Source organism: Anaerostipes sp. Marseille-Q3525, from assembly GCF_018223505.1.
GTDB classification, from domain to species: Bacteria; Bacillota; Clostridia; order Lachnospirales; family Lachnospiraceae; genus Anaerostipes; species Anaerostipes amylophilus.
In genome coordinates this window covers 57,672-98,323 of record NZ_JAGTTT010000008.1, presented here as the reverse complement: position 1 = coordinate 98,323, position 40,652 = coordinate 57,672, and the positions used below count along the sequence as shown (strand labels likewise).

The 40,652-nt window shown below is 35.3% G+C and carries 34 protein-coding genes and 1 pseudogene (1 of these 35 only partly in view); 4 read left to right on the top strand and 31 right to left on the bottom strand.

The window, feature by feature from the left end:
- Positions 1–135: 135 nt before the first annotated feature.
- The 18 genes from KE503_RS05760 to KE503_RS05675 form a co-directional block, all read right to left on the bottom strand.
- A complete protein-coding gene (locus tag KE503_RS05760) occupies positions 136–690 on the bottom strand; it encodes a hypothetical protein (protein ID WP_008392537.1) in 555 nt (184 codons plus the stop codon).
- Between the two features lie 406 nt (positions 691–1,096).
- Complete coding sequence (gene ptsP, locus KE503_RS05755) at positions 1,097–2,809, bottom strand: phosphoenolpyruvate--protein phosphotransferase (protein ID WP_009204346.1); 1,713 nt, start codon at positions 2,807–2,809, stop codon at positions 1,097–1,099.
- Between the two features lie 52 nt (positions 2,810–2,861).
- Positions 2,862–3,125, bottom strand: coding sequence for an HPr family phosphocarrier protein (locus KE503_RS05750; RefSeq protein WP_006568975.1), 264 nt, complete (start codon positions 3,123–3,125; stop codon positions 2,862–2,864).
- 223 nt (positions 3,126–3,348) lie between these two features.
- Positions 3,349–3,846: a CAT RNA binding domain-containing protein gene (locus tag KE503_RS05745; protein WP_022375606.1), complete on the bottom strand. Its 498-nt coding sequence runs from the start codon at positions 3,844–3,846 to the stop codon at positions 3,349–3,351.
- 12 nt (positions 3,847–3,858) lie between these two features.
- The gene (gene hflX, locus KE503_RS05740; protein ID WP_055196625.1) at positions 3,859–5,097 is read right to left on the bottom strand and encodes a GTPase HflX; all 1,239 of its coding nucleotides are present in this window, start codon (positions 5,095–5,097) and stop codon (positions 3,859–3,861) included.
- Between the two features lie 12 nt (positions 5,098–5,109).
- Positions 5,110–5,541 carry a hypothetical protein gene (locus KE503_RS05735; protein ID WP_022375604.1) on the bottom strand — a complete coding sequence of 144 codons (432 nt, stop codon included), beginning with the start codon at positions 5,539–5,541 and terminating at the stop codon, positions 5,110–5,112.
- Positions 5,542–5,556: 15 nt separating this feature from the next.
- Positions 5,557–6,405, bottom strand: a complete 849-nt coding sequence (locus KE503_RS05730) for a MurR/RpiR family transcriptional regulator (RefSeq protein ID WP_212384681.1) — start codon at positions 6,403–6,405, stop codon at positions 5,557–5,559.
- Between the two features lie 33 nt (positions 6,406–6,438).
- The gene (locus KE503_RS05725; protein ID WP_212384680.1) at positions 6,439–7,092 is read right to left on the bottom strand and encodes a tetratricopeptide repeat protein; all 654 of its coding nucleotides are present in this window, start codon (positions 7,090–7,092) and stop codon (positions 6,439–6,441) included.
- 88 nt (positions 7,093–7,180) lie between these two features.
- Positions 7,181–8,872 (bottom strand): ComEC/Rec2 family competence protein, encoded by a 1,692-nt coding sequence (locus KE503_RS05720; RefSeq protein WP_212384679.1) that lies wholly within the window; start codon positions 8,870–8,872, stop codon positions 7,181–7,183.
- Positions 8,873–8,989: 117 nt separating this feature from the next.
- The gene (locus KE503_RS05715; RefSeq protein ID WP_212384678.1) at positions 8,990–11,446 is read right to left on the bottom strand and encodes a glycogen/starch/alpha-glucan phosphorylase; all 2,457 of its coding nucleotides are present in this window, start codon (positions 11,444–11,446) and stop codon (positions 8,990–8,992) included.
- Positions 11,447–11,556: 110 nt separating this feature from the next.
- Complete coding sequence (locus KE503_RS05710; protein WP_212384677.1) at positions 11,557–13,257, bottom strand: S8 family peptidase; 1,701 nt, start codon at positions 13,255–13,257, stop codon at positions 11,557–11,559.
- A gap of 61 nt (positions 13,258–13,318) precedes the next feature.
- On the bottom strand, positions 13,319–13,774 hold the full coding sequence (locus KE503_RS05705) for a threonine/serine exporter family protein (protein WP_022375598.1): 456 nt from the start codon (positions 13,772–13,774) through the stop codon (positions 13,319–13,321).
- On the bottom strand, positions 13,775–14,533 hold the full coding sequence (locus KE503_RS05700) for a threonine/serine ThrE exporter family protein (protein WP_022375597.1): 759 nt from the start codon (positions 14,531–14,533) through the stop codon (positions 13,775–13,777). It abuts the gene before it with no gap.
- A 144-nt stretch (positions 14,534–14,677) separates the two neighbouring features.
- Positions 14,678–15,547: a DegV family protein gene (locus tag KE503_RS05695; protein WP_212384676.1), complete on the bottom strand. Its 870-nt coding sequence runs from the start codon at positions 15,545–15,547 to the stop codon at positions 14,678–14,680.
- Positions 15,548–15,695: 148 nt separating this feature from the next.
- Positions 15,696–16,247, bottom strand: a complete 552-nt coding sequence (locus tag KE503_RS05690; RefSeq protein WP_055196619.1) for a Maf family protein — start codon at positions 16,245–16,247, stop codon at positions 15,696–15,698.
- A 106-nt stretch (positions 16,248–16,353) separates the two neighbouring features.
- Positions 16,354–18,444 carry a polyribonucleotide nucleotidyltransferase gene (locus KE503_RS05685; RefSeq protein ID WP_212384675.1) on the bottom strand — a complete coding sequence of 697 codons (2,091 nt, stop codon included), beginning with the start codon at positions 18,442–18,444 and terminating at the stop codon, positions 16,354–16,356.
- A 152-nt stretch (positions 18,445–18,596) separates the two neighbouring features.
- Complete coding sequence (locus tag KE503_RS05680) at positions 18,597–19,151, bottom strand: VanZ family protein (RefSeq protein WP_022375593.1); 555 nt, start codon at positions 19,149–19,151, stop codon at positions 18,597–18,599.
- A 154-nt stretch (positions 19,152–19,305) separates the two neighbouring features.
- Positions 19,306–19,452, bottom strand: coding sequence for a hypothetical protein (locus KE503_RS05675; RefSeq protein ID WP_155492455.1), 147 nt, complete (start codon positions 19,450–19,452; stop codon positions 19,306–19,308).
- Between the two features lie 403 nt (positions 19,453–19,855).
- Between KE503_RS05675 and KE503_RS14470 the strand changes: the two genes are divergently transcribed.
- Both KE503_RS14470 and KE503_RS05670 read left to right on the top strand, forming a co-directional pair.
- Positions 19,856–20,203, top strand: a complete 348-nt coding sequence (locus KE503_RS14470) for a transposase (RefSeq protein ID WP_249182980.1) — start codon at positions 19,856–19,858, stop codon at positions 20,201–20,203.
- Positions 20,193–20,981 carry an IS3 family transposase gene (locus tag KE503_RS05670; protein WP_249182979.1) on the top strand — a complete coding sequence of 263 codons (789 nt, stop codon included), beginning with the start codon at positions 20,193–20,195 and terminating at the stop codon, positions 20,979–20,981. Before KE503_RS14470 ends, KE503_RS05670 begins: the two co-directional genes overlap by 11 nt.
- 318 nt (positions 20,982–21,299) lie before the next feature.
- Here the strand turns inward: KE503_RS05670 and KE503_RS05665 are convergent, their stop codons facing one another.
- The 9 genes and pseudogenes from KE503_RS05665 to KE503_RS15060 all read right to left on the bottom strand — a co-directional run bounded on the left by KE503_RS05665 (position 21,300) and on the right by KE503_RS15060 (position 31,460).
- On the bottom strand, positions 21,300–22,694 hold the full coding sequence (locus KE503_RS05665) for a hypothetical protein (protein ID WP_212384674.1): 1,395 nt from the start codon (positions 22,692–22,694) through the stop codon (positions 21,300–21,302).
- Entirely contained in the window at positions 22,695–24,119 is a 1,425-nt protein-coding gene (locus KE503_RS05660; RefSeq protein ID WP_212384673.1) for an O-antigen ligase family protein, read from the bottom strand.
- A 31-nt stretch (positions 24,120–24,150) separates the two neighbouring features.
- Positions 24,151–25,041, bottom strand: coding sequence for a glycosyltransferase (locus KE503_RS05655; RefSeq protein ID WP_212384672.1), 891 nt, complete (start codon positions 25,039–25,041; stop codon positions 24,151–24,153).
- 54 nt (positions 25,042–25,095) lie between these two features.
- Positions 25,096–26,217: a polysaccharide pyruvyl transferase family protein gene (locus tag KE503_RS05650; RefSeq protein WP_212384671.1), complete on the bottom strand. Its 1,122-nt coding sequence runs from the start codon at positions 26,215–26,217 to the stop codon at positions 25,096–25,098.
- 3 nt (positions 26,218–26,220) lie between these two features.
- Positions 26,221–27,450, bottom strand: coding sequence for a Coenzyme F420 hydrogenase/dehydrogenase, beta subunit C-terminal domain (locus KE503_RS05645; RefSeq protein WP_212384670.1), 1,230 nt, complete (start codon positions 27,448–27,450; stop codon positions 26,221–26,223).
- Between the two features lie 11 nt (positions 27,451–27,461).
- Complete coding sequence (locus tag KE503_RS05640) at positions 27,462–28,529, bottom strand: polysaccharide pyruvyl transferase family protein (RefSeq protein WP_212384669.1); 1,068 nt, start codon at positions 28,527–28,529, stop codon at positions 27,462–27,464.
- Positions 28,526–29,638 (bottom strand): glycosyltransferase family 1 protein, encoded by a 1,113-nt coding sequence (locus KE503_RS05635; protein ID WP_147604731.1) that lies wholly within the window; start codon positions 29,636–29,638, stop codon positions 28,526–28,528. The genes KE503_RS05640 and KE503_RS05635 overlap by 4 nt, the downstream gene beginning before the upstream one ends.
- A 26-nt stretch (positions 29,639–29,664) precedes the next feature.
- Positions 29,665–30,822, bottom strand: coding sequence for a glycosyltransferase family 4 protein (locus tag KE503_RS05630; protein WP_147604832.1), 1,158 nt, complete (start codon positions 30,820–30,822; stop codon positions 29,665–29,667).
- A gap of 56 nt (positions 30,823–30,878) precedes the next feature.
- Positions 30,879–31,460, bottom strand: a pseudogene (locus KE503_RS15060) (sugar transferase).
- 1,090 nt (positions 31,461–32,550) lie between these two features.
- On the opposite strand from KE503_RS15060, the gene KE503_RS05620 reads away from it, so the two are divergent.
- On the top strand, positions 32,551–34,053 hold the full coding sequence (locus tag KE503_RS05620) for an aminotransferase class I/II-fold pyridoxal phosphate-dependent enzyme (protein WP_249182978.1): 1,503 nt from the start codon (positions 32,551–32,553) through the stop codon (positions 34,051–34,053).
- 329 nt (positions 34,054–34,382) lie between these two features.
- On the opposite strand, the gene KE503_RS05615 is transcribed toward KE503_RS05620, so the two are convergent.
- The 3 genes from KE503_RS05615 to KE503_RS05605 form a co-directional block, all read right to left on the bottom strand.
- On the bottom strand, positions 34,383–35,324 hold the full coding sequence (locus tag KE503_RS05615; RefSeq protein WP_009202921.1) for an RloB family protein: 942 nt from the start codon (positions 35,322–35,324) through the stop codon (positions 34,383–34,385).
- Between the two features lie 3 nt (positions 35,325–35,327).
- Positions 35,328–36,713 (bottom strand): AAA family ATPase, encoded by a 1,386-nt coding sequence (locus KE503_RS05610; protein ID WP_212384668.1) that lies wholly within the window; start codon positions 36,711–36,713, stop codon positions 35,328–35,330.
- A 122-nt stretch (positions 36,714–36,835) separates the two neighbouring features.
- The gene (locus KE503_RS05605) at positions 36,836–37,762 is read right to left on the bottom strand and encodes an AEC family transporter (protein ID WP_117945237.1); all 927 of its coding nucleotides are present in this window, start codon (positions 37,760–37,762) and stop codon (positions 36,836–36,838) included.
- Between the two features lie 189 nt (positions 37,763–37,951).
- On the opposite strand from KE503_RS05605, the gene KE503_RS05600 reads away from it, so the two are divergent.
- Positions 37,952–39,307: an MATE family efflux transporter gene (locus tag KE503_RS05600; RefSeq protein WP_117945238.1), complete on the top strand. Its 1,356-nt coding sequence runs from the start codon at positions 37,952–37,954 to the stop codon at positions 39,305–39,307.
- A gap of 34 nt (positions 39,308–39,341) precedes the next feature.
- Here KE503_RS05600 and KE503_RS05595 read toward each other — a convergent pair whose 3' ends face one another.
- A protein-coding gene (locus KE503_RS05595; protein WP_212384667.1) for an alanine/glycine:cation symporter family protein crosses the window boundary here: on the bottom strand, positions 39,342–40,652 show its 3' portion. It continues 129 nt past the right edge of the window; the window shows 1,311 of its 1,440 coding nt (coding positions 130–1,440); the start codon falls outside the window, past its right edge; its stop codon occupies positions 39,342–39,344.

The following is a 40,652-nucleotide window of genomic DNA, read 5'->3' as shown; positions in this document are numbered from 1 at the left end:
ATTCATCATTTGTGACTAAAAATCAAGATTCCGAGATTTTGTAAAATTATTTACTTCTATACATTCTTATTTTTTTGTTTTTTGATACAGCAATTTTTACAAACATGTTTCCCAGAAAATATATTAAGAAACTATTTACTTTCTTTTTAATAATTGTATATCTTCTTCATCTACTCCCAAAAATGAAATAGTGTCTATATTTTCTTTTTTTAATATTGCCTCTCCATCATCCTCTCCGTATTCTGTTAATTTTGAAACGATTACTTTATTATCATCAATTTTATTTATAACTCCTTTAATTGGGCATTCATCATCTTGTATCATTTCAATTGATACTATATACTTATTATTCATACAAATTTGAAATATATTATTCTTTAAACTAACTTTATCTTGTAGTTTTAAATCAATATGTCTTTGATTCTTTTTAGAATATAATTTTTCTATTTTTTTTTCATACTGTCCACTTATCTCTAAATGCATAACACTATCTATTTTTTTCAGAATATACCCATCTGCTAATCCATGAGGTGTTATATGTTTAATTAAAAAATCTTGTCTTCCAATTGCGTAAATATATCCTTCCAAAAACATCGAGGTATCATCTTCATCGCAAAATATACTAACTATATTATTATTTTCTTTTATCTTTATCAATTCTTTAATCATATTTACTCCTTCTTCCATCATATCTTGTCTTCAGACTATGATCTTTCCATGTAGAATAAGATACATTCCACTAGTATAGCACACTTCATTTTTCGCCTGATCATCTCCATGGATTGTTGTCTCTCCGAAATCCGTGACTTCGTAAGGTCTCAGGGAACTTAAGTTCATACAGTATTCTGATATGTCGTTTTCATTCTCCCCTTATGCTTGGATTGTAACATTTCACCATTTTACAGGCAATCAGATTTAGTTTTTTCGTCGTTTAATACAAAAAACTTTTTTTATTTTTGTGAAATATTATGGTTGACTTTTTTAATAAGTATACCTACTTAATATATTGTTCCATTACAATACAAAAAAAAGAACCCTGATAACTAAATTACCAAGGTCCTTTCCATATTCCCGTAAGAAACTAAATCATATAATCTTAGCTTCTTGCTCTTTCTTCTAATAAAGCTTTTACTTCTGCTTCTGTTTCTAACTGCATTACTTCATCAACTAATGCTTTACATTCATCCATTGTCCACAGAGACATTACTTTTCTTGTAGCAAGGATTGCTGTAGCACTTACTGAGAATTCGTTTAATCCAAATCCAAGTAATACTGGTACTAATAATGGATCGCTTGCTGCTTCTCCACACATACCTGCCATGATATCTTCTTTGTTTGCAGCTGAGATGATATTTCTGATAGAACGAAGTACAGCTGGATTGTATGCAGAGTACAGATATGCAACATCTGGGTTACCTCTGTCGGCTGCCATTGTGTATCCAGTTAAATCGTTTGTACCGATACTGAAGAAGTCTGCTTCTTTTGCAAGAATGTCAGCAATTAAACTTGCTGCTGCAGTTTCCATCATAACACCAACCTGGATGTCTTTGTCATATGCGATACCTTCTGCATCTAATTCCTGTTTCAGTTCTTCGATGATCGCTTTTACAGCACGAAGCTCGTCTACACATGTTACTAATGGTACCATGATACGAACTTTACCGAAAGCACTTGCACGTAATAATGCACGAAGCTGTGGTTTGTAAATATCTTCTTTTCTCTGTAAGCAGAAACGTACTGCTCTGAATCCTAAGAATGGATTCTCTTCTGTTGGAAGTCCAAGATATGGAAGAGCTTTATCTCCACCGATATCCAGTGTACGAATGATCACTGGTTTACCGTCAAGAGTTTCAGCTACTTTCTTGTATGCTTCAAACTGAGCTTCTTCTGATGGAATCGCATCGCTTTCCATGAATAAGAACTCAGATCTGAATAATCCAACACCTTCTCCATCACGCTCTAAGACACCTTCTGCTTCGTCTGGTCCACCGATGTTAGCAACCAGTTCCACAACGTGTCCGTCTGCTGTCTGGGATTTCTGTCCAACAAACTTCTGAAGGGCAGCTTTCTCTTCTAAGAATTTTGCTTTCTTAGCTTTATATTCTTCTACAACAGATGCTTCAGGATTGATGAATGCTTCTCCTGTTGATCCGTCAAGAACAACTTCATCTCCATCGTTCACGATAGAAACGATGTTTTCGATACTAAGAACTGCTGGAATTTCCATAGATCTGCAGATGATCGCAGAGTGAGATGTCTTACCACCGATCTCTGTTAATACACCCTGAACATTTGCAGGATTGATTCCTGCTGTCATAGATGGTGTTAAATCTTCTGCTACTAAGATTGTTCCTTCTGGAACTGCACTGATATCTACTTCTTCAATTCCAAGTAAGATCTTAATTAAACGAGTTTTGATGTCGCCTAAGTCAGATGCTCTCTGCTGTGTCAGTTCATCGTCTGCCATAGCGAAGATCTGTGCGAAGAAATCGCAAGCTTCTTCTACAGCAGCTTCTGCGTTGATCTTCTCTCCATCAATCTTAGCTTCGATCTGTTCTGAGATCGCTGGATCCTGAATCATCATGATATGACCTTCTAAGATCTCTGCTTCCTGCTCACCAGCAGTTACTTTCATGGATTCAACCATCTTCTGAGTCTTCTCAATGAAAACTTCAATTGCATCGCTTAAACGTTTTTTCTCTGCTTCTGTATCTTCGATAGACTGTTTTGTGTAATTAAGTTCTTCTTCCTTAATCTTAACGATCTTACCGATACCGATACCAGCAGATGCTCCTATACCTTTATACATGTTGCCACCCGTCCTTTATCAAATTATATGTTACACCCATTATGAGCAGTGATTATTCACCTAATCCAGATTCAATCAGTTCTGTTGCATGTGCAAGAGCTGCTTCTTCGTCTGGACCTTCACATACTAATTCGATTTCAGAACCACATTTGATGCAAGCTCCGATGATGTTTAATAAGCTTTTAGCGTTGATTTTTTTATCTTCGAATACGATAGTTACGTCAGATTCGAATTTAGTTACAGCTTTCGCTAAAACTCCTGCTGGTCTCATGTGTAATCCCTGTTCGTTTTCAATGACAAATTTCTTTGATACCATAATTGTTTCTCCTTCTCACATATAAAATAATTTTAATTTATCTGGATCTTTAACTGGCTTATCTTTGTACTCATCTAAGTGCAATTCCTTAAAAAAGCATAAAAAAAGACCTACTTTAACAAATGTTCACACTTATTAAATAGGTCTTGCCTGCCTTACCAGTCACAATCCAAAATCTGATAACATTATAATATCAAATTCTGACGCATAAGTCAACCTAGATTTATATCTGACCACTTGTTTCAAGGATCAGCCTTTTTACATAAATGATAAGATACATTTTCTCATCCGCAGATAATTTACAATCATAATGCTGTTCAATATGTTCCACGATCTTCTGACTGCACACATAGGCTTCCGGATATTTTTTCTGATTTCTTTCATAAAATTCAACATCTGCTTCTTCATCTTCTTCCATCGGATGTTTCTTTGACATGATCTCTGTCTCAAGATATTGAAGATGCGTTGCAAACCGCTGATATGCCGGATGTTCTGGATTAAGAACGATTTCGTAGAATTCTTGAATAATTGCCATAACTTCTTGAACAAAAGAAGACTTCCCGCTTAAATCCAATGTAAAAATCTTCTCAATCTTGTTTTTATCTAATTCATCTCCTGCTTTTTTTCGAAAACCAATTCCCTTGCCCATCAAAATAACTTCCTTGCCGTTTGCATCAAATGTACTAACAACATTGTTATTAATTACTTTCTGAATGATCACTTTCAATTCCTCCTAGATGTTTCCAAGAATCTCTTTTGGGATATATGCTTCTACATAAATTCCATCTTCTCTATATTCTTCTTTCAAAAGCTGTCCATGAGCTCTGATCTGTTGAATCTTACCTGCATCCTGATAATCATATAATTTCTCCAGATATAATTTCTGTTTCTGCAGAATCTTTTCAATATTCTCTAATAACTGGTCAGTCCCCTCTCCTGTCTTTCCTGAAATTCTTACGACCGCTTCTGCATTTTGATCTTTTAAAATCTCATCTCCATTCAAAAGATCGATCTTATTAAATGCTGTCACGATCGGCGATTCATTCGCACCAAGTTGCTTTAATGTTTCGTATACCGCCTCCATTTGCTTTTCTTTCTGCGGATTAGAAGCATCAACAACATGCAGGATCAGATCACTGTATTTTGCTTCTTCCAATGTACTTTTAAAAGCCTCTACTAAATGATGTGGAAGTTTGCGGATAAATCCGACCGTATCTGTCATAAGAATTGTCTGCCCGCCACTTAAATCCAGACTCTTTGTTGTTGGATCAAGGGTTGCAAACAACTGATCTTCCTCATAGACACCTGCATTTGTAAAATGATTCAGAAGCGTTGACTTTCCAGCATTCGTATATCCAACAATACACACAACCGGAAGATGATTCTTCTGGCGCTGTTTTCGCTGTACTTCTCTGTGCTTTACAACATCACGGAGTTCTGCCTTAAGTCTTGATATTCTCGTTCGGATCAAGCGACGATCCATCTCAAGTTTCTTTTCTCCAGGTCCTCTTGTTCCAATTCCTCCTCCAAGCCTTGATAACGCTTTTCCCTGTCCGGTAAGTTTGGATGCACGATATTTCAGCTGTGCAAGTTCTACCTGTATCTTACCCTCTCTTGTAAATGCCCTCTTAGCAAAAATATCAAGAATGATCAAAGTTCTGTCCATTACCTTTGTATCTAGTGCATCACTAAGATTCCCCATCTGCGCAGGAGATAACTCATCATCACATACAATACCTATCGCATCTGTTCCATATAACAATGCCTTAACTTCGTCAATCTTTCCTTTTCCAATATAAGTTCCCGGATGCGGAGCTTCTCTTACTTGAATCACTCTTGCTGCAACCACTGCTCCAGCAGTCTTTACCAATTCTTCTAATTCATCAAGAGATTCTTCTGCCTCTCTCACGTCCTGATCGGCCACTGCAACAAGAATAACCTTTTCAATAATCTCTTTCTTGATCTCTTCCATAATGACTCTTTCCTATTCCTGATTTAATATCTGCATTACCGCCATCGCAAATGCCTTTTCTTTTGCTGTTTTGATCTGTGTTGGTTTTCTCATCAAAAGATCCTTATCACTTCTTTTTCTGACATCTTCCGCATATTTATTAATATCAATCCCTAGATATTCTGCACAAGTTCTTCCTTCTATTTCCATGTCATTATCAGTCACTGCCCATGCATCAATAACTCGATGATCTTCTGGATTTACCGCGATCATCAATGTCATTGCTTTAGAAAACACATTTGTCTGTGAAAATCCCATAGCAACCTTTGCATTGGCCCCATATTGTTCTTTAAATTCTTTATACATCTGTGAGACATATTTTGAACGCTGATTCTGCATATAAGAATAGCAGATAAATAACAGAATACAAAATATGATCAACACTCCTATTATCAAAATAAACATCTTATTCCATCTTCCTTATAATTTTTCCTCTATCACGGAGCGTTCATGTTCTGCAACATTCTCAAAGAAATCGTTCTTCATAGAAAGTATCAACATAAATAATGTATCGATCACTGCCATCGCAGCCATCCTTGTAAAACTAACCTGATCATAAAAAATGTGTTCCCTTGTTGCTGTTATGATCACATGATCACAAATCTCAGTTATCGGTGACTTTGCCTGATTCGTCACTGCAACAGTCACTCCACCTTGCTTCTTCACGATCTTAGCCATGCGGATCAGACGCTTAGATGCTCCCGATGCTGAAATCGCAAAAAATACATCACCTTTCTTCAGCGTTCTTGCAAATGCCTCCTGTGTCTCCCAGATTGGAGAAGTCACAGCATGTAGCCCAAGCTGATTAAACTTATATGTTCCGTCCATCGCAATCGGTATTGTATTGCCCATCGCAGCAAATTCAATGAGATTTGCACCCAAAACTGCATCCACAATACTTCGAAGTTCTTTCTGATCAAAATTGTGAAAAGTTGCTTTAATCTCTTCTACTTTACTAACCATAATATTGTGAAGAGATTGTTCCATATTCTCAATATTAATTTCATTCGATGCTGCCAGTTCTTCCTGCTTGCTTTGTTCTCCAGCAAGTTTCAACTTCAACTTGTGAAATCCCTCACATCCGATCTTCTTGCAAAAGCGAATCACAGTAGCCTGACTCGTAGCACAATTTTGTGCCAGTTCAGCCACCGACATATTGATCACATCTTCCTGATGTCCTGCCACGTAATCTGCAACCTTCTTTTCTGCATCATACAGACTATCATATGTCGAAAAAATCTGATCTCTTATCAGAATATCTTTGCCCATAACATTCCCTCATTCAATGCTTTTGTCTGCCATTTATCTTGTTTCCAAAAATGTCAGTTCTTTCTTTCCCTGTGCATCCTTTGGATACGCCTTTACATAAGCTTTTGTATATTTATATGCTGTATCAAAATCAAACAAAGACTCATATGCACCAATCCTTGCAAAGAGCACTTCTTTCTTATTCTTTAATTCATCCTGTTTCAATGCTTTTTTAATAACCTGAAGTCCTTCTTTGTATTTCTCCTGTTTTGCATAAATTGCATACTTGGTACAGTAGATCTCTCCTTCTTTCGGAAATTCTGAAATTCCAAGATTGCATACTTCTAGTGCTTCTTTTGTTTTATTTCTCTGCATCAGACAATATGCTTTTAAAGAATATGCCTTAATTTCTCCACGATCGATCAATCGATCATAAATTTCAGCTGCTTTGTTATATTCACCCATCTGATACAATGCCTCTCCTTCATAAAACAGAACATTCTTCTTCTGTTTTGTAAAGATCAATGTAAATCTTGAGGCCGCACTATCAAATTCTTCATATGCTTTCTGATATTCTTTCTGTTTTAGATATTTCACACCCTGATCTTCTGCCATTCTCTGTCTGATATATCCAATACCGCTGACCGCAACCAATCCTATGATCACGATCAGTATAACTGTTACAATTCCTTTTAATCTGCTATTCATTCTCATTCTCCTGATCTGTTCTTATATTGTTGTTACTCTTCAGTATAGCAAATTATGTTTTATCATACAAGCAGTCTGTCTTCTTATCTTATATTGACATCTTCGTTGTCTTGCTGTTTCCTGCTTTATCAATAAAACGCACATATAATCTTGCTTTTCTATATTTTTTAGCATCATATCTGACATCGTTTGCAGTTTTCCATTTATATTTTTTGGCACTCTTTCCTTTTGGAACTAACTTATACGCGGTTTTCTTCTTGCCACTAGTTCCATAATTTGCCGAAAAAGTTACTTTTTTCTTCTTTCCTGATTTTTTCTTCTTAAGCCTAAGCTTTGTCGGTGCCTTGGTATCAACAACGATCTGCGGAAGTTTTAATTCCTTCTCTCCAAGCATCGTATTATATTTTACATAGACCTTTGCAATCGTTCCGTTCTTTAAGGTCACAGATTTTCCATAACAATACGGAAGTTTGGCACTGCTTTGTCCCTTTTTCACGATCTTATATTGCACACTATTAATCTTCGTAAAACTTCTGGCACTGGCATTGATCTTTATTGTCACACTTTTGTTTGTATAGATACTCTTTGCATCTTTTGTTCCAGGATATGCTGGAAGTATTTTTGTTTTTTTATTGCTTACGATATCAATGGACTGCAAGACTGGCATGGAAATACTCTTTCCTGATGATATGATTTTTCCATTGACACTCGGTTTATTTCCACCTTTTTCTGTTCTTACATATAAATGACTTCCATCAGAGGTGATAACGATCGTTCCCCTGTTACCCGTCTCATAAATATCCATCTTGGAAAGATCCGTAAGAACATTTTTCATGGGAACTTCCCCTGTATTTTTATATCCATTGCTGATAACCGCAATATTTGCTTTGGTATGATCGATCAATAATTTGTGATCTGATGTCCGTCCTGCGATCAGTTTGTCCTTTTCCTTTACATCTTGATAACCATGATGTGGTTCTTTTAATACCTGTGCCTGCAGATTATAACCTTTTTTGATAATCTTCTCTATCGTTTCTCTCTGGGCATCTCCTGTCATCAAAAATGAATTCTTTCCATAGACGATTCTTGTAACGATGGAATATTTATTTTCCTGCCTTACATTAAGATTCACTTGTCTTCCATACTTATAATTATTCTCCAGTGGCCCATAAAACGTAATCTGTGCCTGGCCAAGATAAATCTTTGAGCCGGCCTTTGGAATAACATATTTTACATGCAAAGATTCATCTTCTTCACTATTTCTTTTTTCAATTTCATCCTTTACGTTTTGGTATGTATCTGAATCAAATTTTGTCCATTTCGCAGTTTCTGAAGTCTGTTCCTTAACATTATCATTGCTTCTTAAGTAAGTCATTTCTAAAGAATTCCCATAAATCGTATTGATCGTAATTGTTTTATCTTTCAGGATCTTTACCAAGCCGCCAATATGATCCCGATGTGGATGTGTAAGAATCACAAATTCCAAATGCTTTACACCCATTTTTTTAAGATACTCATAAACTGGATCTTTTTTCTTGGCATATGTCTTGTCTTTCGTTCCGTTGTATTTTCCAGCTCCTGTATCGATCATTGCATATTTGGCGTTGCTTCCTTCCCCATACTGAAGCAATGCTCCATCTGCGCAGCCAACATCAATAAAATGAATTTTAAAATTCTGTGCAGCCAATACTTTATGAGTAACTTTGTATATCGGTGTTAATGTTATAGTCATTAGTATGATCAACAGACATGCTGTAATCTTTTTTATTCCTTCCTTCACATTCTTCCCCTTATCTTCATCTTTATGTCACTTGTTATCATTTCTTTGAAGTATTTTCCCCACAAAAAGAGAAGCCTCCAAAAGAGACTTCTCCTATTATATCACAATTTCCACTACTTATCTAATTTTATCTAAGTGCCAGATATCATCAACATATTCCTGAATTGTACGGTCAGATGAGAATTTACCACATCCTGCAGTATTTGTCATTGCCATCTTCGCCCATTTCTTTGTATCCTGATATGCTTTTGCCACTTTCTCATGAGCTTCTGCATATGAACGGAAGTCTTTTAAGATAAAGTACATATCTGCCTGACTTCCTGTATCACCAAATAACAGACTCTGATATAAGTCTTTGTAAAGTTCATGGTCACCATCTGCATATGTTCCATCAACTAACTGATCTAATACTTCATGAATATCTTTGTCATTCTCATAGATCTCATATGGATGATATCCACCATTGTTCTCGTAGTTGATAACTTCTTCAGAACTTAAACCGAAAATAAATGCATTCTCTTCTCCGATTTCATCAACGATCTCAACGTTCGCTCCATCCATTGTTCCAAGTGTTGGTGCACCATTTAACATAAACTTCATATTACCTGTTCCTGATGCTTCTTTGGATGCTGTAGAAATCTGTTCGCTGACATCTGCTGCCGCAAAGATCAATTCCGCATTAGATACACGATAATCTTCGATAAATACTACTTTTAATTTACCTTTGATCGATGCATCATTGTTTACCTTATCAGCTACAGAGTTGATCAGTTTTATCGTCTGTTTTGCACGACGATATCCAGCTGCTGCCTTCGCACCAAAGATAAATGTTGTTGGATAGAAGTTCATATTTGGATTCTTCTTTAACTGATTGTACAGATACATTACATGTAATATGTTCATCAGCTGACGTTTATATTCATGAAGACGTTTTACCTGCACATCAAAGATAGATGTAGGATCAACATCGATTCCATTATGTTCTTTGATATATTTTGCCAGACGTTTTTTATTCTGCAGTTTGATCTCCATAAATTCTTTCTGTGATTTTGGATCATCTACATATTTCTTAAGTCCTGACATTAAAGAAAGGTCTGTTGCCCATGTATCTGTTCCAAGTTTTTTAGTTACCCAGTCAGAAAGTAATGGATTACCATGCATTAAGAAACGTCTCTGTGTGATTCCGTTTGTCTTATTGTTAAACTTCTCAGGCATCATCTGATAGAAATCTTTTAATTCCTGATTCTTTAAGATTTCTGTATGAAGTTTAGCTACACCATTTACAGAGTATCCTGCTGCGATCGCCATGTGTGCCATGCGTACCTGACCATCCCAGAGAATTGCCATCTTTCTGACTTTCTCTTCGTTACCTGGATACATCTCACGAATCTTGTTCACAAAACGGCGGTCGATCTCTTCTACGATCTGGTAAACTCTAGGAAGTAATCTTGAGAACAGATCGATTGGCCATTTCTCTAATGCTTCTGCCATGATCGTATGGTTTGTATATGCACAAGTCTTTGTTGTAACTTCCCATGCTTCATCCCATCCAAGACCTTCTTCATCCATTAAGATTCTCATCAGTTCTGCTACAGATACTGTTGGATGAGTGTCGTTCATCTGGATTGTCATCTTCTCATAAAGTTTTGTGATGTCGTCATGATTCTTCTTATATTTGGCTACTGCTGCCTGTAAACTTGCAGATACGAAGAAATACTGCTGTTTTAAACGAAGTTCTTTACCTTCATAGTGGTTATCGTTTGGATATAATACTTCTACGATATTCTTTGCAAGGTTCTTCTGTTCTACGGCTTTGTCATATTCACCTTTGTCAAATGAATCTAACTGGAAATCAGTAATTGGTTCTGCATCCCAGATTCTTAATGTGTTAACAATGTGATTTCCATATCCTACAACTGGATAGTCATATGGTACAGCCATAACAGACTGATAATTCTCCTGAATGAAGTTTATTCTTCCAGATGCTTCATCATATTCTGTACGGATATTTCCTCCAAAACGTACTTCCTTCGCATATTCAGGACGTTTTAATTCAAATGGATTTCCATTCTTTAACCATTCATCTGGTACTTCTATCTGATATCCGTCTTTGATCTTCTGCTTGAACATTCCATACTGATAACGGATTCCGCATCCATATGCTGCATATCCAAGTGTTGCAAGTGAATCTAAGAAACATGCTGCTAAACGTCCAAGTCCACCATTACCAAGGGCTGGATCTGGTTCCTGGTCTTCTACCATGTTAAGGTCTACACCTAATTCTTCTAATGCTTCTTTCACTTCTCCATACATACTCATATTAATGAGGTTGTTTCCAAGTGCTCTTCCCATCAGGAATTCCATGGACATATAATATAAAATCTTCGGGTCTTTTTCTTCATAAGTCTTCTGAGTATCCATCCAGTCTTCAATGATCCACTCTTTCAGAGCATAAGCGACTGCCTGATAAATCTGCTGCTGGGTGGCATTATCAAGCTCTACTCTGAACTGAGTCTTAAGATTATTGATGACTTCCTGTTTGAACAGTTTCTTGTCAAATCTTTCTGTTTTCATGATTGTCTCTTCCCCTTTCGTATTCCCAGTATATTATTAATTTTAGCATATAAACTGGAAATATGATACAAAAATTGCGGATATTAGTTGTATTTTTTCATAAAATATCGTTATTGATACAAACTTTCAGACACACATAACCGTCCATATCCAATTTCATCATTCGGATATCTATCATATCCCTGTAATCGTCTCGCTCCCCTATGAAGATACCCCTTCATTCGTTCTCCATAAAGATATGGATCGTTTTCTCTTACAATTCCCCATTCCATCAAAAGAGCTGCTGATCCTGTAACAAATGGTGTTGCCATCGATGTTCCTGATCTTACACTCTCGCCTCCTCCAACTGCTGCTGCCAAAATTCCAACACCTGGTGCTACAAGATCCGGCTTATCTACACAAAATTTCTGATCTCCTCTTCCTGAAAAATCTGCATAAGCCTGATATCTAACATCATAAGCACCTACGGAAATCACATTTCTTGCAGTTGAAGGAATTGTTAAAGTAAATACTTTATCTGGTTCTAAAAATCTGGTTTCTGGATTGCTTCCTGCAGATACCGGAAGCCACATCTGATATTCACCATTTTTTATATTCACTGGTGAAATTTCTATCTTCCACTGACCGCTTTCTATATAATTTCCTTCCATCGGTATAAAACTAAAATATAGTTCCTGCCTAACATTATATGGCGTTGAGTATCCATTGTACACGTAAACCGTTGTATCCTTATATGTGTATTGCGATTTTCCTTGCTGGTCCACGATCGTATATGTGATTCCCGATGGAGACTCAAGTCTGATCTTGAATTCATCCACAAAATCTTTCCAGATCTGTAGATTCAAGTTCTGCTCAAATGGTGCCACATCAAATAAAATCAGCTCCGTTTTTGTCGTGATCTTTCCTTGTTTATGACGCCCACTATTTCCCTCATTCCCAGTTCCTATGCAAATAGAGCTTTTCCACTGCCCTGCGATCTGTGAAACAAATGTCTCCAACAACGAATTTCCTCTGTGATCCCCGTAATTATGCCCATAACTGATATTCACTGCCACTGGTCTGTTTTCCCTTATCGCTGTATCGATCACATACTGCAGTGCTGTCATCAACTGTGTCGTCCTTGGAAATCCTTGTTTGCTTATATCTCCTAATTTCACAACGATCAGTTCTGCCTCTGGTGCCACACCATTTCTTCCTGCACAGATGGATGCTACATGCGTTCCATGACCAAGATCATCACGACTTTGAAACATTTGCCGTCCATTTTCTGAATGAATTGCTGCATTGATCTCTTTTCTTGTATACAAAGTTCCATTTATAAATGGCTGTGGTGGGATTCCCGAAATCGTCTGATCCCATAGCTCATAAATTTTCGTATCTCCATTTTCATTGATAAAATCCGAATGAAATATATCGATTCCTGTATCGATCACTGCAACAAAAACACCCCTTCCAGTCAATGAAAGAGGTGTATTCTTTACCGACAACATACAGGAAGCTGAAATTGATACCTGTCGGTTTAATAATAAATTTTTTGGTTTTTCTATAAAGATCACTTGTTCATTTCTTGAAAATGCTTCTAAATCATTTTCTTTCATATATGCGATCGCATATCCCATGCTCAATGGTTCAATATTGGTTGTTGATGATTTTTTTAATGTCTTTAGATCACCTGCATAACGAAAGATAATCTCCCATCGATCAAATGTCTGATCATATCCAGCATTTAAATCTTCTGACCTTTCCCGTTCTTCTTTCGTAAGATCCAGTGCCAGATTGAACTGGTTATCAAATTTCTCATCTTGTTCCATAAGATCCTTTCACTTTCTATTGGTATGGTCTTATTTTATGCCTGTTTCTTTGCGTTCATTCCTATTTCACTTCTTGCTTACAATACTTCCACACCAATGCACAAATCCCATAAATCGATGATGCTATCATGATCCCCGCAGCAACTGCGATTGCGATCAAGATTGTCTTTTGTCCATATAAAGAAGATAAATGCCATTGCTTGGCAAGAACATAATTCATTGTGTAATATAAATTTCCTCCTGGAACAAGCGGAATGATCCCGGTGATCAAGAATACCGTAACTGGTGTCTTTAAAATTCTGGCCATCGTCTCTGCATAAACCGTTGCGACTGCCGCAGCTGCTAAATTCGCTGCAAATACACTTGGCATCTCATTCCATGCAACTAAATATGCGATCCAGGATACCATTCCTGAAATTCCAGCCATACAAAGTTTTCTTCCTCGAAGATTATAAAGCACTGCAAATCCAAAACTTCCGACAAAACTTGCAAGTACCTGAATGATCTCTGTTTTCATTTATAACACACCTCCCCAAAATATCAGTGCCATAAAAGAACCTGCCGCAAGAAAGACTGCTAACAACACGGATTCACACACACGCAAGATTCCAGACATCATATCCCCACCGATCATATCTCTAAGTGCATTGACAAATGCCACTCCCGGAACAAGCAGCATGATATTACCGATAATGATCTTTCCATAATCCTGTGTTATTCCAACGCTTGCACAAACATATGCTAATGATGCTACAAAAAATGATAATAAAAAATTTAGGACCATTTCATTTGGTGCAAGTATCTTTAAGTATCTGGCTAATATCGTTACTAAAGCTCCACTTAGTGTCGCTATAACATCTTCTGTGATTCCCCCTCCATAAAATGAAGTCCAGGCTGCTGCGATCACGGCTGATACGATCACTTCTTCCAAAAATGTGATCATATTTCCATTTTTTATTTTCAGAACTCTTTCTCTAACTTCCTCTTCTTCCGGAAGATATTTACACATATATCTTGACAGCTGATTTAATTCATCTAATTTTTTAAAATCTGTTTTATAATATCTGATACGTTTTGTCTGTGTTATGATTTCTCCTTCTTCATCTTCGATCGTCGTTACGATACTCGATGTGATAGAAAATACATTAGCTTCTTTTGCCCCGTATGCTTTACAGATTCTTGAAATGGTATCTTCCACTCTTGAAACACCCGCACCAGATTTTAGCATCCATTCTCCGATCTCCATTGCGTATTTCAAAACCTTTTTCATCTCCATAGGAATTACCTCCTGCCATCTAGTCTACCAAAATTGACTGTATTGTAACACAAAAGAAATCCCTGTGCTATGATTACACAGGGATTTCATCTAAAATTCTATTATGACATATAAAAAAAGTTTTATTTTACTATATTAAATTAATCAATCTTCAATCTTATGTGTCCATGCAACTGCCAGTGCTCCTGCACCGATATGGCATGCAACACTTAAAGATAGTGGATCCTGTTGAAATTCCATTTCTGGGAATTCTGCCATCAATTCTTCTTTCCACTTAAGCGCTGCTTCTTTATCTTTCGTATATGCAGACTGAAGATAAGCATGTTTTGCAAAATCTCCATCTGGAAAACGTTCTTCTAATTCTTTTCTTACTGCCGCGATCATCTTTTTCTTTGCCTGTTTGACACCTCTTGTCTTGGCAAATGCATCTAACTTCTCACCATGAATCTGCAGTACTGGCTTGATTCCAAGGACTGTACCGATCGCTGCTCCAGCTGATGTAACACGTCCACCCTTCTTAAGATATTTTAATGTATCTACCATAATGAAGATTCCTGAATCTAATTTATCTGCTTCTAAGATATCTTTGATCTCTTTTGCAGATTTTCCTTCTTCTGCCAATTTCATGGCATCTGCTACAGACTGTCTTTGTGTTACAGAAATTCTCTGATTATCCACAACCTGTACTTTTCCATCATAATCATCGGCTAACATCGCTGCTGTTGCACAGGAACTGCTTAATCCGCTGGACATCGCAATGTGTACGATCTCATCATGATCTTCTAATAATTTCTCCCACAGATCCAACACATCTCCTGGTGCTGGCTGAGATGTCTTGATATCTGCATCCTCATCTAACTTCTGATAAAATTCTTCCTGTGTTAATGTGATATCTTCAAAATATAATTCATCATTAATATAAAATGGCATTGGAATCACTGAGATTCCAAGTTCTTTCCCTTCTTTCTGGGTAATTCCGCTGTTACTATCTGTTACGATCGCAATCTTGCTCATTTTTCTAATCCCTTTCTACTTATACATAATAACATTTATAAATACCGTACTCTTCGGTCTATCTGCTTTTTGCCTTTATCTTACATCATAACAGAGGTCTATAAGTATCGTCAAAGGTTTTTGCCTTATATTTTCAAAAAATACATGACTATTTTCTAATTTCCTGCAGAAATCTTGCAATCGGAAATCCTACAACATTGTAGTAATCTCCTTCAATCCCTTTGATGAAGACCGCTGCTTTTCCCTGAATCCCATATGATCCAGCTTTATCCATTGGCTCTCCCGTCTCAATGTAACGCTCTATCTCATCTTCACTGATCTCATAAAATGTTACCTTTGTTTCTTCATAAAATGTTTTTGCTTCCCCATCTTCGATCAGGCAAACACCTGTATACACTTCATGTGTCTGTCCGCTTAACATCATTAATGTTCTTTTAGCATCGGCTTCATCTGCCGGCTTTCCAAGAACCTGTCCATGATAAGCTACAACTGTATCAGCCCCAATGACCATACTCTGTTTATCTGATCGTTCATAAATATCTCTTGCTTTAATAGATGCCAATTCCATAACCACTTCATGTGGTTCTGTTTTTGTCGTAATCTCCTCGGCATCACTAGGCATAATATCAAAGTCTAAATCTGCAAGTTCTAAGATTTCTTTTCTTCTTGGTGATGCAGATGCTAATATAATATGTTTCAAACTTGTATATCTCCTTTGTTGTTTCTTGTATAGAAACGTTATCTCCATATAGAAAAACAGCTTTTCATACACTTTCGCATACAAAAAGCTGTTTGATGATTTTTAATTAATCTTCAATCTTCTCTTCTAATTTCAGATTGATTCTTCCCATCTTGTCGATCTCTAATACCTTGACAGCTACTTTGTCTCCGATATTAACGACATCTTCTACTTTCTCTACTCTTTCGTTAGAAAGTTTAGAAATATGGATCATTCCATCTTTGTTTGGAGAAAGCTGTACAAATGCACCGAAGTTCATGATTCTTACAACTTCACCTTCATAGATATCTCCAACATTTAATGGTTCTACGATAGATTTGATGATGCTGATCGCTTTGTCGATCATTGCCTGATCTTCACTTAAGATATCGATACGTCCACTTTCGTCAATATCAATCTTAACACCAGTTTCATCAATGATTCCATTGATTGTTTTACCCTGTTTACCAATAACTTCTGAAATCTTTTCAGGATCGATCTTGTACTGGGAAATCTTTGGAGCATATTCTCCAACGTGGTCTCTTGCAGCTGGGATCACTGGGTTCATTACATCGTGAAGGATATGTGTTCTTGCTTCTTTTGTTCTTGCGATCGCTTCACGGATGATCTGTTCTGTTAATCCATGAATCTTAATATCCATCTGGATCGCTGTGATACCTTTGTCTGTACCAGCTACTTTAAAGTCCATATCTCCGAAGAAGTCTTCTAATCCCTGAATATCTGTTAAGATGATGTAATCGTCATCTCCTTCTCCTGTGACAAGTCCTACAGAAATACCTGCTACTGGAGCTTTGATCGGAACACCTGCTGACATTAATGACAGAGATGATGCACAGATACTTCCCTGAGATGTAGATCCATTAGATTCCATGATCTCAGATACTGTACGGATCGCATATGGGAATTCTTCTTCACTTGGTAATACTGGAACTAACGCACGCTCTGCTAATGCACCATGTCCGATCTCACGACGTCCTGGTCCTCTGCTTGGTCTTGTTTCTCCTACAGAATAAGAAGGGAAGTTATAGTGATGCATATAACGTTTTGTAGTTTCTGTTACATCGATTCCGTCAAGACGCTGTGCTTCAGATAATGATCCAAGTGTTGTTACTGTCATAACCTGAGTCTGTCCTCTCTGGAATAATGCAGATCCATGAACTCTTGGTAAGCAGTCAACTTCTGCATGAAGTGGACGGATCTGTTTGATCTCACGACCATCTGGACGTTTGTGATCTTTTAAGATCATCTTACGAACAGTCTTCTTCTGGAATGCGTAAACAGCTTCACCGATCTGTGCTAACCATTCTTCATTCTCAGCATATCTTTCTTCTAATTTCTCTTCGATCGCACGAATATTTGCTTCTCTTGTCTGTTTATCATCTGTAAATACAGCTTCTTCCATTGCTTCTGGTGTAATGAAAGCTACCATATCATCATACATCTCTGGATCTACGATATGATGTTCATAATCATGTTTTTCTTTTCCACATTCAGCAACAATTGTGTCGATGAATTTGATGATCTCCTGGTTTACTTCGTGAGCTTTGAAGATTGCTTCTAACATCACATCTTCAGGCACTTCATTCGCACCAGCTTCGATCATGATAACTTTCTCTCTTGTAGATGCAACTGTTAATGCAAGATCAGAAACTTCTTTCTGTGCAGAAGTTGGGTTGATCACGAATTCTCCATCGATCAGTCCTACCATTGTAGATGCTGTAGGTCCGTCAAATGGAATGTCAGAGATTGCTGTTGCAATCGCAGAACCAAGCATAGCTGTAAGCTCTGGGCTGCAGTCTGGGTCTACAGACATAACTAAATTGTTTAATGCAACGTCATTTCTGTAATCTTTAGGGAACAGTGGTCTCATTGGACGGTCGATCACACGGTCTGTAAGAATTGCATTCTCAGAAGGTTTTCCTTCTCTCTTTAAGTATCCACCTGGGATCTTACCTACTGCGTATAATTTCTCTTCGTATTCTACACTTAATGGAAAGAAATCAATTCCATCTCTAGGTTTTTCAGATGCTGTTGCTGTAGATAATACAACAGTATCGCCATAGTGCATAAATGCTGCACCATTTGCCTGTGCTGCAACACGTCCGACTTCAACCATCAGTGTACGTCCTGCAAGTTCCATGCTAAACTGTTTTGTCATAGTTCGTCTCCTTTATATTCTTTTGTCTTAAGGCGCCGAAACAACTGAAAAACCGACTACTAACCTGCTAATCTTCGTGATTTTATTCACTTATTAGCTGTAATAAGCTTTTCAGCAGTCTCGGAAAACGCCTCAGTAACTTAGTTAGTATATCATGGTTTCTTAAAAAAAACCAGACGCAATTTGTCAAAAATCTTCCACACCACATATCCAACTGCGGCTCCTATGGTATTCGTCATCACATCATCGATCTGTGCATATCCTCTGCCAGTCATATGCTGCATTACTTCAAGCATACAACTGATCATGCATGCACTTCCTACACACATCCAGATTTTTCGAATCCTCTTAAATGCAATTGGAAGTAATATACCATATGGGATAAACATGATGATATTTTCCACAAAATACGCATGAGCGATCATTGAATTCCCCCATGTTTCAAATAATTTTAAACTTACATCCGTTCTTGTTCCTGGTTCTCTTGAGAAAAATCCTACATTAATAAATACGATCGCATAGATCACGATCAGTGTCCAGACATATTTCTTTCTATGAAAATGTTTCCCTTGTGGAAAGATCATGTCAAACATCTTTAACAGCATCAAAAATACCATTCCGATACTGCATGCGACAATCAGATATCTTAATGGCTCCATCATATCCTCTTTTATAAAAAATGAAAGATATTTTATTTTTTGTAACAACTTATCTGCCTCCTCTCTTTTGCTTTCTTTTCCCTATTCATAATTTACGCTATCATATTTCTTTAAAGAATAAACGAATATGGTGTGAGTGGTTATTTATATGGTGCGAAATGTAAAAGAGGATGCCGTTTCTTTCGACATCCTCTTGGTTTAACTAACAACTTCTTAATGTTCTTACTTCTGGTTCAGCAACTTTTTTATCTTCTGATACCCATAAATCTTTGTAATTTAATTTTAAAAGTCCTGTAATCATTAAGCTTAATACTAAGATCATTGCGACTGTTCCTAAAAAATGAATCATCATATTCTCCTTTTTTATTTTTTGTATTCTGTATTATGTATTTTCTATGTATATTTTATCAAATTATTTCTACTCATTCAATCTATTATGATATTTTCTAGGAAATGACGATACTATATATATGACTTTCTTGAGATAACCAGCAATCTTCTCAAGAACTATTATTGATCACAGAAGGATTTTGTGCAATTTGTAGTACCAATTTTTGTAGTAAGAATATAGGATTATGATAATGACTATACCGAACTCTTACGATCATTCGTTATAATCCAAATTTTTCTATGATATTTTTCTCCGTACTGAGCTGTAATCTATAATGGTCTCATAAATTAAGACACTTTTTCGGACAGATCTTAATGAATCTGATATACTTAAATCAATACATAAGAAAGGATTCAGTGTCATGTCCAGAAAAAGAAGAAATTTTAGTGCAAAATTTAAATCAGACCTTGTGATCGAGCTACTCAAAGGAGAAAAAGATCTCAATACCTTAGCAACAGAAAACAATATTCAACCAAATCTTCTCCGTAACTGGAAAAGAGAATTCTTGAACAATGCTTCTGCTGTGTTTGACGACAAACGTGAGGAAAACCTCAAGGAAAAGCTTGTCGAAGAACGCAAGGAAAAAGCTGAGTATACAAAAAAGGTTGGTCAGTTAACCATGCAGGTGGACTGGCTCAAAAAAAAATCTGAAGAAATTTGCGGACCTGACTACGAGAGTAAATTTAGTCCGAAACCTTTTGACGACTAAAGAACTTCCTGCTTCTGTTGGCGCAAGCTTACTTGATATCAACCGTACAAGTATTTATTACAAAGAATCTCCAGTATCCGATGATGAACTGGCATGTAAAGAGATCATAGATCATCTCCATACAAATAATCCAACCTGGGGTGCAAGACAGATGTCTGCACAATTAAAAGCCAGACGATATATGAATGAAATGGACATTCATCCAATCTATCCTAAGATGAATCTGTCTAAGCGTATGCAACAGGCAAAAGTCTGTCCTTATCTACTCCGCAACACTGTCATCGATAAGCCAAATCAGGCATGGTCCATTGACATTACATATATCCCGATCAAACACGGATTTCTGTATCTGACTGCAGTGATCGACTGGTACAGCCGCTGTATCGTCGGATGGGAAGTAGATGATACTCTTGATACCCGAATGGTGCTCAATGCATTAAATAAAGCATTTAAGATAGCCAAACCTCAGATCTTGAACTCAGATCAGGGATGTCAGTTTACCAGCCAGCAATATATCGATTTTGTAAAAGAAAATGGTATCCGTCAGAGTATGGATGGAAAAAGTCGCTGGGCTGATAATATCATGATCGAACGATGGTTTCGAAGTTTTAAGTATGAAGAAGCTTACCTGACACAATATAATAATATCAAAGAAGCCAGAGCAGCTATCAAACGATATGTTCACACCTATAACTTTGAAAGATATCATTCTGCATTGGATTATCACACACCAGCGGAATATTATTATCCTGCAATGCTGATGTCATATGTAGCTTAATTATCTGTAAAGAAAACTAGTTCATCCTACGTACATCTCTACAGATACAGTAACTTATCAACCTATCAGTTCATTATAAAAGTCTTAGATTTTTGTCTTGACAACTGAACCACTATATTTACAATATAAAAGTCCCTTTTTTGCAAAAATTGAACCTATTTTTCAAATTTTTTCATATTTTTTATTCAATATAACTATTCTCTTTGTAAGCTAACTTCTTAATGTCCCTGAGACCTTAAGGACCATCCCACAAATAACTAACTCTATCTGATTCTATAAAAATCAAATTGTATTGGCTATCATCCTCTCCAGAAGCTTCTATCTAAAACTACTAACCTTATCTTTAACCATCGTTACCATTCCCTTAGTTTCCTCAGGTAACAATATTAAAGATGATACTACTGTACACACAATATACAATAAAATACCAATAATTGCATTAAACATAAATCCACACACTAAAAATGCTATAACCTGCACAAATGGATATATTAATTCTCTTATTTTATAATCCAACCATTTAAAATCTGGAAAACATATAAAATACCAAAAAATTGCTGAAAGTAATGTACCAATAGCAAAACTTTCTTTTACAGGATATATTTTAAAGCATACAATATTAAATAAAAATCCCATTACAATTACCAATGTTAATTTAATAAAATATGTACGTTGTTTTCCTTGTGCTTTATACAGATTAACATATATACTTTTTATAATAATATAAAATAATTGAGATGCAAATAATAAAAACATTACTCTAGATGAATTTAAATATTTTCTCAAATATGTCTCCAAAATAAATCTAGCAGGAAAAGCACTACTTACAATTACCGCTGCAAAAATCATAACCTGATTTCTAATTTTCTTGATTCTGTCTACATTCTTTTCCCTACAGAAGAAATTATATAGAGTAATTGTTACTGGTGTAACGGCTACATTCATAAAATTTTCCATACTCACAGCAAAAGAATATTGTGCAAATGCCATTGTATCCAATAATGCTTTAACAAACCATCTATCCATACTTGTTAATAAAACAGAAGATAGATTGCCAACCGTTAATAAAATTCCATCTCGAATATTGTTAATAAACTCTTTAACTGAAAATGTAAAAATTTTATATCTAGTATCTTTAAACATTCTTCTACAGTTAATTTCTAATACAATCCAAATCAAGAAATAAACAACAACATTACTTACCAGAAAATATATTCCGCTATCAACTCTGAAAATAAAGATCCACATCATATTGGCAATGAATATCAATATTGTATTGGCATTCATAATCTTCCCATATAATCCAAATTCACCAGTTGCTTGATATAGCTGTTTGAAATAATTTCCCAAATTAATTGGCATCACGGCCAATGAAAAACATATAAATAGTGGATTTTTTAGACATATAGAAACTATTGTGCAAATAAATGTGACTAAAATCTGAAATATTCTTAATGTTGATAGATTTGTATTTAAATCATCTTTTTTTATATTATTTACAGATTTTCCTCCATATTTCAAATACATTCCATCTACAAATCCAAAATGAAATAAACCAGCATAACTAATATATAACTGAAATGTCTTGATCATTGCATAATTTTCCACACTTAATTCCTTGGGTAATACAAAATTTGTTATTAAATTAAACCCTAAGTTTATTAGATTTGCTATCATTACATATAGCATACCTTTTTTTAATGATGTTGCCATTTATACATTTCTCCTAACTACTTTACTTATTCCAGTATTTATTGGATCATAACGATTATTATTGTTACGTTTTTTATTTATTTCATTTTTTTTATTTTCAATAATATTATATTTTATAAATAAAATAATAATAATCCAAAACATTTGTGATGCATCAGCTACACTAAACATTTCAATCAAGTAACTCATAAAACATATAACAAAAGCATTATTTATATTTCGTTTGTCTTGCTTATTTGAGAACTTATTAGCTAATATTATCAAACTAATCAATAATACTAAAAATCCTATTGTTCCAAATATACCTTCCTGAACAAAATACCCAACAATTCCATTATCTATTGTAGATGTTTCAAACCACCCAATCGTATCTTTATAATATTTCAATACACCTCTTGTATGACATGATGCCCCTAATCCAAAAAGAGCATTATTCATAATTGTCCAAAGAATACCTGTAAACTGTATCAATCTTGAATCTAATCCCGTACTTGAATTTCCCCCAAAATCATCAATTACAATATTAGTGTTTACAATCGCAAACATTGATTTAAAAATTCCTGTAATCTGACTTGTAACACTAGGTACCAGTAATGAAATCATCACTATACATACTACAACAGCAATCAATCCACCTACTAATCTTTGTCTATGTACTTTATTCATTCTTATAATTGCAATAGCTATCATAAAAATTAACGCAGCTATAGATCCTCTGGATTCTGTAAGTAACAATCCAATTATATTTAAAACACAGATTATTAAAAATCTTTTTTTTCTACTACGTTCAAATAAAAAATAAGCAATCGGAATCATTAATGCACAATACACTCCATAATATACTGGATGTCCAAAACCTGCTTCTGCTCTCATAATTCCCATTCGAATAGTAGATGCCATTAACATATCTCTCGATACAATTTTTAAATTATAAAATAAATTTTGTCCAATTCCCACTGATATAATACTTATAATTGCAACAAATCCACTTCCATAAGAAATTGCTTCTACACATTTATTTATTTGTTCCTCAGATTTAAGCATTTGTAATACAATTAATGTTAAAATCAATTGTTCCAAAATAACAGAAAATTCTGTATTCAATGCTTCTGTAAGATTTAAACAATAAAATCCATTAGCAACTATTCTACCTACGAAATAAATGCATAATGGTACTAGCATTTTTATTTTTCTTAAAGATCTGATTTCAAAATATATTCTACCCTTTTGATGCAATAACAACGATCCCATCATTATTAATATCATTACTCTACTAGCTTTGAGTAAAGGCAAACCTCCACCTAATTCAATTGCAAAATAATCTGGCAATATAGGATAAAAGAAAAAAAAGTAATATAAATAATATTTTCTTTTAAAACCTATTATATACATAGAAATCAAAATAAATATAATAAAAAAAAGCATATATACCTCATTTTTTCTATTAATTCAAATATTATAATGAATTAAATAAAACTCTCAATTTAGCTTTATAAAAAGCTCTCTTACTAATATCATTTTTATATGGAATTAATAAAAGCTTAATTTTTGATTTTAAATTTTTTCTATAATAAGAAAAATCCAAAAAAGCATCTTTAATTTCTGGTGTCATTTTTTCACCATATCCAATCAAGACCTCTTTCGCCATATCACTTCTTTTAATTCCTTCATACAAAATAATTTCTTTCAAAATCTTTGCTATAGAATGTTTCTGTGCCCCCAAAACATTATTATCATGTTGTCGATAATAGATATGTGGACTTTCATCATAAAAGAATTTCCCATTTACTGCCAAACACACAAAACTCACCCAGCTATCATGCATACTACATACTTTAGGAGAATATTCCTTTAAAACTTCTAAAAGTTTTTTATTAAATACAAATGTACATCCAGGAGTTCCAAATGTCAAAATATCAGACAACGGTTTTTCAAATGTATTTCTATGTTTAGAAAATTTTATATGATTTAAATCTTTATCTGTAATATCTACTGCACAGCTATATAATGCTGGATTTTGAGCTTGTTTTAAATACTTCACCGCACTTTTCAATTTATCTACATTCCATACATCATCTTGATCACACAGAGCATAATAATCATATGTCAAAGGAGCTTTCTCTATCAAATCCAAAAAACTCCTTGCTGGTTTTAAATTTTTCCCGGTATATACTTTGAAATGTTCATTCTCATATTTTTTTAAAATTTTCAACGTAGTATCGCTAGATCCATCATCTCTTACCAATAAGTCAACACAAACATCTTTTTGAGATAACACACTAGTTATTAATTGATTAAGATATTTTTCACCATTATACGTTGATAATAGCACTAAACAATTTACCATTTTTATAATCTGCCTTTCTGCGAAAAACACACTTTATTACATACATTAAAATCTTTATTTGTTATCTATCAACATCGTTTTTAAACATTTCACACAAGACTCCCTATGAGCATCCATAATTTCATTGACTCTCGAAAAATCAATTTTATCTTTTATAAATCTAAAATCATTTAAATCCTTCAATATTCTGTCTTGTAATCCTGTCAATTCCAAAATACTCTGATTTCTACTACTTGTTCCTGTATTAGGTAATACTTCTATAAATTGAGTATTAAAGTTGATTGCAAATGCTGTTCCATGAAATGAATCAGTAATCAAATATTTAGCATTTTTTACTAAACTCAAAAATTCACCTATATCTGGTAAATATACAAATTTTCCCCCTCTTTTAAACTGATGAAATATTGGAGATACCCTAACTAGTTTCAACCCTGATTTTTTAGCAAACATCTTTGCATATGCATTTAATTTCTGATCATTATGAATCTGATATACCAAAACATATTCCTCTTTTACGACATTTTTAGTTATATATTTTGACCATTCATTTTTATCTATTAATAATGTTGGATCAAGTACTTGTTCTGATTCTATTCCCATATCATCTAAAATTTCAACAGCTTTATCCTCTCTTACTGCAATCTTATCATACTGTGCTAAATATTGTTTATATTCTTTCATCGTCTTTTCATTAAATTTTGCTTTACCAAAACTAGATGCAAAGGCTATTTTTTTATTACCTTTCGGTACAAAATCCAAAAAATATGCTGAATCGTAAGTTCCCGTTGATACTGGTCCCCAAACTTGATCACTTCCTGTCATAAAAACAGCTTTACTATTTTTAAAATATTTTCTTAATTCTTCATGCGAATTAACTTGCTTGGTCATCAAAAGATATTTTTTTCTCATTTTTGTAAAATGATGATACATAACAATATTTTCTGGCTCTCTACCTAAGATATATGCCATTTTCTTTAATGGATTCTTATTCCATCCCTTTTTTTGCTTCAATTGTATAAAGGCAATTCTTGACCCTGTCTCTTCTTTCGCAATATAATCAATAATCTTGCTTTCTACTCCAATTTTATCCAATATCTTTTGTGTCGCAATTGATTGTAATAATGAGCCATAGTTTGCTGGCCTATGACGTGTAATCACTCTTACCTGTATTTTCATTTATTATTTCCCCTTTATTACCGCTTTCAATTTTAATCGTATTGTTCTTGGAATCATATTATATATTCTATGTACAATAATTTGTTTTTTATATTTTTTTCTAAACCACTTTTCGATTGCAATGTATCCATGATCAGAATATTTTCTCATAATCATTTCCCGACTATCAGGTCTCTTAGATGGTATATTTAACTGACCATTCCGACGACTAACTTTCTCAAATGAGGAATCATTCATTTGAAGTAATTCTTTTATATTCTGACAAGTTTTTATTCCTTTTTCAGTATTAGCTAGAATACAAGATATTCCTTCTTTTTCATTGTACATATTATTTTTCAGTAACTCAGGATGTTCCTTTTCAATTCCCCAATAATCTCCAATTGTCAAATCTGCACATCGTTCTCTTCTAGCATATTTACACGAATAACAATTCTCTCGATAAATCATCCCATCTAAAAACAAAGTATTATAAGAATTTAATCTTGCTGGAATATATACTTTCTTTTGCTTTCTTCCTTTAGCTAAAGTAATCCTACCATTCATTCCCCAGCCTTTTCTCTTATCCCTAAAAGCATAATCTACAATCTTATCTGCACTTCTTCTCTGTTTTTCTATTTGTAAATAATCATCAAAAAACTTAGCATTAGGAACGCCATGACATATGACATCTATTGTATAAAGATTATCATACTCTTTCCCTAAATATTCATAAAGTCCACTAATCTGACATGGAGTTCCAGAAAATAGTACGATTCTTCCTTTCTTTAAATAGTCTTTAGTCTGTTTGTATGTAATTCCAATAGCACTTTGTACATATTTAGATCCTTGTAATTTAGTTAATTGCTTTTGATTCTCTATCTTTATATGATGTGGATTTGCATGCCCATTTTCAAAATCTAATGTTGCACCAAACACAACCCCTCCATCTTTTAATATTTTAGTCGCAACTGCAGCAAACACACCACCTGATGCCGAATTTAATAGCTGCTTTTTATTCTTACTAACCGCTACAAATACTTGCTTAGGTTCAAACAACTTAGAACCATTCTGATAAGCACAAACCTTCTTACAAGCTCCACACTGAACACATTTTGTCTCATCAATCTGTGGATATAAAAATCCATAATCATCTTCTTCCATGCGAATCGCATCTTTAGGGCAGACATTCATGCACGCACCACATGCACAACAATTTTTCTTGTCATCAAATAAAATAATTTTATCCTTGGACATTCTATACTCCTCTATTTTCCTTTGATCACTCGTCGCAAATAATCAATACTTGCTTCTCGTTTCTCATCAATAATCTCATTCACTACACTATAATCAATTTCATCTCTCATCTTCTCTAAATCGAATTTGAAATCTTTATCAATTTTACGATTTGGAATATGTAATTCTCTTAATAGTGCTCCAACTTTTTTGATTCGGCTCTCATTTGTTAAATAAACTTTAAATGGTCTCTCATTCAAAATTGAGAATACTGCTCCATGGAATGTTCCAGTAAATACAAAATCTGCATTTCTAAACATTTCAACCCATTCAAATGGTGCCAAATCTACTGTAATATCTGTATATTGCTTATCACATTCTCCTGCCCCGTATACTGCATAACCATGTTCCTTTGCATATGCAAAAATCTGTTTCTTGATTTTTTTAGGCAAATGCTCACAATAGTAAAATAATATATAAGGTTTCTTAGGAACTTTTAATTTTGTTTTTGGAAACTTACTTAAAAATGTTGGATCTAGTACTCTTGTTGGATAGTTTCCTGTAATATGTTCCACTAAATCTGCAGTCAGATCATCTCTTGCTGATATTGCTTTAAATCTTTTAATTCCTTCTTCTACATAACTTGGAATCACATCATTTGCACTTGATTTACCCACACTTGGTGCGTATGCAACTAAATTTTGACATGTAAGCCCATGCCCAAATTTAACTTTAGCGTCACCTTTTCCGTCTTTAAAATTCCAAACTTCATCACTACCAGCAATAATGTAGTCATACCCCATTTTGTTAATCTGCTTTGCTGAAAAACAGACTTTAGATAATGTCATATATTTTTTTCTAGCTTTTGAAAAAATACTAGGAATTCTTATTTTTCTTAACCATTCTTTGATTCCTTCGCGATCTTTATAAAAACGGAACCATCCACCTACATTGATTACAAAATGTTTTACATTAATGCAGTTAATAATTTCAACCTGATCTTCTGGAAACGCTTTCGCCATTGCTTCTCTTAAGGCATACGCCTGTAAAAACGCTCCATAATTATCTATATACTGATGTGTTAAAATACCAATTTTCATATATTCTCCCTATATAATTCAATATATCTTTCCTGTAATTTTTTAGCTTCTTCAACGATATTATATCGATTCTTAGTTATCACTTCATAATTATTTTTTCTGGTCTGATCTTTTAAAGCTTTTTCTAAATAACCAACCCATTGTCTCTTATCTGATGTAGAAACAAAAGATACCTTATCTGTTAGTCCAATCTCTCTCGTTATATTATCAGAAAATACACATGGCAAGTCTGCCGCCTGTGCTTCCACTCCTACAACAGGCAGCCCTTCCCATACTGATGGCAAAACAAAAGCATCGAATGCCTGATACCACTCATTCGCATTTCCTACATTTCCTACAAATAAAACAGCATCTTCAATTCCAAGAGTTTGAACTTTTTCCTTAATTTTAGGCATTAGTTCTCCATCTCCTAATAAAACCAGTTTTGTATCCTTATGATTTTTATAATATTCCACAAAAACATCAATTAAAAAAGTATGATTTTTCTGTGCCATAAAACGACCCACATGCCCTATTACTTTTTTATCTTGTAGATGATATTCTGATCTAATTCTATTTCTTATTTCTTCATTATACAAAAATCGTTCAACTTCTATTGCATTGGGGATAAATTCATAGTCTTTGTTTTCAACGACTTTATTTCCAAAATAACATCTTGCTGCTTCTATACCACATGTAAAATTATGATTTATATTATATTTTAATCGACTTCTACAAAAAATCTTAATCGGCCATTTCCAGTCCTTGGTAATGCTCGCTCCATGTGCATGAAATATTCTAATGGGAATTTTATTCTTTTTCGCCGCATGTAATGCATAAACACCCAAAGCGCCATTGTGTGCCTCTACTATTCTATATTGGGGATATTTTTCAAATAGCTTTTTCATATATTTTAAATATTGAGGATACTTTGCCGGATTTAAACCTGGGGTATGAAAAATATGGCCTCCCATTTGCTTTATTTCTTCATCATAAGCTCCTGGTTTAGTCTTATTACACAAAAAATCAAATTGAACTTTTTCATGATCCATATGTCGGTAATAATTCATAAGCATTGTTTCAATTCCTGCTCTATCCATATTACTTACAGAATGTAATACTCTAATCATTTTGCTTTCCTTTCACCTTAATAACCTCAAATAGAAGCCACACTACTATTCTCTACTAATTTTTCCTTGCAGCTTTTCTTTCCTCTATAAACCTCAACAGTTCTATTCACAACATCTTCCCAATTATACCTACCACAAATATACCCAGACGCTTCACTCTTATACTTCTCCACAAGCTCCACATCATCACAAACCATCTGCAGCTTCTCCTTCAAGTCCTCAACATTAGCCTTCTTAAACAATATCGCCTTATCCTCAACCACATCAGCAATCTCAGCAATATCAGACCCGATCACGCAGTTCCCATAGCTCATAGCCTCAAGCAGACTAAGTGGCATTCCCTCTAACTTAGAAGGCAACACATAAACATAAGCATTACTATAAAGTTCCTCTAATGTTCTACCAGAAACAAACCCAGTAAAGATAATATTCGGATTATTCCCAGCCAACTTCTTAAGTTTCATCACATAATCATCCGTATCACTAGTATCTCCAGCAATCACTAACTTCTTATCCGTCTTCACATTCTGATAAGCTTCAATCAGATAATGAATACCTTTCTCTTCTGTAAGTCGTGACAACGCACAAATATAATCATCTTTATGCAGACCAAATTTCTTCGTGAGCAGATCAGCTTCCACATTCTCAGGTCTTGATACTCCATTGGGGATGAGAATTGTATCTCGACCATACGTCTGTTTAAAATAATCTTGAACTCCTTTACTCAAAACAATGATTTCATCTGCATATTTCGCAGCCACTTTCTCTCCAAATTTGATATATTTTGAACCAAATCCAGATTTCCATTTATCTCTTGCCCAATCCAATCCATGGATTGTTACGATACAACGTTTTCTGAATAATTTTGGAATCCAAAGAGCTGTGCAAGGTCCTTCTGCATGAAAATGTACAATATCATATCTTCCAAATGCTGCTCTGATAGCAGCAGAAAAGGAGGATGTCATTGCTGCCAGCCCCTTCTTGTTGATCGTCAATACTTTCTTTAATTTTACGCCTTTATATGTACCATTTTTTACGGTATTTACATATTCATTTTCAACTTTATCACCGGAACGATTATAACATGTAACTTGATGTCCTCGTTTTACCATCTTAGGACACATCGTAGTCAGTACAAGTTCAATTCCGCCTCTTCTTGATGGAACAACTTTATGTCCGATCATCGCAATTTTTAATTGTTTCTTCCTTATATAATTACTACTCACCGTACACTTCCCTTCTACTGCGCCCCATCATCACCCTTAAACACAAGCGCCACTGTCTTAAACAATATCTTAATATCCAACCAAAGAGACCAATTCTCAATATACTGAACATCCAATTTCACAATCTCCTCAAAATCAGTAATCGTACTACGACCACTAACCTGCCAGATTCCAGTCAACCCAGGTGTTCTACAAAGCCTCTTCTTATGATAAGCATTATACTGCTCAAATTCATCCACTGTAGGTGGTCTAGTCCCAACCAGACTCATATCCCCCTTCAGTACATTCCAAAACTACGGAAGCTCATCAATACTAGTCTTCCTGATAAATTTCCCAACCTTCGTAATACGAGGATCATCTTTCATCTTAAACATCAGCCCGTCCATCTCATTCTGAGCCATCAATTCCTTCTTACGCTCCTCCGCATCCTGATACATCGATCTGATCTTATAGATCTTAAATATTCTACCATTTCTACCAACTCTCTTCTGAGAAAACAATAATGGTCCCGGAGATTCCAGTTTCACCGCTGGTGCCACAAAGATCAATGCGATTCCAGTGATCAAAAGTCCAACCAGTCCACCAAGGATATCCATCGCTCTCTTAAGAAGTAACATAAATAAAGAAACTTCTCTTCCAGAAAATGATACAACATTATATGGTCCTACAGTTTCTAATGTCTTATTTAGATTCTGATTGATCTGGAATAAAGGAATATTCAGACTTGTATTGATTCCCATATCCTCAAAATTCTGAATTGTCATTGCAACTGGATATTTATATTCTTTTGGAATGTAGCTAAACACTTCATCTACAACATTTCTTGCTGCGTATTCAAACATACTTCGATATGTAAATCCAATGACTGGTATCCCATAGACATTTTCTCCTACCATATCTTTATCTATAATGACAATACTCGTGATCCATAAATCCCATGTTTTTTCTTTTATAATATTCGTGATCACTTGCTCTGCTTCACCACTAGTTGTGATCAGCATCATTTTCCTTGCAAATGAATGATTGGATCTTCTTCGCAGCCAGTACTTACGGTACAGACGATGTGCTATGATCATATAAAAGAACTCAAATCCGATCGTAAACATATAAATGAATCTTGAATACTCGGATGCATCTGCCATCAGCAATGCGATCATTGACATCCCGGCTCCAGTCAGAACTGCTGTCTGAAAATCGCATCGTATTTCGTCTTTAATTTTACGCTTAAAAAAACTGCGATTTGGGTGGAACAGCAAGTAAACAAAAGTCAGAACTGCCATTGCAATGATCCATCGCAAATATGTATCAGCTCTCATAAACCCATATGCTGTTTCTAGATTTCCAAATCGCAGATAAACTGCAACAAAATATCCTGCAGTCAATCCCACCATATCAAGTATATAGATCAGGAAATTCTGCATCTGTCTTTTTGATACTCCCATATTCTTCTAATCCCCATAATATAGTTTTTTTATTCTTGTTCATTAATCTTCTTTATATGTTATCATAGATTTCATAAATTTCAATAAGTTTCCTTGTACTTTTTGTTGTAATAAGTATATTTTTGTCGTTTTTGAACTTTTGTATATTTTAAATTGAACTTTCTTTTCTTTTATGATATAATCGTTTTAATAAATTGAACTTTTTAAATATAAATTGAACTTTTCTTAATAAAGGAGCTGTATTATGAATCAGAAAGAACTATTTGCAGAGCATTTACGTTCTGCTATGGAGCAAAAACAAATGAAACAGGTGGATCTTGTACACGCTGCTGATCAGGCAGGGTTAAAGGTTGGAAAGAGCCATATCAGCCAGTATGTCAGTGGAAAGACTCTTCCTCGTGCGGATATCGCTCATTTTCTTGCAGATACATTGGAAGTTGAGGAGGAATGGCTTCTTGGTGATGCTTCTAAGGAAGATTTCTTTGAACCTGAGATCGATCGTTCTTCTCTGACTGACAATAAGAAGCCTCCTGTTCGTCATTTTAGTAAATCAAGCAAACTTGATAATGTCTTATATGATGTTCGTGGTCCTGTTGTGGATGAAGCGAATCGTATGGAGCGTGATGGAACAAATATCTTAAAGTTAAATATCGGAAACCCTGCTCCATTTGGTTTTAGAACGCCGGATGAAGTCATTTATGATATGAGACATCAGTTGACTGACTGCGAAGGATATTCCCCTTCTCAGGGATTGTTCGCTGCGAGAAAGGCGATCATGCAGTATGCACAGCTTAAGTACCTTCCAAATGTTGATATCGACAGCATTTATACTGGGAATGGTGTCAGTGAGCTTATCAATCTTTCTATGTCTGCCCTGCTTGATGATGGGGATGAGATCTTGATTCCTTCTCCGGATTATCCTTTGTGGACAGCTTGTGCTACGCTTGCTGGTGGTACGGCGGTTCATTATATCTGTGATGAACAGTCAGACTGGTATCCTGATATGGAGGATATTAAGAAGAAGATCAATCATAGAACGAAAGCGATCGTTTTGATCAATCCGAATAACCCAACTGGGGCTTTGTATCCTAGAGAGGTCTTACAGCAGATCGTTGATATTGCGAGAGAACATCAGCTTATTATCTTCTCTGATGAGATTTATGATCGTCTTGTGATGGATGGAGAGGAACATGTATCCATTGCTTCTCTTGCTCCTGATCTGTTTTGTGTGACATTTTCCGGATTGTCTAAATCTCATATGATCGCTGGTTTCCGTATTGGCTGGATGATCTTAAGTGGTAATAAGGCAGTTGCAAAGGATTATATCGAGGGACTTAATATGCTTTCTAATATGAGACTTTGTTCAAATGTGCCTGCGCAGGCGGTTGTCCAGACGGCGCTGGGTGGTCATCAGAGTGTCAATGATTATATTGTTCCTGGTGGACGTATTTATGAGCAGAGGGAATATGTTTATAAGGCACTTTGTGATATTCCTGGTATTTCTGCTGTGAAACCGAAGGCTGCGTTTTATATCTTTCCTAAGATTGATACGAAGAAGTTTAATATCACGAATGATGAGCAGTTTGCTTTGGATCTTTTACGTGAGAAGAAGCTTTTGATCGTGCATGGTAGTGGATTTAACTGGAAGGATCCGGATCATTTCAGAGTGGTTTATCTGCCTCGTATTGAAGTTTTGGAAGATGCTATGGGAAAACTTGGGGAATTTTTGGAGTATTATAGACAGTAAAGTTTGTTTGCCATAGTCTTTCATATATATCACATATTCAAAAAATAGTTATTGCCGCAAAACACACATTTTATTCAGCATTTTTGACAGGTCGCTGATTCGCTGGCATTCCTGCATAACTCTCTTGGTGCGACCCAAAATGGCCGCACCATCGTTCAGACAATGCCCATGCCAGCTGCGAACCCGTCAAAAATACTGATAAAATGCTAATCGTTTTGCGGCAATAACTATTTTTAAGATATGTGATATATAGCGAAAGGTATTGGAAAGGAAACTGTTGGTTATAAAATACAAGAAACGCTCAAGTTATACATTTATCTAAAATACTACTATTTCCTCATATCCTCTATCAAAAGCCCTATATTACTCCCAATAGAATGTTTTAATCCTTCTATATCTTCGCAGAATTCTTTTTCATTTTTGATTGCTGTATCAATATTCCCTACAAATTCTTCCGCTTTGTAATTGCTTTTCTTATAGCTAGGATAAATTTTATGTAATTCATATTCTGCATATCTTTTTTTAGATGTTACCTTTGGATTTTCTGATAGTTTTTCTTGATCTAAGTCGAAAACTTTTTCTGAATGCATCAGTAGCCAAAATTCAAAACATGGATTGGTTACACAGAAACGAAATCCTTGTTCTTCACATTTTTGTTTTACATATTCATACTGTGATTCTATAAAACTTTCTTTATCTCTGTCTACAATTAAGCAAATTTCATCATAATTTTCTTCATATGTTAAGTCTTCAAACTTGATGATTTCTGGAATATATTGAATAATGTTGTCAATCTTATATTTTTGTCCTAATTCTGTCAAAACTTTATTACAAACAAATTCAGGATCATCAATAATATCTTCTAATGTTTTTTCAAATTCTTCTTCACATATTTGTTTCATTGTTTTCCAGATAGCCCTTTTCAACACTTTACTATTAATTATAATCTGTTTTTCATGAAAATAGTCAATAATTTTATCAAACAGGGTTTTGAAAGATATAGTTCCTGTATCTCTTTCCTTTAAATCTTGAATAACTCTATCCAATATTTTTCGAGGATTACTCCATCCTTCTTCACTAAAACATCTAATAATAGGCACTAGTTCTATTAATGAATTAAGCTCTATTTCTTTTCGCATATCTTCTATTGCATCAAAATATAATACTTCAGTATCTGAGCCTTCATATAGTAAAAAATACTTTTTTATAGCTTGCTTTGATTCTGATGCAACTGAACGTCTACCAAAACCAGAACCTTTTCTTTCTCTCATCCATTACTCATCCCCTTTCACAGGAAATACAGTACTGAATTTTGGAACTCCCCCATACCGTCCATCTAAATAGGCCTTATCTATCTTCTGGTCAAATCTTGTATTATATTCTTCCAAAGAATAAATATCACTTTCTCCTGTAATTCTTTTATTAACAAACCACACTTCGTCTCTTCGAAGAATATCAAAATCTAACAATCTTGATTCATGTGTTGTCACAATTAACTGAATATTCCTTTCTGCTGCCAATTGTAAATATGTTTCTACAAATTTACAAGTTAAACTTGGATGTAAACATCTATCCAGTTCATCAATCACATATGTTTTATTTGCTCCCGAAAGTAATACTTCTATTAAATCTAATATTCTAACCGTACCATCTGATTCTTCTGATAAATTAAACAAAATATTCTCTTCCCCATGCAAGAATTTAATTGTCTTTCCTTCAACTTTTCCGTTACTAGCAATATTTAAAATAAAAAAGTCTTTATTGGATCTCATCACAATTCCAATTTCTTTTAATTTCATACGATTTACTGTTACTTTTTTATTCTCTACATCCTTTAATATTTCTTCTTTAATTCTATTTGGAATCATTCTAAATATTTCTTCTGGATCTACATCTACCATCTGAAATCCTGTGATACCTGTTCCAAATGCTTTAATAATTTTACAAACTTCATCTATTTTTTCCGTTTTTGCCATATATGAATAGTCCGAAATTGGTCGATCTGGATAATTAATATCTAATTTTCGTTCTATCCACATATATACATTTCGAAATACTTTAAGATTATTATATTTTTCATATAGAGTTTTCTTATTTTTATTCATTATTGATAATAATAATACTTCTGAATCCTCTTGAATATCTTCGGCATAATTTTTTAATTTTTCATATGACTTTTTATCTCGGTTTAATTCACTGCTAAACTCGGTTTCACCATTTTCAATATCTCTAGTAAAAATATTTTTTTCACTGCCATCACTTTTAAGTTCAACAAGCCATTCTGAAACAAACTTGCTTTGACTTAAAATCACTTCAAATCCATATGCATAATATTTATCATCTAGCATAATTTCTAATTCAAAATAGCTTTTCTTTTCCTTATTTGCTCTGTCAGTTTTACAATACATGTCAGTGTGCCCTTTAGGAAGTCCATCTACAATTGTTTTTTTCATAAAATTCAATGCTTTTACTAAATTGGATTTTCCAGATGCATTCGCTCCATAAACAGCTGCAAATTTTAACAATTTAATTTTATCATTATCGTATATGTGCTCTCTCTTACTTCTAACTTTTCCAGCTATCATAGAAAATTCTTCTGATTGCCCTGATTCATTTTCAAAAAACGAAAGAAAATTCTTTACATTAAATCTAATTAACATTTTAGCACCTCCTATATTCATAGTTTACGTGATTTCCTCACTTACGTCAATATTTGACAATGTTTATTCGCATATTTTACATGTATTCTATGTGTTTTTTTCACATTTATTCATATTATTTTTTACATCTGATACAAATAAACAAACACCGGCATTGTAATGATCGACAATAGTGTCGTCATAACATTAATCGCACTTGCATATTTCGAATCATTCCCATACACCTGACACATCTGTGTAACAGTCGATGCGCATGGTGTGATCGCTGCGAGGTATGTGATGAGAATTATCTTATCTCCTTGTGGATGCCATCCTCTCATTCCTAAGAGATTAATGACTGCTAATGCAATCAATGGTTGAATGATTAGTCTTAGTACTGTTACCAGATAGACTCTCTTGTTTGTAAAGATATCTTTTAGGTTTACTTCAGCGATCAGCATTCCTGTGACGATCATGCTTAATGGTCCGATCATGCCTCCTACAGATGAGAGCGTATTGTTGATGATCTCTGGGAATCTTATTTTTGTGAAGAATAGGATGACTCCTAGGAATACGGAGATCATATTGATGTTTAACAGGATCTTCTTTAGGTTGATCCCTTTTTCCCTGCTGATCATGTTTTTGCCCTGGCTCCAGATGAAGAATAACTGGACGCTCATGAATACACAGCCATATACGACCCATTTACCGCCTAATATATAGGTAACTAATGGGACGATCAGGTTTCCGGAGTTTGAGTAGTAGGCGGATGTGAATTCTACAGAGTCTAGGTGGAACATTTTTTGCATGATGTAGGTTACGAAGAGTAGTAAAAACTGCAGGATAATGGATGCTATGCAGGCTGTGATCAGTCCTTTGGTTACGTTTGGGCTGTAGTCTACCTGAAATGCGTTGATGATGACTGCTGGGATGATCAGGTATAGGATGATCTTTGAGAGGACTTTGCTGTCTTCTCCTTTTAATAGTTTTGTTTTTACGATGATGTAGCCCATTAGGATCATTAGGAATAGCTGGGCAATCTGTTTAAATAGTAATATGCTCATTTGCATGGGTTGTGTTCCTTCTTTCTTATGTCTTATCTTTTTGTTTTGTTCTTTATTATATCATTATGAGCCTGTTTCGATTGTATCTTTTTTGGTTCGTTATTTTCTTTTGTTGATAATTTATTTAAAAAGAGTTAGAATTGTATCTGCTAAAACTTAAGGTGACTGGGCACAGGAGATAGAAGGGAGTTTTATATGAAGAATTCTTCATCTAAGCAGTCCGGTAAGATGGATATGCTTCATGGAAGTTTGTTAGATAAAATTTTATTATTTGCCATGCCGCTTGCTGCTTGTAGTATCTTACAGCAGCTTTTTAATTCGGTTGGTACTGCGGTTGTCGGGCGTTTTGCGAGTAGTGAGGCTTTAGCTGCGGTTGGGAGTAATAGTTCTGTTATTTCTTTGATGGTTACTTTGTTTTCTGGAATTTCACTTGGTTCAAATGTTGTGATTGCAAACTATATTGGACAGTGTGATAAGAAACGTGTTCCTCGTGTGGTACATACAGCGGTTACGCTCGCTTTGTTAAGTGGTGTGTTTTTGCTTGTGCTTGGACAGTTTGTGGCGCATCCGATCCTTGTACTGATGGGTGCTCCGAAGAATATCATTCATCTGGCAACTTTATATCTGAGAATTTATTTTCTTGGAATGCCTTTTTTTATGTTGTATGATTTTGGGGCTTCGATCCTTCGTAGTATCGGGGATACGCGTCGTCCGATGTATGCTTTGATCGTGTCTGGTGTTGTGAATGTTATTTTGAACTTGTTATTTGTTGTAGTATTTCGTATGGGTGTTGCTGGAGCTGGTCTTGCTACGGTTGGTGCGAATGCGGTAAGTGCTGCGCAGATCATTTATTTTCTGATGCACGAGGAGCTTCCAATCCGTCTTTCTTTTCAGTCTTTGATGATCGATCGTGATGCGGTATCTAAGATCTTAAGGATCGGGGTTCCTGCGGGACTTCAGGGAATGGTGTTTTCGCTTGCGAATGTTTGTATCCAGTCTGGGATCAACAGTTTTGGTTCTGCTGGGATTGCTGGGTCTGCGGTGGAGCTTAATTATGAGTATTTTGCTTATTATCTTGTCAATGCATTTGCTCAGACGGTTGTTACGTTTACTGGGCAGAATTATGGAGCGAAGAATGAGGAGCGTTGTAAGAAGATCTTTCGTCTTGGTATGATGTGTAGTGTCATCTCCTGTGGAGTGCTTAGTACGATCTTTGTTGTATTCCGTACGTTCTTTATTGGATTGTTTACGAGTGACCCTGCGGTATATCGTTATGCTGTGATCCGTTTCTTATTTGTTTTGATGTTTGAGTGTTTAACAAGTTCTTATGAGATCAGTGGTGGATGCCTGCGTGGATTTGGGCGGTCTATGACCCCTGCGATCCTTACTGTGTTTGGGTCTTGTGTGTTAAGACTTGTGTGGCTTGCTACGGTTTGTCACTGGTTCCATGATTACAGGCTTTTGATGGTGATCTATCCGATTTCCTGGGTGTTGACTGGAAGTATGGTTTTGGTGGCTTATTTTCGGACTCGGAAGAAATTATTTGTTTAAAAAATGGGTGTCCTTGGTTGGGACACCCATTTTTTTATTCATCTTCCTGCAAGGAAAACGCTCTTTCTTCTATATTTTTCTTCTTATCTGCTTCATAATCTTTCAATTCTTTGATCGCTTGTCCCGACATTGCGTACAGGATGAAGACATTGAAGATCGTCATCAGTCCGATTCCGACGTCTCCTAAGTCCCATACGAAGGTATAAGTCTGGATTCCTCCGATAAAGAGCATGACCAGTGCTAATACTTTGTATACTGTCTGTGATGCCCAGTTATCACCAAATAAGTATGCAACATTGGATCTTGCATAAAACAAGATTCCTAAGAAGGTTGAGAAACTGAACATCCAAAGGATCACGGCGATAAAGATGACTCCAAAACTTCCAAGGTGGTAGTTCATAGCTGTCTGAAGTAAACTCATTCCTGTAAGGCCGTCTGTCATACTCTGTGGTGCTAATAGCATCAGCATTGCGGTACAGCTGCAGATGACGATCGTATCGATAAATACTCCTAATGCCTGTACCAGTCCCATCTGTGCAGGGCATTCGCAGTCTGCGGCTGCCGCGGCACATGGGGCGGATCCTGATCCTGCTTCGTTTGAGAATAATCCTCGTTTCACACCATTCATAAGAACAGCTCCAAATCCACCGGCTGCGACTTGTCTTAGTCCAAAGGCTTCTTTGAAGATTCTTGCAAAGACTGCTGGAATACTTGTGATATTCGTTACGATCACAAAGATCGTGATCAGGAAATATACGACTGCCATGATCGGTACAACGATATCTAATACTTTCACGGTTGCATTCTTTCTTAATACGATCACTGCTGCAATGATCACTAAGATGATCGTTGTGTAGATCGTTGGAATATGAAATGCATTGTTAAATGACTCCGCTACAGAATTGCTGACTACCTGACTGATCCCACACCAGCAGATCAGTCCTGAGATCGCAAACAGGACTGCGATCAGGGTATGTTTTTTCTTCTTGCCTTGTTTTTCTTCCATAAAATGATGGATATAGTACGCCGGACCTCCACGGTATCCTCCGTAGAGTGGATCTTTTTCTTTGTGAAGCTGGGCTAAAGTTGCTTCGATAAAGGCTGTGGATGAACCAAGTAAGGCTGTAACCCACATCCAGAAGACTGCTCCGGCCCCTCCTGCGGATACGGCTGCTACAACTCCGGTTAAATTTCCCATTCCGACACGGGTTGCAGTTGATACAATCAATGTCTGTAAGGATGAAAGACTGCTTTTTTCGCCTTTATCCTTTTTGTTGCTTGCTGTCAGTACTTTTACCATATCTGGAAATAAGCGGATCGGTAGGAATCTTGTTTTTATTGTAAA

What these genes read in the sequence shown, in the direction of transcription:
- KE503_RS05655 (WP_212384672.1), bottom strand. Translation starts at nt 25,041, where the DNA reads ATGGTAAATTGTTTAGTGCTATTATCAACGTATAATGGTGAAAAATAT.
- KE503_RS05630 (WP_147604832.1), bottom strand. Translation starts at nt 30,822, where the DNA reads ATGATCGGACATAAAGTTGTTCCATCAAGAAGAGGCGGAATTGAACTT.
- KE503_RS05650 (WP_212384671.1), bottom strand. Translation starts at nt 26,217, where the DNA reads ATGAAAATACAGGTAAGAGTGATTACACGTCATAGGCCAGCAAACTAT.
- KE503_RS05600 (WP_117945238.1), top strand. Translation starts at nt 37,952, where the DNA reads ATGAAGAATTCTTCATCTAAGCAGTCCGGTAAGATGGATATGCTTCAT.
- KE503_RS05640 (WP_212384669.1), bottom strand. Translation starts at nt 28,529, where the DNA reads ATGAAAATTGGTATTTTAACACATCAGTATATAGATAATTATGGAGCG.
- KE503_RS05735 (WP_022375604.1), bottom strand. Translation starts at nt 5,541, where the DNA reads ATGTTTATTTTGATAATAGGAGTGTTGATCATATTTTGTATTCTGTTA.
- KE503_RS05610 (WP_212384668.1), bottom strand. Translation starts at nt 36,713, where the DNA reads ATGTTAATTAGATTTAATGTAAAGAATTTTCTTTCGTTTTTTGAAAAT.
- KE503_RS05700 (WP_022375597.1), bottom strand. Translation starts at nt 14,533, where the DNA reads ATGGAGATGAAAAAGGTTTTGAAATACGCAATGGAGATCGGAGAATGG.
- ptsP (WP_009204346.1), bottom strand. Translation starts at nt 2,809, where the DNA reads ATGTATAAAGGTATAGGAGCATCTGCTGGTATCGGTATCGGTAAGATC.
- KE503_RS05760 (WP_008392537.1), bottom strand. Translation starts at nt 690, where the DNA reads ATGATGGAAGAAGGAGTAAATATGATTAAAGAATTGATAAAGATAAAA.
- hflX (WP_055196625.1), bottom strand. Translation starts at nt 5,097, where the DNA reads ATGGAAGAGATCAAGAAAGAGATTATTGAAAAGGTTATTCTTGTTGCA.
- KE503_RS14470 (WP_249182980.1), top strand. Translation starts at nt 19,856, where the DNA reads ATGTCCAGAAAAAGAAGAAATTTTAGTGCAAAATTTAAATCAGACCTT.
- KE503_RS05620 (WP_249182978.1), top strand. Translation starts at nt 32,551, where the DNA reads ATGAATCAGAAAGAACTATTTGCAGAGCATTTACGTTCTGCTATGGAG.
- KE503_RS05635 (WP_147604731.1), bottom strand. Translation starts at nt 29,638, where the DNA reads ATGATTAGAGTATTACATTCTGTAAGTAATATGGATAGAGCAGGAATT.
- KE503_RS05725 (WP_212384680.1), bottom strand. Translation starts at nt 7,092, where the DNA reads ATGAATAGCAGATTAAAAGGAATTGTAACAGTTATACTGATCGTGATC.
- KE503_RS05695 (WP_212384676.1), bottom strand. Translation starts at nt 15,547, where the DNA reads ATGAGCAAGATTGCGATCGTAACAGATAGTAACAGCGGAATTACCCAG.
- KE503_RS05750 (WP_006568975.1), bottom strand. Translation starts at nt 3,125, where the DNA reads ATGGTATCAAAGAAATTTGTCATTGAAAACGAACAGGGATTACACATG.
- KE503_RS05675 (WP_155492455.1), bottom strand. Translation starts at nt 19,452, where the DNA reads ATGATTCATTTTTTAGGAACAGTCGCAATGATCTTAGTATTAAGCTTA.
- KE503_RS05615 (WP_009202921.1), bottom strand. Translation starts at nt 35,324, where the DNA reads ATGAGAGAAAGAAAAGGTTCTGGTTTTGGTAGACGTTCAGTTGCATCA.
- KE503_RS05605 (WP_117945237.1), bottom strand. Translation starts at nt 37,762, where the DNA reads ATGCAAATGAGCATATTACTATTTAAACAGATTGCCCAGCTATTCCTA.
- KE503_RS05710 (WP_212384677.1), bottom strand. Translation starts at nt 13,257, where the DNA reads ATGGAACAAGATGAGAAATTTGATAACCAGTTCAATCTGGCACTGGAT.
- KE503_RS05705 (WP_022375598.1), bottom strand. Translation starts at nt 13,774, where the DNA reads ATGAAAACAGAGATCATTCAGGTACTTGCAAGTTTTGTCGGAAGTTTT.
- KE503_RS05665 (WP_212384674.1), bottom strand. Translation starts at nt 22,694, where the DNA reads ATGGCAACATCATTAAAAAAAGGTATGCTATATGTAATGATAGCAAAT.
- KE503_RS05730 (WP_212384681.1), bottom strand. Translation starts at nt 6,405, where the DNA reads ATGGGCAAAGATATTCTGATAAGAGATCAGATTTTTTCGACATATGAT.
- KE503_RS05660 (WP_212384673.1), bottom strand. Translation starts at nt 24,119, where the DNA reads ATGCTTTTTTTTATTATATTTATTTTGATTTCTATGTATATAATAGGT.
- KE503_RS05685 (WP_212384675.1), bottom strand. Translation starts at nt 18,444, where the DNA reads ATGACAAAACAGTTTAGCATGGAACTTGCAGGACGTACACTGATGGTT.
- KE503_RS05715 (WP_212384678.1), bottom strand. Translation starts at nt 11,446, where the DNA reads ATGAAAACAGAAAGATTTGACAAGAAACTGTTCAAACAGGAAGTCATC.
- KE503_RS05645 (WP_212384670.1), bottom strand. Translation starts at nt 27,450, where the DNA reads ATGTCCAAGGATAAAATTATTTTATTTGATGACAAGAAAAATTGTTGT.